49 protein-coding genes, 3 tRNA genes and 2 pseudogenes (1 of these 54 running past the window's edge) are annotated in these 57,671 nt (G+C 73.5%); 26 read left to right on the top strand and 28 right to left on the bottom strand.

Annotation, left to right across the window (positions count from 1 at the left end):
* Nucleotides 1–2: 2 nt before the first annotated feature.
* The 3 genes from purL to purS all read right to left on the bottom strand — a co-directional run bounded on the left by purL (nucleotide 3) and on the right by purS (nucleotide 3,364).
* Entirely contained in the window at nucleotides 3–2,252 is a 2,250-nt protein-coding gene (gene purL, locus E4198_RS13655) for a phosphoribosylformylglycinamidine synthase subunit PurL (RefSeq protein ID WP_136183394.1), read from the bottom strand.
* A 174-nt stretch (nucleotides 2,253–2,426) separates the two neighbouring features.
* Nucleotides 2,427–3,104: a phosphoribosylformylglycinamidine synthase subunit PurQ gene (gene purQ, locus E4198_RS13650; protein WP_136183393.1), complete on the bottom strand. Its 678-nt coding sequence runs from the start codon at nucleotides 3,102–3,104 to the stop codon at nucleotides 2,427–2,429.
* Nucleotides 3,101–3,364 carry a phosphoribosylformylglycinamidine synthase subunit PurS gene (gene purS, locus E4198_RS13645; RefSeq protein WP_027764195.1) on the bottom strand — a complete coding sequence of 88 codons (264 nt, stop codon included), beginning with the start codon at nucleotides 3,362–3,364 and terminating at the stop codon, nucleotides 3,101–3,103. The genes purQ and purS overlap by 4 nt, the downstream gene beginning before the upstream one ends.
* 355 nt (nucleotides 3,365–3,719) lie before the next feature.
* Between purS and E4198_RS13640 the strand changes: the two genes are divergently transcribed.
* The 11 genes from E4198_RS13640 (at nucleotide 3,720) to E4198_RS13590 (ending at nucleotide 14,512) form a co-directional block, all read left to right on the top strand.
* A complete protein-coding gene (locus E4198_RS13640) occupies nucleotides 3,720–4,037 on the top strand; it encodes an Lsr2 family protein (protein WP_136183392.1) in 318 nt (105 codons plus the stop codon).
* A 142-nt stretch (nucleotides 4,038–4,179) separates the two neighbouring features.
* A tRNA-Gly gene (locus E4198_RS13635) sits at nucleotides 4,180–4,251 on the top strand.
* Between the two features lie 94 nt (nucleotides 4,252–4,345).
* Nucleotides 4,346–4,418: transfer RNA gene (locus E4198_RS13630), tRNA-Gly, on the top strand.
* A gap of 346 nt (nucleotides 4,419–4,764) precedes the next feature.
* Nucleotides 4,765–6,276 carry a histidine kinase gene (locus E4198_RS13625; protein ID WP_136185367.1) on the top strand — a complete coding sequence of 504 codons (1,512 nt, stop codon included), beginning with the start codon at nucleotides 4,765–4,767 and terminating at the stop codon, nucleotides 6,274–6,276.
* Complete coding sequence (locus tag E4198_RS13620) at nucleotides 6,273–6,917, top strand: response regulator transcription factor (protein ID WP_247597671.1); 645 nt, start codon at nucleotides 6,273–6,275, stop codon at nucleotides 6,915–6,917. The genes E4198_RS13625 and E4198_RS13620 overlap by 4 nt, the downstream gene beginning before the upstream one ends.
* Before the next feature lie 118 nt (nucleotides 6,918–7,035).
* Nucleotides 7,036–7,108, top strand: a tRNA-Gly gene (locus E4198_RS13615).
* A gap of 164 nt (nucleotides 7,109–7,272) precedes the next feature.
* Nucleotides 7,273–8,529: a phosphoribosylamine--glycine ligase gene (purD, locus tag E4198_RS13610; RefSeq protein WP_136183391.1), complete on the top strand. Its 1,257-nt coding sequence runs from the start codon at nucleotides 7,273–7,275 to the stop codon at nucleotides 8,527–8,529.
* Between the two features lie 633 nt (nucleotides 8,530–9,162).
* On the top strand, nucleotides 9,163–10,872 hold the full coding sequence (locus E4198_RS13605; protein WP_247597670.1) for a hypothetical protein: 1,710 nt from the start codon (nucleotides 9,163–9,165) through the stop codon (nucleotides 10,870–10,872).
* A gap of 142 nt (nucleotides 10,873–11,014) precedes the next feature.
* Nucleotides 11,015–12,520, top strand: a complete 1,506-nt coding sequence (locus E4198_RS13600; RefSeq protein WP_136183389.1) for a N,N-dimethylformamidase beta subunit family domain-containing protein — start codon at nucleotides 11,015–11,017, stop codon at nucleotides 12,518–12,520.
* Between the two features lie 182 nt (nucleotides 12,521–12,702).
* Nucleotides 12,703–13,617 (top strand): phosphoribosylaminoimidazolesuccinocarboxamide synthase, encoded by a 915-nt coding sequence (locus tag E4198_RS13595; RefSeq protein WP_136183388.1) that lies wholly within the window; start codon nucleotides 12,703–12,705, stop codon nucleotides 13,615–13,617.
* A gap of 136 nt (nucleotides 13,618–13,753) precedes the next feature.
* Nucleotides 13,754–14,512, top strand: coding sequence for an SLATT domain-containing protein (locus tag E4198_RS13590; RefSeq protein WP_136183387.1), 759 nt, complete (start codon nucleotides 13,754–13,756; stop codon nucleotides 14,510–14,512).
* A 121-nt stretch (nucleotides 14,513–14,633) separates the two neighbouring features.
* On the opposite strand, the gene E4198_RS13585 is transcribed toward E4198_RS13590, so the two are convergent.
* From E4198_RS13585 to E4198_RS13565, 5 genes are all read right to left on the bottom strand, one after another.
* A complete protein-coding gene (locus E4198_RS13585) occupies nucleotides 14,634–15,035 on the bottom strand; it encodes a hypothetical protein (protein WP_136183386.1) in 402 nt (133 codons plus the stop codon).
* 127 nt (nucleotides 15,036–15,162) lie between these two features.
* Nucleotides 15,163–16,752 carry an alpha/beta hydrolase gene (locus E4198_RS13580; protein ID WP_136183385.1) on the bottom strand — a complete coding sequence of 530 codons (1,590 nt, stop codon included), beginning with the start codon at nucleotides 16,750–16,752 and terminating at the stop codon, nucleotides 15,163–15,165.
* Between the two features lie 148 nt (nucleotides 16,753–16,900).
* Entirely contained in the window at nucleotides 16,901–17,551 is a 651-nt protein-coding gene (locus E4198_RS13575; RefSeq protein WP_136183384.1) for a hypothetical protein, read from the bottom strand.
* A gap of 114 nt (nucleotides 17,552–17,665) precedes the next feature.
* On the bottom strand, nucleotides 17,666–18,322 hold the full coding sequence (locus E4198_RS13570) for a GntR family transcriptional regulator (RefSeq protein ID WP_136183383.1): 657 nt from the start codon (nucleotides 18,320–18,322) through the stop codon (nucleotides 17,666–17,668).
* Nucleotides 18,319–19,713, bottom strand: a complete 1,395-nt coding sequence (locus E4198_RS13565) for an aspartate aminotransferase family protein (protein WP_136183382.1) — start codon at nucleotides 19,711–19,713, stop codon at nucleotides 18,319–18,321. The genes E4198_RS13570 and E4198_RS13565 overlap by 4 nt, the downstream gene beginning before the upstream one ends.
* Nucleotides 19,714–20,024: 311 nt before the next feature.
* Between E4198_RS13565 and E4198_RS25430 the strand changes: the two genes are divergently transcribed.
* Both E4198_RS25430 and E4198_RS13555 read left to right on the top strand, forming a co-directional pair.
* Nucleotides 20,025–20,360, top strand: coding sequence for a hypothetical protein (locus E4198_RS25430; RefSeq protein ID WP_136185366.1), 336 nt, complete (start codon nucleotides 20,025–20,027; stop codon nucleotides 20,358–20,360).
* Nucleotides 20,361–20,467: 107 nt separating this feature from the next.
* Nucleotides 20,468–22,378, top strand: a complete 1,911-nt coding sequence (locus tag E4198_RS13555; RefSeq protein ID WP_136183381.1) for a DUF4328 domain-containing protein — start codon at nucleotides 20,468–20,470, stop codon at nucleotides 22,376–22,378.
* A gap of 53 nt (nucleotides 22,379–22,431) precedes the next feature.
* On the opposite strand, the gene E4198_RS13550 is transcribed toward E4198_RS13555, so the two are convergent.
* A complete protein-coding gene (locus tag E4198_RS13550) occupies nucleotides 22,432–23,109 on the bottom strand; it encodes a sortase (RefSeq protein ID WP_168711426.1) in 678 nt (225 codons plus the stop codon).
* A 4-nt stretch (nucleotides 23,110–23,113) separates the two neighbouring features.
* Complete coding sequence (locus tag E4198_RS24880; RefSeq protein WP_168711425.1) at nucleotides 23,114–23,680, bottom strand: hypothetical protein; 567 nt, start codon at nucleotides 23,678–23,680, stop codon at nucleotides 23,114–23,116.
* A gap of 131 nt (nucleotides 23,681–23,811) precedes the next feature.
* Here E4198_RS24880 and E4198_RS13545 point away from each other — a divergent pair.
* Nucleotides 23,812–23,991, top strand: a pseudogene (locus E4198_RS13545) (GNAT family N-acetyltransferase); the annotation flags it as partial.
* A 21-nt stretch (nucleotides 23,992–24,012) separates the two neighbouring features.
* On the opposite strand, the gene E4198_RS13540 reads toward E4198_RS13545, so the two are convergent.
* Together E4198_RS13540 and E4198_RS13535 are read right to left on the bottom strand one after the other, a co-directional pair.
* Entirely contained in the window at nucleotides 24,013–25,659 is a 1,647-nt protein-coding gene (locus E4198_RS13540) for an ABC transporter permease (RefSeq protein WP_136185365.1), read from the bottom strand.
* An 8-nt stretch (nucleotides 25,660–25,667) separates the two neighbouring features.
* Nucleotides 25,668–26,612 (bottom strand): ABC transporter ATP-binding protein, encoded by a 945-nt coding sequence (locus E4198_RS13535; protein WP_136183379.1) that lies wholly within the window; start codon nucleotides 26,610–26,612, stop codon nucleotides 25,668–25,670.
* Nucleotides 26,613–26,704: 92 nt separating this feature from the next.
* On the opposite strand from E4198_RS13535, the gene E4198_RS13530 reads away from it, so the two are divergent.
* Nucleotides 26,705–27,193 carry a MarR family transcriptional regulator gene (locus E4198_RS13530; protein WP_247597669.1) on the top strand — a complete coding sequence of 163 codons (489 nt, stop codon included), beginning with the start codon at nucleotides 26,705–26,707 and terminating at the stop codon, nucleotides 27,191–27,193.
* A gap of 59 nt (nucleotides 27,194–27,252) precedes the next feature.
* Here the strand turns inward: E4198_RS13530 and E4198_RS13525 are convergent, their stop codons facing one another.
* Nucleotides 27,253–28,662 (bottom strand): helix-turn-helix transcriptional regulator, encoded by a 1,410-nt coding sequence (locus E4198_RS13525; protein WP_168711424.1) that lies wholly within the window; start codon nucleotides 28,660–28,662, stop codon nucleotides 27,253–27,255.
* Between the two features lie 190 nt (nucleotides 28,663–28,852).
* Here E4198_RS13525 and E4198_RS13520 point away from each other — a divergent pair, with 190 nt between their 5' ends.
* Complete coding sequence (locus tag E4198_RS13520; protein ID WP_136183377.1) at nucleotides 28,853–29,515, top strand: hypothetical protein; 663 nt, start codon at nucleotides 28,853–28,855, stop codon at nucleotides 29,513–29,515.
* 113 nt (nucleotides 29,516–29,628) lie between these two features.
* On the opposite strand, the gene E4198_RS13515 is transcribed toward E4198_RS13520, so the two are convergent.
* Nucleotides 29,629–30,819, bottom strand: coding sequence for a hypothetical protein (locus E4198_RS13515; RefSeq protein WP_136183376.1), 1,191 nt, complete (start codon nucleotides 30,817–30,819; stop codon nucleotides 29,629–29,631).
* 248 nt (nucleotides 30,820–31,067) lie between these two features.
* Between E4198_RS13515 and E4198_RS13510 the strand changes: the two genes are divergently transcribed.
* The 6 genes from E4198_RS13510 (at nucleotide 31,068) to E4198_RS13485 (ending at nucleotide 34,954) form a co-directional block, all read left to right on the top strand.
* Nucleotides 31,068–32,351: an adenylosuccinate synthase gene (locus E4198_RS13510; protein ID WP_027764215.1), complete on the top strand. Its 1,284-nt coding sequence runs from the start codon at nucleotides 31,068–31,070 to the stop codon at nucleotides 32,349–32,351.
* Nucleotides 32,352–32,595: 244 nt separating this feature from the next.
* Nucleotides 32,596–32,787 carry a DUF6381 family protein gene (locus tag E4198_RS13505; protein ID WP_027764216.1) on the top strand — a complete coding sequence of 64 codons (192 nt, stop codon included), beginning with the start codon at nucleotides 32,596–32,598 and terminating at the stop codon, nucleotides 32,785–32,787.
* Nucleotides 32,788–33,153: 366 nt separating this feature from the next.
* Nucleotides 33,154–34,014 (top strand): Scr1 family TA system antitoxin-like transcriptional regulator, encoded by an 861-nt coding sequence (locus E4198_RS13500; protein ID WP_136183375.1) that lies wholly within the window; start codon nucleotides 33,154–33,156, stop codon nucleotides 34,012–34,014.
* Nucleotides 34,015–34,027: 13 nt separating this feature from the next.
* A complete protein-coding gene (locus E4198_RS13495) occupies nucleotides 34,028–34,219 on the top strand; it encodes a DUF397 domain-containing protein (protein WP_136183374.1) in 192 nt (63 codons plus the stop codon).
* A 151-nt stretch (nucleotides 34,220–34,370) separates the two neighbouring features.
* Nucleotides 34,371–34,679 (top strand): hypothetical protein, encoded by a 309-nt coding sequence (locus E4198_RS13490; protein ID WP_136183373.1) that lies wholly within the window; start codon nucleotides 34,371–34,373, stop codon nucleotides 34,677–34,679.
* Complete coding sequence (locus E4198_RS13485; protein WP_136183372.1) at nucleotides 34,658–34,954, top strand: hypothetical protein; 297 nt, start codon at nucleotides 34,658–34,660, stop codon at nucleotides 34,952–34,954. The genes E4198_RS13490 and E4198_RS13485 overlap by 22 nt, the downstream gene beginning before the upstream one ends.
* Nucleotides 34,955–35,514: 560 nt before the next feature.
* Here the strand turns inward: E4198_RS13485 and E4198_RS13480 are convergent.
* From E4198_RS13480 to E4198_RS13430, 11 genes and pseudogenes are all read right to left on the bottom strand, one after another.
* Nucleotides 35,515–36,252: an alpha/beta hydrolase gene (locus tag E4198_RS13480; protein ID WP_136183371.1), complete on the bottom strand. Its 738-nt coding sequence runs from the start codon at nucleotides 36,250–36,252 to the stop codon at nucleotides 35,515–35,517.
* Nucleotides 36,249–37,505, bottom strand: a complete 1,257-nt coding sequence (gene kynU, locus E4198_RS13475) for a kynureninase (protein ID WP_136183370.1) — start codon at nucleotides 37,503–37,505, stop codon at nucleotides 36,249–36,251. The genes E4198_RS13480 and kynU overlap by 4 nt, the downstream gene beginning before the upstream one ends.
* On the bottom strand, nucleotides 37,498–38,388 hold the full coding sequence (locus tag E4198_RS13470; protein WP_136183369.1) for a tryptophan 2,3-dioxygenase family protein: 891 nt from the start codon (nucleotides 38,386–38,388) through the stop codon (nucleotides 37,498–37,500). The genes kynU and E4198_RS13470 overlap by 8 nt, the downstream gene beginning before the upstream one ends.
* 239 nt (nucleotides 38,389–38,627) lie before the next feature.
* Nucleotides 38,628–39,041 carry a DUF3151 domain-containing protein gene (locus E4198_RS13465; RefSeq protein ID WP_027764225.1) on the bottom strand — a complete coding sequence of 138 codons (414 nt, stop codon included), beginning with the start codon at nucleotides 39,039–39,041 and terminating at the stop codon, nucleotides 38,628–38,630.
* Nucleotides 39,042–39,158: 117 nt separating this feature from the next.
* Nucleotides 39,159–40,181, bottom strand: a complete 1,023-nt coding sequence (fbaA, locus tag E4198_RS13460; protein WP_136183368.1) for a class II fructose-bisphosphate aldolase — start codon at nucleotides 40,179–40,181, stop codon at nucleotides 39,159–39,161.
* A 249-nt stretch (nucleotides 40,182–40,430) separates the two neighbouring features.
* Nucleotides 40,431–40,970, bottom strand: coding sequence for an orotate phosphoribosyltransferase (gene pyrE / locus E4198_RS13455; RefSeq protein WP_136183367.1), 540 nt, complete (start codon nucleotides 40,968–40,970; stop codon nucleotides 40,431–40,433).
* Nucleotides 40,971–41,009: 39 nt separating this feature from the next.
* A complete protein-coding gene (locus tag E4198_RS13450) occupies nucleotides 41,010–41,846 on the bottom strand; it encodes an aldose 1-epimerase (RefSeq protein ID WP_136183366.1) in 837 nt (278 codons plus the stop codon).
* 181 nt (nucleotides 41,847–42,027) lie between these two features.
* The gene (locus E4198_RS13445) at nucleotides 42,028–42,975 is read right to left on the bottom strand and encodes a hypothetical protein (protein WP_136183365.1); all 948 of its coding nucleotides are present in this window, start codon (nucleotides 42,973–42,975) and stop codon (nucleotides 42,028–42,030) included.
* 147 nt (nucleotides 42,976–43,122) lie between these two features.
* Nucleotides 43,123–44,778 carry a polyamine aminopropyltransferase gene (locus E4198_RS13440; protein WP_136183364.1) on the bottom strand — a complete coding sequence of 552 codons (1,656 nt, stop codon included), beginning with the start codon at nucleotides 44,776–44,778 and terminating at the stop codon, nucleotides 43,123–43,125.
* A 230-nt stretch (nucleotides 44,779–45,008) separates the two neighbouring features.
* Nucleotides 45,009–45,500: pseudogene (locus E4198_RS13435) on the bottom strand (DUF2617 family protein); the annotation flags it as partial.
* 295 nt (nucleotides 45,501–45,795) lie between these two features.
* On the bottom strand, nucleotides 45,796–46,011 hold the full coding sequence (locus E4198_RS13430; protein ID WP_136183362.1) for a hypothetical protein: 216 nt from the start codon (nucleotides 46,009–46,011) through the stop codon (nucleotides 45,796–45,798).
* A 170-nt stretch (nucleotides 46,012–46,181) separates the two neighbouring features.
* Between E4198_RS13430 and E4198_RS13425 the strand changes: the two genes are divergently transcribed.
* The 4 genes from E4198_RS13425 to E4198_RS13410 all read left to right on the top strand — a co-directional run bounded on the left by E4198_RS13425 (nucleotide 46,182) and on the right by E4198_RS13410 (nucleotide 52,859).
* Nucleotides 46,182–47,378, top strand: coding sequence for a pyridoxal phosphate-dependent aminotransferase (locus tag E4198_RS13425; RefSeq protein ID WP_136183361.1), 1,197 nt, complete (start codon nucleotides 46,182–46,184; stop codon nucleotides 47,376–47,378).
* A gap of 551 nt (nucleotides 47,379–47,929) precedes the next feature.
* Nucleotides 47,930–49,528, top strand: a complete 1,599-nt coding sequence (locus tag E4198_RS13420; RefSeq protein ID WP_136183360.1) for a M4 family metallopeptidase — start codon at nucleotides 47,930–47,932, stop codon at nucleotides 49,526–49,528.
* A gap of 105 nt (nucleotides 49,529–49,633) precedes the next feature.
* Nucleotides 49,634–50,578: a M28 family metallopeptidase gene (locus tag E4198_RS13415; RefSeq protein WP_136183359.1), complete on the top strand. Its 945-nt coding sequence runs from the start codon at nucleotides 49,634–49,636 to the stop codon at nucleotides 50,576–50,578.
* Between the two features lie 199 nt (nucleotides 50,579–50,777).
* Nucleotides 50,778–52,859, top strand: coding sequence for a SpoIIE family protein phosphatase (locus E4198_RS13410; RefSeq protein WP_136183358.1), 2,082 nt, complete (start codon nucleotides 50,778–50,780; stop codon nucleotides 52,857–52,859).
* Nucleotides 52,860–52,882: 23 nt separating this feature from the next.
* Here E4198_RS13410 and E4198_RS13405 read toward each other — a convergent pair whose 3' ends face one another.
* The 3 genes from E4198_RS13405 to clpB all read right to left on the bottom strand — a co-directional run.
* The gene (locus tag E4198_RS13405; protein ID WP_136183357.1) at nucleotides 52,883–54,976 is read right to left on the bottom strand and encodes an acyltransferase family protein; all 2,094 of its coding nucleotides are present in this window, start codon (nucleotides 54,974–54,976) and stop codon (nucleotides 52,883–52,885) included.
* 257 nt (nucleotides 54,977–55,233) lie between these two features.
* Nucleotides 55,234–55,773: a YbjN domain-containing protein gene (locus tag E4198_RS13400; protein WP_136183356.1), complete on the bottom strand. Its 540-nt coding sequence runs from the start codon at nucleotides 55,771–55,773 to the stop codon at nucleotides 55,234–55,236.
* Between the two features lie 197 nt (nucleotides 55,774–55,970).
* Nucleotides 55,971–57,671 carry the 3' portion of an ATP-dependent chaperone ClpB gene (gene clpB, locus E4198_RS13395; protein ID WP_136183355.1) on the bottom strand. It continues 915 nt past the right edge of the window, so the window shows 1,701 of its 2,616 coding nt (coding positions 916–2,616); its start codon lies off the right edge, out of view; the stop codon is at nucleotides 55,971–55,973.

The raw sequence follows: 57,671 nt of genomic DNA, 5'->3' as shown, positions 1-57,671 counted from the left end.
GGTCAGCCGAAGAGCTCCGGGAGGGTGCGCTCGTGCCGCGCCCGCAACTCGTCCAGGGGGAGGATGAACCGGCCCTGGACGTCGATCGCGTCGCCGTCGACGACGCCGATCCGCGCGACGGGCAGACCACGCGCGCCGCACATGTCGTTGAAGCGGACCTCCTCGCTGCGCGGGACGGCGACGATCGCGCGGCCCTGCGACTCGGAGAAGAGGAGGACGAACGGGTCGATCCCGTCCGGCACGACGATCCGGGCGCCGCGCCCGCCCTCAAGGCAGGACTCGGCGAGTGCCTGGACCAGTCCGCCGTCGGACAGGTCGTGGGCGGCGTCGATCATGCCGTCCCGGCTCGCGGAGACCAGGATCTCGCCGAGCAGCCGCTCACGCTCCAGGTCGAGAGCCGGCGGCCGGCCGCCGAGGTGGCCGTGCGCGACCTGCGACCACGCCGAGCCGCCGAACTCGTCCTTCGTCTCGCCGAGGAGGTAGATCAGGTGGCCCTCGTCGGCGAACGCCATCGGCGTACGCCGAGCGACGTCGTCGATGACGCCGAGCACCCCGACCACCGGAGTCGGGTGGATGGCGGCGTCGCCGGTCTGGTTGTAGAGGGAGACGTTCCCACCGGTCACCGGGGTGCCGAGCACCTGGCAGGCGTCGGCGAGCCCGCGGCACGCCTCCGCGAACTGCCACATGGCGGCCGGGTCCTCCGGCGAGCCGAAGTTGAGGCAGTCGGTGACCGCGAGTGGGGTGGCACCGGTGGCGGCGACGTTGCGGTACGACTCCGCGAGCGCGAGCTGCGCACCCGCATACGGGTCGAGCTTGGCGTACCGGCCGTTGCCGTCCGTCGCCACGGCGACGCCGAGGCCCGACTCCGCGTCGATGCGGATCATGCCGCCGTCCTCGGGCTGTGCCAGGACAGTGTCGCCGAGCACGTACCGGTCGTACTGGTCGGTGACCCAGGACTTCGACGCCTGGTTCGGCGAGCCGACCAGGTCGAGAGCAGCCTGCCGCAGCGCGTCACCGCCCTCGGGGCGGGCGAGCCGTGCCGGGTCGTCGGCCTGGAGGGCGTCCTGCCAGTCGGGGCGTGCGTACGGGCGCTCGTACACCGGCCCCTCGTGGGCGACGGTACGCGGCGGCACGTCGACGATCTGCTCGCCGTGCCAGTAGATCTCCAGCCGCTCGCCGTCGGTGACCTCGCCGATGACGGTGGCGGTCACGTCCCACTTCTCGCAGATCTCCAGGAAGCGCTCGACCTTCGCCGGTTCGGCGACGGCGCACATGCGCTCCTGGGACTCGCTCATCAGGATCTCCTCGGGGGAGAGGGAGGAGTCGCGCAGCGGCACGTCGTCGAGGGTGACGCGCATGCCGCCGGAGCCGTTGGACGCCAGCTCGCTGGTGGCGCAGGACAGACCGGCCGCGCCGAGGTCCTGGATGCCGGTGACCAGGCCCTCGCGGAACAGCTCCAGGGTGCATTCGATGAGCAGCTTCTCCTGGAACGGGTCGCCGACCTGGACGGCGGGACGCTTCGACGGCTTCTCGTCGTCAAAGGTCTCGGAGGCGAGCAGCGAGGCGCCGCCGATGCCGTCGCCGCCGGTGCGAGCGCCGTAGAGGATGACCTTGTTGCCCGCACCGGCGGCCTTCGCGAGGTGGATGTCCTCGTGCTTCATCACGCCCACGCACAACGCGTTGACCAGCGGGTTGCCCTGATAGCAGGCGTCGAAGACGACTTCGCCGCCGATGTTGGGCAGCCCGAGGCAGTTGCCGTAGCTCCCGATGCCGGAGACGACACCGGGCAGCACGCGCTGGGTGTCGGGGTGGTCGGGGGCACCCATGCGCAGCGGGTCCATGACCGCGACCGGGCGCGCGCCCATGGCGATGATGTCCCGCACGATGCCGCCGATACCGGTGGCCGCGCCCTGGTGGGGCTCCACGTACGACGGGTGGTTGTGCGACTCGATCTTGAACGTGACGGCGTAGCCCTGGCCGACGTCGACCACGCCCGCCTGCTCGCCGATGCCGACGAGCAGCGCGTCGGTCCGGGGCGCCTTGTCGCCGAACTGCCGCAGGTGCACCTTGCTCGACTTGTAGGAGCAGTGCTCGGACCACATCACCGAATACATGGCGAGTTCGGCGCCGGTCGGGCGGCGGCCCAGGATCTCGCGGACGCGCGCGTACTCGTCCTGCTTCAGGCCCAGTTCGGCCCACGGCAGTTCCGTCTCGGGCGTCTCTTCGGCGTGCTTGACGGTGTCGAGGGTCACGCTCGGTCGCTCCTTCGCGCGGGGTGGTACAGGCATCGCGGCTCCGGGCGCTCAGTTGCTCCCTCGGCTGTTCCGGTGTCGAGGGTCACGCTCGGTCGCTCCTTCGCGCGGGGTGGTACAGGCATCGCGGCCCGGGGCGCTCAGTTGCCCCCTCGGCTGTTCCGGTGTCCAAAGTCATGCGGTGACCAGCTTCTTCAGAACCGAGGTGAAGAATCCGAGCCCGTCGGTGGTGGGGCCGGTCAGCTCCTCGACGGCGTGCTCGGGGTGCGGCATGAGGCCGACCACGTTCCCGGCCTCGTTGGTGATTCCGGCGATGTCGCGGCGGGAGCCGTTCGGGTTCCAGCCGGTGTAGCGGAAGACGACGCGGCCCTCGGCCTCCAGGGCGTCGAGGGTGCGCTCGTCGGCGGTGAACTGGCCGTCCTGGTTCTTCAGCGGGACGGTGATCTCCTGCCCCTGCGTGAAGTCGGAGGTCCAGGCGGTGTCCGCGTTCTCGACCCGCAGCCGCTGGTCGCGGCAGACGAAGTGGAGGTGGTCGTTGCGCAGCATGGCGCCGGGCAGGAGGTGGGCCTCGGTGAGGACCTGGAAGCCGTTGCAGATGCCGAGGACGGGCATGCCGGCCCTGGCCTGCTCGATGAGGGTCTCCATCACCGGGGAGAAGCGGGAGATGGCTCCGGCCCGCAGGTAGTCCCCGTAGGAGAAGCCGCCGGGCAGCACGACGGCGTCGACCTGGTGCAGGTCCTTGTCGCGGTGCCAGAGGGCGACGGGTTCGGCGCCGGCGAGGCGGACCGCGCGTTGCGCGTCGCGGTCGTCCAGGGAGCCGGGGAAGGTGACGACACCGATGCGCGTCGTCATACGGCGGCCTCTTCCCGCTCCTCGACGCGGACGGTGAAGTCCTCGATCACGGTGTTGGCAAGGAACGTTTCGGCCATTTCCCGCACACGGGCGAGGGCCGCGTCGTCGACGGGACCCTCCAGTTCGAGCTCGAAGCGCTTGCCCTGGCGGACATCGGCGATGCCCTCGAATCCGAGACGGGGCAGTGCGCGCTGGACCGCCTGCCCCTGCGGGTCGAGGATCTCCGGCTTCATCATGACGTCGACTACGACGCGGGCCACAGGTACTCCCGGTGATGTGGGGTGCTGCCGGTTCGCCACCGCGCAGCAGCTTGCTGCTTCGGTACGCCAGCGTACCCGGCTCGAAAATCTACGCGAGTAGATATCGGTCACGTTCGAGCATCACCAAGACGGAACACTGGGAAATCGAGGCCGAAAAAAGTATGGTCCACATTGCGGCATGACACGCGAGGCGTGAATAGCGACGCTTCGCAAACAATGCCGATCCCTGTAGAAAAGAAAAGACACCGATCTCCGAGCAGCCGGACCGCACGACATTCCCGCATGTCAGCCCACGGATGGAGGGCCGGGCATGCACAAGCGGTCGCGGCCACCCTTAGCGGAAGGACCGATATCCGTGGCGCAGCGCGTACTGGTCACACTCTCCGACGACATGGACGGCGGAGAAGCGTCGGAAACGGTCGCCTTCGGCCTCGACGGGAAGTCCTACGAGATCGACCTCAACGACGCCAACGCCGAGAAACTCCGCGGCACCCTCGCCCCCTACGTGGAGGCCGGCCGCAAGCGGGCGAAGTCGGGCAGGACCTACCACCGCACCTCCATCGCCCCCGACCCGCGCGCGGTGCGCGCCTGGGCGGAGTCGAACGGCTTCGACGTGCCTCCCCGCGGACGCATCCCGAAGAAGGTGTACGAGGCGTTCAACGCCTCCCGCTGACCGGCCCGTCGGGGAGGCCGGCCACCGGCTCCGCGCCGGTCGTCCGACCTCCCCGCCGTCAACTTGCCAGCACCCCGGGGTGATCCGCTACAGTCGGGCACACGCCGCGAGGACAGCCCGCAAGGGAAACCTCACGGAGCGTGCGGGTGTAGCTCAGTAGTAGAGCGCCCTCTTTCCAAGAGGGAGGCGCAGCGTGCAATCCCTGTCACCCGCTCCGATCGTCGCTGAAGCCCCGACCCGTGCCGTCAGGCCGCCGGGATCGGGTACAGTGACCATCGCGCCATTCGGTGCAAGCCGGATGGATGCCTGCGGACGTAGCTCAGTTGGTAGAGCGCAACCTTGCCAAGGTTGAGGTCGCGAGTTCGAGCCTCGTCGTCCGCTCAGAAGGAAAAGGCCCCGCTTGCGGGGCCTTTTCGCATTTCCGGCTCCGTCCCCGCCGCGCACCCGTCACGCCCCGGGGCCGTATGACGGATGTCATTCGGGCCGGTGACAGCCCGCACTGCCCGCGGCGCACCGGTGGCGGAAGAGTGAGGGCGGGGAGGCGATCGAGGCCCACGCGCGCACGCGGCACTCGGCCCGCTCCCCGGCGCGCGCCTCGGGACGGTCACCTCGCCGGCCCGCGGGCACCGCGTCCGTCACCGGCACGACGGAGGGGTCGTGCCGGTGACGCCGGTACCCCTCATGCTGGTGGCGTTCATCCCGGGACGAGGACGAGGGAAGCGTGGAGATGATCGGCTGGCTACGGAACAGACGCGCCGTCTGGCACGGGCGCAGCCGGCACGCCCAGGTCGAGGCGTCCACCCGCTGGTCGCTGTTCGCGCTCCCCTGGATCATGCTGCTGGCCGGTCTGTCCCAGGTTCCCGCGAAGGCCGCCGACACCTCTGCGGCGGCCGCGGCGGCATGGGCGGTCCTCGCCGTCCACGCCGTGCTGTGCGCCGCCGCCTCCGTGGTGGTGGGCCGAGCGCTCCGCGCCTACCTGGGGGAACGTCCGCCTCCGTGGCTCGGCGTCGCCGTACTCGGTGTACTGGCCGCCCTCGCCGCCGGACTCACCGCATGGCTCCTGGTGGCCGACCGCCAGGGAGGTGAAGCGGCCGAGGGCATGGTCCTGATGGTCAGCGTCGGCGCCTTCCTTATGCCGTACGCACTGCTGATGCCCGTACGCGTCACGGCCTGGACGCTGGCCGGGGTGGTCGCCACGCTGACCGGCGTCTTCGCCGCCGTCGGCGTCGAGGGTGGCGAACTGGGGGCGCTCGCCGCCGTCGCCGCGGTCGGCGGCCTCGCGATGGGCGTGAGCACCCGCTCGTCCGCCTGGTACATCGCCGTGATGCGCGAACTGGACGACGCCCGCGAGACGCAGGCCCGGCTGGCCGTCGCCGAGGAACGCCTGCGCTTCGGCCGCGACTTGCACGACGTCCTGGGCCGCAACCTGTCCGTCATCGCGCTCAAGAGCGAGCTCGCCGGGCAACTGGCGCGCCGGAACGACCGCGGCCCGGAGGCGGCGCTGGACCAGATGGTCGAGGTGCAGCGGATCGCCCGCGACTCCCAGCGCGAGGTGCGCGACGTGGTCCGCGGCTACCGGGAGGCCGATCTCACCACGGAACTCGCCGGTGCACGCGGCGTGCTGCGGGCGGCGGGCATTGGCTGCCGGGTCACCTCCCGGGACGACGACGACCACCTGCCGCCGCCGGTCCGCGCGGCACTGGGCTGGGTGGTGCGCGAGGGCGCCACGAACGTGCTGCGGCACGCGGACGCCTCGCGCTGCGACGTCACGGTGCGGGTCGAACGCGGGGCGGCGGTGCTCGTCATGGAGAACGACGGGGCGCGGGAGCCCGGCGGACGGCCCCGGCCCGGGTCGCCGCCCCCGGGCGAGCAGACCGGCGGCGCCGGCCTCGCGGGCCTGCGGGAGCGGCTGACGGCCCTGCACGGCGTACTCACCGCCGAGCGGCCGTCTCCCGGCACGTTCCGTCTCACGGTGGATATCCCGCTGTCCGCGGCCGCGCCGGGCCGCCCGGGCGCCCGGCCGCAGGACGCCACGGCGCCGCCCCGCGGCGCGGACGCAGCCGCACACGCCCCGCCCGCCCCGGCCCCGGAGGAACGGGCCCGGCCGGACGGAGACCGCAACGGCAGGGCCCCGGACGGACCGCGTGAGCCGGCCGGCGACCCCGTCGGCGGGGACGAAGCAGACATGGCAGGAGTCCGGGACGGCGGACTTGGAGCCCAGGAGAAGGGACGAGGGTGAACGGACACGAACCTCACCGGGAGCAGCCCGCACAGCGCATCCGCGTCCTGCTCGCCGACGACGAACACCTCATCCGCGGCGCCCTCGCCGCACTGCTCGCCCTCGAGGACGACCTCTCCGTCGTCGCCGAGGCCGCCTCCGGCCCGGAGGCACTGGCCATGGCGCGGGCCCACTCCCCTGACGTCGCCGTCCTGGACCTCCAGATGCCCGGCGCCGACGGAGTCGCCGTCGCCGCTTCGCTGCGCACCGACGCACCCGGCTGCGGCACCATGATCGTCACGGGCCACGGGCGTCCCGGCCACCTCAAACGGGCGCTGGAGGCGGGCGTGCGCGGCTTCGTGCCCAAGACGGTCTCCGCGCAGCGGCTCGCGGAGATCATCCGCACTGTGCACGCGGGCAGCCGCTACATCGACCCCGAACTCGCCGCCGACGCCATCAGCTCCGGCGACTCCCCGCTCACCGCACGAGAGGCGGAACTCCTCGAACTCGCCGCGGACGGCGCCCCGGTCGCCGAGATCGCCGCACGCGCCCGCCTCGCACAGGGCACCGTGCGCAACTACCTCTCCGCCGCGACCGCGAAGCTCGGCGCGGAGAACCGGCACGCGGCCGTACGCGCAGCGCGCGAACGCGGCTGGCTCTGAGGGAGCACCGCGCCCCCGCCACCCGGGGCGTGAACGTGCTCACGCCGCAGCGGTGGCACGAGCCCCTCTGCAGCATGGCTATACTGGGCCACGCACCGCACGGGAACGGCGGTGCGATGCGGACGTAGCTCAGTTGGTAGAGCGCAACCTTGCCAAGGTTGAGGTCGCGAGTTCGAGCCTCGTCGTCCGCTCAGAGTACGAAGGGCCCCGTCGCCGGGGCCCTTCGTCGTTCCCGGATCGCTGCCGGGTCGTCCCGGGTCGCCGGCGCCGGTCAGGTCGCGGACGGTCCCGCGCGGGACGTGGTCGCCGGGCCCGACGTCGTACCGCGACGGCGCGGACGGCTACGCTGCCTCACGTGAAGGTCCTCGTCATCGGCAGCGGCGCCCGCGAGCACGCCCTGTGCCGCTCCCTCTCCCTCGATCCCGACGTCACCGCAGTGCACTGCGCGCCCGGCAACGCCGGCATCGCGGACGTGGCGGCGCTGCACACCGTCGACGCGCAGGACGGCGCCGCCGTCGCCGCGCTGGCCTCCGAGGTCGGCGCGGGCCTGGTGGTCGTCGGCCCCGAGGCACCGCTGGTCGCGGGAGTCGCCGACGCGGTGCGCGCCGCGGGCGTCCCCGTCTTCGGCCCCTCGGCCGAAGCGGCGCGGCTGGAGGGCTCGAAGGCCTTCGCCAAGGACGTCATGGCCGCCGCGGGTGTGCCCACCGCCCGCAGCTACGTGTGCGCCACCCCGGAGGAGGCCGACGCGGCACTCGACGCCTTCGGCGCGCCCTACGTCGTCAAGGACGACGGCCTGGCCGCCGGCAAGGGCGTGGTGGTGACCGACGACCTGGACCTCGCGCGGGAGCACGCCCGGGCCTGCGGGCGGGTCGTGATCGAGGAGTTCCTCGACGGCCCCGAGGTGTCGCTCTTCGCCGTCACCGACGGGGAACACGTCGTGCCGCTGCAGCCCGCACAGGACTTCAAGCGCGCCTACGACGGTGACGCCGGCCCCAACACCGGCGGCATGGGCGCCTATTCGCCGCTGCCGTGGGCCGACCCGAAACTGGTCGAGGAGATCGAGCACACGGTGCTCCGCCCGACCGTCGACGAACTCCGCCGCCGCGGCACGCCGTTCTCCGGCCTGCTGTACGCCGGGCTGGCCATCACCTCGCGTGGCGTGCGGGTCATCGAGTTCAACGCCCGCTTCGGCGACCCCGAGACGCAGGCGGTGCTGGCGCGCCTCAGGACCCCGCTGGGCGGGCTGCTGCACGCGGCCGCCACCGGGCGGCTCGCCGAGCTGCCGCCGCTGCGCTGGGACGACGCTGCGGCGGTGACCGTCGTGGTCGCCGCCGAGAACTACCCCGCGGCGCCGCGCACGGGTGACCCGATCGAGGGGCTCGACGCGGTGCGGGACGAGGACGGGCCGGACGCGTACGTGCTCCACGCGGGGACGCGCCGCAGCCCGGACGGGCGCGTGGTGAGCGCCGGCGGTCGGGTGCTGTCCGTGACGGCGACCGGGGAGGACCTGGCGGCAGCACGCGAGCGGGCGTACGCGGCGGTCGGGCGCATCCAGCTGGCAGGCTCCCACCACCGCACGGACATCGCTGCCGCGGCTGCCGGCGCCCCCTGACCCCGCCGGAGCCCGGCCCCTCACCCGCCGGGGAAGCAGGTGGGGACGGGCGCTGGAACGTCGGCGTCCGGCGGTGGAGAGCACGCAGCCGGGAGGAGCGACGCACGCGCACCGCTCCGCGGGGACGGCGGCACCGCACCCGGCGGAGACCGGTCGGGCCACACCGCCGCCACTCCGGCCTCAACGTCCCGCGAACCATCGGCGGCCGCCTGCCGTACCTGCCGCCCGTCGCCGGCCGACCCTCGTGGCACTTGAGCCAGAAGGGACGAATGGGGCGCCCGCATCAGGAGCCCGGGCGCAACACCGTTGGGCAAAGCCATTCCATCGAGTGACGGCCCGGCCGAGCGGCTGACGCTCGCGCGGCCCCCAACTAGGGTTCCCGGCAAGCCGCGTACGGCCGCGCGGGGCGGTCCTCGACTGGCCCACCGCGCATTGCGTCGTCGGTGCGTGGTGCCACAGTGGGGGCATACGACAGGCTCCGTCCGCCACGTCGTCGTTCGTCGCGTCACGTCATGAATGTCCTCCTACGTCTTCGGGGGTGAGCGGTCAGTGCCGGCTCCGCACTCGGCGCATTCGGCGCGCACGGCGCCCACGGCGCCCCATGCGCCGTCCGCGAGGGATCACGCCCTCGCGGTGCTCCGCATCCGCGGCACCGCGCTGGCGGCGGCCCTGCTGCCGGGGGGTGCTGCGGTGATCCTGCACGTCGCCGCGAGCACGGGCCTGGCCGGCCCGGGCTGGGCGCCGGCCACCTGGGCCGTGACGGCCGCCGCCGTGCTGGCGCTGGCCGTCGCGGGCGGGGTCGCCGCCGTGATCGCCCGCGCCCGGCCGGCAACCAGTCCGACCGTGCCGGTGACCCGCGCGCAGGCCCCGGACCTGTATGTGCTGGTGCGCGAACTCGCCGACCGGCTCGACGTGCCCGTGCCGTCGGCCCTCGCACTCACCCCGGACTGCGACAGCTGGCTGGAGGACCGTACGCACCCGGCGCAGGAGCGGAGGATGCCGGGCAGCGCGCCGGTGCGGTGGCTGCGCCGGCGCCGTTCTCAGGCGCCGCCGGTACTCGTGATCGGCTCGCCGTTCCTGTGGTGGATGCGGGTGGCGGAGCTGCGCGCCCTGCTGGCCCCCGTCGTCGCGGGCACCGGCCCGTCCGCGCATCCGGACATAGCCGCCGCGCGCCGCTGCGTGCGCGGCCTGGACGCGGCGGTCGCCGTCGCGGACCGCGCCCGCGCCGGCCACCGGCGCGACGCCGGTCCGGGGCCGCGTCCGGCGTGGCGGGCGGTGTTGCGGCTCACCGGGCTGGTCGCCCGGGTGCTGCTGCGCGCCTGCGGGCCGCACGCCGCGGAGATGGAGCGCGGGGTGGCCGCCGCCGCCGCGGACCGCGCACAGCACGTGGACCGTGCGCTGCGCACCACCGCGCAGGAGCAGGTCGGCCTGGCCTACGCGGGCTGGGACCGGCTGCTGACCCGGGTGGCGCTGCCCGCCTGGCGCACCGGCCGCTGGCCTTCCCGGCTCGACGCCGGTGTGGTGGCGGCCCTCACCGAGCTGTCCCGCCGGGACCGCCTCGCGGATGGCTTCGCCTCGCGCCTGGGCGAGCGTCCGGCGTGCGATCTGCTGGAGGAGCCGGGTGCGGTCGACGCCTCGGTCTCACTGCTGGCCGCGCGGCTCTTCCACGGCGAGCCTCGCGGGGAGGGCTCCGGCTGGGCGCCCGTGGACTGGACGAACTACCCGGAGGAGGTCGTCGACCGGATCTGGCGGGGCGAGGCGGCCCGCCTGTTCGCCGCCCTCGACGCCACGGAGCCGAACGGCCGGGCGGGAGCCGCCGAGCACACGCCGCCCGCGGACGCGGACGCGGCGGCACGGGCACCGTCCGGCGCCGGGGGTGCGGCGGCACCGACCGTCTCGTACGCGGAGGCGGCGGTGGGCCGGATATTGGAGCGCCTCGCGGCCGGCGGCACGGACGCCGTCGCGGCCCGGATCAGCGCCGACGTCGCGCGGGCCGAGGCCGCGCAGGACGCCTGTCCGACGGCCCCCGGACTGGACGAGCCGGTGCTGCCGGGAGCCGGGCAGCCCTCACCGATGGGACTGCCCCTGCGGCCGCAGCGCTCCGGGCGGGAGCTGATGGCCGAGCACGTGACGGCGGCGGTGTGCTGCGCCGCCGTGGACACCGCGGACGCGGCACCGGGCCTCGACTGGCTGGACGGGCCCGCCCTGCTCATCGACGGCGAGCGGGCGACCGACCTGGCGGGACCTGTGCTGGACCTGGTCGAGGACGGCGACCCCGGCCCGCTGCGCGACTGGCTGACGGCCCGCGGCATCCGCGCCGACAAGCCGGTCCGTCTGGTGTAGGCGCTGCCCCGGGGCGGCGGTGCCCGTCCCCGCGGCAGGGCCCCTCGCGAGAAATCGCGACGAACGGTGACCGAATACTCGCTCCATGTGATGTGCTGGCCCAGTGAACCGGGGACGACCCGTCCGGGAGGGGTGCGAAAGCGTGAGGACCGAGCAGATCAGGCGTTGGGAGTCGGGGGCGCTCGCGCACGCGGTGAGCGATCCGTTCGCCCAGGGCCCGCTGCCCTGGCTGCGCGGCAGCGAGAACTACTTCGACGACGGGCAGGTCGTCCCCTGGTACGTGGACGTCGACCAGTCCGGCATTCTCCCCGTGCAGCGCGAGCGGCAGGCGGCCCGCGGACGGCGCGCGCATCACGGCGGTCCGCGTACGGCCGACGACGTGCACTGCCAGATCAAGGGCTTCGCGTCGTCCGGCGGCGGCGTCGCTCCGGGCGAGTCGATCGACTTCCGGGTCACGGTCAGCCCGCCGCAGCCGTTCTCCGTGGACGTCTACCGGATCGGGCACTACGGCGGGGAGGGCGCGACCAAGATCACCACCAGCCCCCGACTGTCCGGCATCGTGCAGCCCGAGCCGCTGGTCGCGGACCGCACGGCGTCCTGCCACCACTGGTGGCTGTCCTGGCGGCTGCAGATCCCGGACTACTGGTCGACGGGCGCCCACGTCGCCGTGCTGACCACCGCGGACGGCCACCGCTCGCACATCCCATTCACCGTGCGGGACCGCGACCCCGCGGACCTCCTGCTGCTGATGCCGGACGTCACCTGGCAGGCGTACAACCTCTTCCCCGAGGACGGCCGCACCGGCGCGAGCCTCTACCACGCGTGGGACGAGGATGGCCGGCTGCTGGGCGAGGAGGACGCGGCGGTCACGGTGTCGTTCGCCCGGCCGTACGCGGGGGCGGGTCTGCCGCTGCACGTGGGGCACGCCTACGACTTCATCCGCTGGGCGGAGCGCTACGGCTACGACCTGGCCTACGCGGACACGCGCGACCTGCACTCCGGCCGGATCGACCCGACCCGGTACCGCGGCCTGGTCTTCCCCGGCCACGACGAGTACTGGTCGGTGCCGATGCGGCGCGCCGCGGAACGGGCCCGGGACACGGGCACGTCCCTGGTGTTCCTGTCCGCCAACACCATGTACTGGCGGGTCGAGTTGCAGGCGCTGCCGGGTGACGCCGAGAACCGCCTGCTGACCTGCCGCAAGCGGCAGGGCGGCGGCCGTGCGCTGTTGTGGCGCGAACAGGGCGAACCGGAGCAGCAGCTGCTGGGCGTGCAGTACGCGGGGCAGGTGCCGCAGCCGCACCCACTGGTGGTGCGGAACACCGGCCACTGGCTGTGGCGGGCCACGGGCGTCGCCGAGGGCGACGAGCTGCCGGGTCTGGTGGCGGGCGAGGCCGACCGCTACTTCCCGCGCACGCCGCTGCCCGAGCACACCGAGCGCATCCTGCTGGCGCACTCCCCCTACCAGGACGCCTCCGGCGCCCGGCGCCACCAGGAGACCTCGCTGTACCGGGCGCCGAGCGGCGCCCTCGTCTTCGCCTCCGGGACGTTCGCCTGGTCGCCGGCACTGGACCGGCCCGGCCACGTCGACCAGCGGGTCCAGCGCGCGACGGCCAACCTGCTCGACCGGATCTGCCGACGCTGCTGACGCCGCCCGCGCGCTCCTCGTCGGCCCACACGGCCCCCGCCCTCCCCCATCTCACCCGGGCGGCGGGCACGACCCCGGGCGGGCCGGGACGGGCCGCGTACAGGACAATCGGACCAGCACCGCCGGAGCCGGGCGGCCGAGGCCCGGGCGTTTCCCGGCAGCACGCGAGCACAGGAGAGACCGTGTCCGGATTCGTCCACAAGCCCGAACCCGTGCAGGTGCCCGGGCTGGTGCACCTGCACACCGGCAAGGTGCGCGACCTGTACCAGAACGAGGCGGGCGACCTGGTGATGGTCGCCAGCGACCGGATCTCGGCGTACGACTGGGTCCTGCCGACCCCGATCCCGGACAAGGGCCGCATCCTCACGCAGCTCTCCCTGTGGTGGTTCGAGAACCTCACCGACCTGGTGCCGCACCACGTGCTGTCCTCCGACCTGCCGGACGGCGCGCCCGCCGACTGGGAGGGGCGCACCCTGGTGTGCCGCTCGCTGCGCATGGTGCCCGTGGAGTGCGTGGCACGCGGCTACCTGGCCGGCTCGGGCCTTCTGGAGTACGAGAAGACGCGCACGGTCTGCGGACTGGCGCTGCCGGAGGGCCTTCAGGACGCCTCCGAACTGCCCGCCGCGATCTTCACGCCTGCGACCAAGGCCGAGGTCGGCGAGCACGACGAGAACGTCAGCTACGAGGAGGTCGCCCGCCGCGTCGGCGTGGAGACCGCGGCGCAGCTGCGGCAGACCACTCTGGCCGTCTACGCGCGCGCCCGCGACATCGCGCGGGAGCGAGGCATCGTGCTCGCGGACACGAAGTTCGAGTTCGGCTTCGCGGAGGGCCCGGACGGCGAGCAGGAGCTCGTCCTCGCAGACGAGGCACTGACCCCCGACTCCTCGCGCTTCTGGCCCGCCGACACCTGGCAGCCGGGTCGCCCGCAGCCGTCGTTCGACAAGCAGTACGTGCGGGACTGGTTGTCCGGGCCCGAGTCGGGCTGGGACCGGCACGGCGAGCAGCCGCCCCCGGAGCTCCCGGCGGAGGTCGTCGCGCGGACCCGCGCCAAGTACGCGGAGGCGTTCCGGCTCCTCACTGGTCACCCTTTCGAGTGATGCGTGCGGGGGGTCTCCGGTCTCTCAACTGCCCACTTCGGGACGGGAAGACGCCGAAAGCCCCCGCGGATCCCTCTTCCGGCGGTATGAAGGGGGTGGAAGTGGCCGGTGTGGGGGCTGTCGTAGGGAGTGGCGGGTGAGTCAGCCGGAAAAGCGGCCAGAGGGCGCTTCGCGCAACGGGAAGCCGCGACGCGGCGGCCGGGGGGACCTGCTGAGCCGCGCGTTCCCGCTGGGCGACTGGGGCGAGCCGGCGGAGCGTCTGGAGGAGCTCTACCAGTGGGTGGAACAAGGCGCTCTCGACATGGTCGAGTGGTACCTGTCCGACCGCCGCTGGAAGCGCCGCGTCGCGCGCACGCTCCGCGCGGGCACCGCCGCCGGAGTGGGTGCGGGCGCCGTCCTGCCGCTGCTCCAGCTCACCGGGGCGTTCGACGCGCCGTTGACGGCGTGGGGCTTCGTCGCGCTGCTGGGGGCCGCGGTGTGCGCGGGCTGCGACCGCTGGTTCGGCCTCACCTCGGGATGGATGCGTGACGTCGCGACGGCGCAGGCGGTGCAACGGCGCCTGGAGGCGCTGCAGTACGACTGGGCGTCGGAGTCCATCCGTGAGGTGCTCGGGCCCACCGAGGGCACCGCGGCGGAGGCGGCCGAACGCTGCCTGTCCGTGCTGCGGGGCTTCACCGAGGACGTCACGGAGCTGGTGCGGGCCGAGACGGCGGACTGGATGGTCGAGTTCCGCGCGACGACGACGCCGCTGCGGGTACAGACGAAGGGTGTCGCCGGGGTGTTCGGCGGGGCCGCCGCCCCCCGTGCGGACGGCCCGGCGGGCCCTGCGGGCGGACGCCTGCCGCATCCGAGTCTTCGCCCCAACATGCCCCGCCAGCGTCCCCCGGACCGCTGACCGCCCGCTGCGGGCGACAGCCGAGGACGGCGACCTGACGGAAGACGACGCCCCGTGCGGGCGCGGAGGAGGCGGCTCCTCCGCGCCCGCACGGCGTCCGAGGGACCCCGCCCGGTGGGCGTCAGGGCTGGCAGGGCTCTGTGCCGGAGGGCATGCCGTACATCGGGTTGAAGGAGCCGAACGTGCGGACCTGGCCCGCCGAGACGCGCAGGCAGGGGTACGGGACGCCCGGGTAGCGCTCGCCGCGGAGGCGCCGGTACACCGTCGAGTCCCCGCAGTTGTAGGAGCTGATCTCGGCCCTCCGCCACGGAGGCGTGCCGGTGTACTCCTGGTTGTCGCCGCACCGGTAGTCGGCCGCCGCGGCGCCCGCGCCCGCCCCGGGCACGGCGGCCGTCGCCGTCGTACCGGTCAGGATCGACGCCCCCGCCAGCGCCGCCGTCAGCAGGGCGACGGCAGCTCTGCGCCGGTTTCGGCTGTTCCCCGTGTGGGTCCCCTCGCAATGCCGAACGGGTGACCGTGCCACGCCATGCGGGACGCGACGAGGGTGACACCCCACGGCCCGGCACACGGACGCGGCCCGGCACACGGACGGGGCCCGCTCGCCGGATGGCGGACGGGCCCCGTCGTCTGCGGTGCTCCGGCTCAGCCGGTCAGGGGCGTGCCCCCAGCAGCCGGTGCAGTTCCGCGCCGTCGGCGCGGTCCGCGGACGGCGCGCTCCGCTCGCCCTTCTGCGCGGAGGCGGCGTGGGCGGGCTCCGGCTCCGGGAGGGTGTCGCAGGTCGCGTCCACCCCGCGGCGCGCGTCCGGCAGCGTGCCGTCGGCCAGGTATTCCGTCAGGTACCGGTCCAGGCAGGCGTTGCCGCCGAGCGTGATGCCGTGATTGCCGCCGTCCTCCTCGACCACGAGGCGGGAGTCGTCGAGCAGCCTGTGCATCTTCACGCCGCCGGCGTACGGGGTGGCCGCGTCGTCGGTGGCCTGGAAGAGCAGCACCGGCGGGATGTCGTCGTTGCGGACGTCCGTGGCCTCCGGCTGCCGGGTGGGCCAGAACGCGCACGGCGCGTTGTACCAGGTGTTGGACCAGGTCAGGAACGGCGCCTTCCGGTACGTCTCGCGGGCGTCCTCGTACCAGGTGCCCCAGTCGCGCGGCCACTTCGCGTCTCGGCACTCGACGGCCGTGTAGACGCTGTAGCCGTTCGTCCCGGTGACCTTGCCGTAGTCGTCGTACAGGTCGAGCAGCGCCTGCTCGTCGCCCTCGTGGACGTAGGCGGCGAACGCCTCGGCCATGGCGGGCCAGTAGCCGTTGTAGTAGCCGCCGGGCAGGAAGGACTCCTCCAGCTCGGCCGGTCCGACGACGCCCTTCGCCGGCTCGTCCCGCATGGCGGTGCGCATGTCGTACCAGCGGGCCTCGACCTTCTCCGCGTCGGTGCCGAGTCCGTACGTCGCGTCGTGCTCGGCGATCCAGGCCGTGAACGCCGTGAAGCGCTCGTCGAAGGCGTAGTTCTGGCTGATGTTGGCCTCGTACCAGACCTTCGTCGGGTCGACGATGCTGTCGAGGACCATCCGGCGCACCCGCTCCGGGAAGAGCTCGGCGTACACGGAGCCCAGGTAGGTGCCGTACGAGTACCCGAAGAAGTTGATCTGCTCGGCGCCCAGCGCGGCGCGGATGGCGTCCATGTCGCGCGCGGTGTTGCGGGTGTTGATGTGCTTCAGTACGCCCTCGTGGCGGATGCCGCAGTCGACGGCGAAGGACGCGGCGCGCGAGATGTTCTCCGCGAAGGTGCGGAAGTCGTGCGGCACGGAGTCCGGCCGGGTGGCGTCGAAGTAGCCGGGCTTGCACTCCAGCGCGGGTTCGCTCTTGCCGACGCCGCGCGGGTCGAAGCCGATGACGTCGTACTGCGCGGCCACGTCGGCGGGCAGCGAACGGGCGACGTAGCCGGCGAGGCCGAGGCCGCTGCCTCCGGGGCCGCCCGGGTTGACCAGCAGCGGTCCCTGCCTCTCCTCGGCGGTGGCCGGGATGCGGTTGACGGCGATCTGGATCTGCCGACCCTCAGGACGGGCGTGGTCCAGCGGCACGTCGATCGCCGCGCACTGCATGGTCGGGTTGTTCGCGGTACCGCAGTCCGTCCAGTCCACGGACGACGCCGCGGCGGGTGATCCCGCGGCGGCTGTCGCCGGCACTGCCGAGACCAGGCCCGATGCCATCGCCGCCAAGGCGACGGCCACCGATGCGGTTCGTCTCACTTGCCCTCCTGACACGTGCACAGACGCCGGCGCAGGCCGCGCCGACCCGCAGATGGTGCCGCGCCGGGAGGGCCCGCGGCTAGGTCCTGTCCGGGATGTCCGGCAAGAACACCCGGCCGTCCGGTAGCCGGACGGCGCGGACGGAGCGTCAGCTGAAAATGATCATCGAGCCCTGGGCGAGGCTGCGCGTCGCGGCCTGGTGCAGCCCGAGCCACACGTGCTGCTCCCGGGCGAACGGGCCCTCGCCGTACGCGGGCGCCACGGCGGGCTCCTCCAGCTCGGTCGGCCGGGTGGGCGCCTCGGGCGGCGGCGGCGGGTTGTGCGGGTCGATGCCCACGAAGGGGGCGACCGCCTCCAGTTCGCGCAGCAGCCCCTGGCTGGAGCCCAGCGGGCCTCCGCCCTCGAGGAGTTCGTCCGTGGCGAGCGGGGCCGGGAAGTCCACCGGCACGTACGCGCCCGCGTGGTCGTAGTGCCAGACCAAGTGGGACTGCTGGGCGGTCTGCTCGAACATCTCCAGCAGCTGCTCGTAGTCGCCGCCGAGGGCGTCCACCGGGGTGACCTCCAGGTTGCACAGCTGGAGGAGATGCGCGCGGCGCAGCAGGTGCAGTGCGTCGTAGTCGAAGCCGGCGACGGGGGCGACATCGCCGGACAGCCCCGGTACGTACCCGTACACGGGGACGGACGGCAGGCCGGACGCGGCGAGCGCCCGGTCGTAGGTCGCGATCTCCTCCGCGAAGGGATTGTCGGGGCTGTGGCACAGCACGTCGACGAGGGGGACGAGCCACAGGTCACAGGCCAAGGGATTCGCTCCGCGGGTTGGGGGCGGCCGACGGCCTCAGGGTAGACCGGGGGGCGCCGGTGCGGGAGATCCCCTCGGCAGGAACAGCGTCCGCCCGCCGTGGAGACGGCCCGGTCAGGGGCCGTCGACCAGCGTCAGCGCGTGCGCGTCGTACTCGGTGAGGAGACGTTGTGCCCCGTCCAGGTCCAGCTCCTCCACCGCGTCCAGCAGCGTGCAGTGCCCCGTCCACAGGCGGCCGGCCAGCTTCTCCTCGCGGCGCAGCACCGGCACCGCGAAGGCCCAGCACTGCACGCGGACGCGGTCCAGGAAGTCGCGCACGTACGGGTTGTGCACCACACCGCCCAACTCGCGCCAGTAGCGCAGGTCGTAGCCGATGAGGATGTCCAGGTCTCCGAGGAGCGCGGCGCGTTCGGCGGCGACGGCGCGCCGTCGCACCGACTGCAGCGCGTCCCGGTCGGGCAGCTCGACGGTGCCGCCGCGCTGCCGTATCCAGCGGAAGACGCCCTCCATGACCAGCGAGCGGGCGTCGATCATGGCGCGGAAGTCCGCCGGGGAGAACTCGTGCACGCGGAAACCGCGGTGCTGCTCCATGTCGAGCAGACCCTGCGCGGCGAGGTCGACCAGCGCCTCCCGTACCGGGGTCGCGGAGACGCCGTACTGGTCGGCGATCTCCTTGACGGTGAAGTCCCTCCCGGTCGGCAGCCGGCCGGCGAGGATCTCGTCCCGGAGTGCGGTGGCGACCTGCGCCCGCAGGGTGCTGCGCCGTATCACCGCACGCGCCCCGCATCGGTGGTGTGGGCGTCGGCGGCGGACAGGGCCTCGTCCAGCACGGCCAGCCCTTCCTTGGCCTCCGACTCGGTGACGGTGCACGGCGGCACCACATGGGTGCGGTTCATGTTGACGAAGGGCCACAGGCCGCGCGTCTTGCATGCGGCCGCGAAGTCGTTCATCGGCTTCGCCGCGTCGCCGGACGCGTTGTAGGGCACCAGCGGTTCGCGGGTCTCCCGGTCGCGGACCAGGTCCAGCGCCCAGAAGACCCCGGTGCCGCGCACCTCGCCGACCGACGGGTGGCGTGCGGCGATCTCCCGCAGGCCGGGTCCGAGGACGTCCTCGCCGATACGCGCGGCGTTCTCCACGATGCCCTCCTCGGCCATCGCGTTGAGCGTCGCGACCGCGGAGGCGCAGGCGAGGGGGTGACCGGAGTAGGTGAGGCCGCCGGGGTAGGGGCGGTCGTCGAACGTGGCGGCCACCGCCTGGGAGATGGCCACGCCGCCCAGTGGCACGTAGCCGGAGTTGACCCCCTTGGCGAAGGTCAGCAGGTCGGGCACGACGTCGTACAGGTCGGCCGCGAACCAGGTGCCGGTGCGGCCGAAGCCGGCCATCACCTCGTCCAGCACGAGCAGGATGCCGTGCCGGTCGCAGATCTCGCGGACGCCCGCCAGGTAGCCCTCGGGCGGCATCAGCACGCCGGCGGTGCCGACGATGGTCTCCAGCACCACCGCGGCGAGGGTGTGCGGGCCCTCGAAGAGGATCGTCTGCTCCAGGTGCTCCAGCGCACGGGCGCACTCCTCGGCCTCGGTGGTGGCGTGGAAGTGCGAGCGGTAGAGGTGCGGGCCGAAGAAGCGGACGACGCCGGCGGTGCCGGTGTCGGAGGCCCAGCGGCGCGGTTCGCCGGTGAGGTTGATGGCGGCTGCCGTGGCGCCGTGGTACGAGCGGTAGGCGGCCATCACCTTGGGTCGCCCGGTGTGCACCCGGGCCATGCGCACGGCGTTCTCGATCGCCTCGGCGCCGCCGTTGGTGAAGAAGATCCGGTCCAGGTCGCCGGGGGTGCGTGCGGCGATGAGCCGGGCCGCCTCCGAGCGGACGTCGACGGCGAAGCCGGGTGCCAGGGTGCACAGCCGGCCGGCCTGCTCCTGGATGGCGGCGACGACCTTGGGGTGCTGGTGGCCGATGTTGGTGTTGACCAGCTGGGAGGAGAAGTCGAGGTAGCGGTTCCCGTCGTAGTCCCAGAAGTACGCACCTTCGGCACCGGCGACCGCGAGCGGGTCGATGCGCCCCTGGGCGGACCAGGAGTGGAAGACGTGGGCACGGTCGGCCGCCTTGACGGCGCCCTTGTCCCCGGGGACGGCGAAGGCCGCGGGCGTGGAGTCCTGACTGGTCATGCGTATCTCACCTCTCGGTCGGCCCCCACAGGGTAAGGACCGCTCCCGGCACGCGTCGCGGGTGCGCGACGGAATGTGGGGTTCCCCATCGACCTGGCGCCGGGAGGTTGCTCACACCGGGCACCCGCGAGGACACGGTGCGTACCATCGTGGCGAGGTGGCGGCGTCGTCGTTCGTCACGCGGGTTGGGCCGAGTGGCGTAGCACGTCGACCGGCTGGCCGCCGAGGGTCCGGCCGCCGGCCCGGCGGACTCGACGGGCGCAGCGGGCACGGGGCCGGCCGGCACCAGGGAAGCGGCGGCGACGCCGGACCTGCTGAGCGGCACGGCACTGACCGCGTTCCGCATCGACGGGCAGTTCCTCTCCGTCGCCGAGGAGCTGGCCGACCGCGGCCTCGCCGAGTACCGCCCCAACCCGGCACACCGCAGGGCCAAGCTGCTCGCGCCCACCGCCGACGGGCTCGCCGCCGTACGCCGCATCGCCCCGCAGCACGCCGACTTCGCCCACCGGCTCTCCGAACAACAGCGCGGCCAGGCGGAGTTCGCGCGGGCGCTGGACGCGCTGCGGCGCCTCACCGGGGCGCTGGACGCCCTGGAGTCCGCGCCGGACACGCCGCAACCGGTCAGGGGCGCCCGGCACGGCCGGTAACGGTAACGACTCGGGTCTCCGGCCGGCCCGCCTCGGACCGGGCGAACCCCTCTATCCTCGGTGGCGGTTGACTGCCGCACGGCACGGCACGACACGGGGGAGGACGCATGGAGGGGCTGGGCAGCCACGACCCTCGCTGGATAGGCGGCTACCGCCTGCTGGGCAGACTGGGCGAGGGTGGCATGGGCCGCGTCTACCTGGCCCGTTCCGAACGGGGCCGGACGGTGGCGGTGAAAGCCGTCAAGGCGGAACTCGCCCGGCAGCCGGACTTCCGCCGCCGCTTCGCCCTGGAGATCGCCGCCGCCCGGCGGGTCGGCGGCGAGTGGACCGCGCCGGTCCTGGACGCCGACACCGAGGCCGCCGAGCCCTGGGTCGCCACCGGCTACATCGCCGGTCCCTCCCTCGCCCAAGTGGTCGACCACGACTACGGCCCGCTCCCCGAGCAGTCCGCCCTCGCGCTGGCCTCCGGCCTGATCCGGGCGCTGACCGCCATCCACGCCGCCGGCCTGGTGCACCGCGACCTCAAACCGTCCAACGTCCTCATCACCTTCGACGGCCCGCGCGTCATCGACTTCGGCATCGCCCGCGCCGTCGACGCCGCGCTCCAGTCCTCCGGCGGGCTCACCAGTACCGGCGCGGTGATCGGCTCTCCCGGGTTCATGTCCCCGGAGCAGGTGCGCGGCACGCCCGTCACGGCCGCCTGCGACGTGTTCTGCCTCGGCGCGGTGCTGGCGTACGCGGCGACCGGCCGGATGCCGTTCGGTACCGCCGACTCCGGCATCCACGCACTGATGTTCCGCATCGCCGAGGAGGAGGCGGACCTCACCGGCATCGAGGGCCGCCTGCGCGACCTCATCACGGCCTGCCTGGCCAAGGACCCGGCGCAACGCCCCAGCCTCGGGACGCTGGCCGGCTGGGCGGGTGACGAACTCTCCGGCACCTGGCTGCCGGGCGAGGTCCTCGCCCAGCTCGGGCGTCACGCCGTGCAGTTGCTGGACAGCGAGGACCCGGAGGCGGCTGCGGCGGTCCGCGCCCCGGCGTCGTCCGCGGGGACGGCGACGGGCCCCGGTCTGGGCGCGGGTACGGGCACTCCGCCGCCGGGCCCCTACCGGCCGCCGGGTCCGCCCCCGTCCGCCTACGGCGTGCCGGGCACGCCGCCCGGGCCGGCCGCATCCGCGACGCCGGGACCGTACGGCTACCCGCAACCCAGGCCGTGGAGCCCCGGGCCCACGCCCCCTCCCGGCCCGCACCACACCGGATACCGGACCACCTCCCCGTACGGTCCGGGAACGGTCGGCCCCGGCCCCCGGCCCGCGGCCGGACAGCAGCGCGCCGGCGCGGCGCCGTCCGGACCTCCGCGCTCCCCTCGCGGCCTGGCCACGGCCACCTGGACCCTGCTCGCCGCCGTGCTGGCCTGGACGGTGCTGGACCTGCTGTTCAGCTTCGCCGCCTACGGCACCTACAGCGACTACGCCGACTCCTGGGAACCGACCCTCGTCCCCGACTACGACGGCCTCAAGGCGTGGTCCGTCACGCTGGACGTCCTCGCGTTCCTCGTCGCCCTGCCGCTGATCACCCTGTGGCTGATGTGGTTCTGGCGGGTGCGGCTGAACGCCGAGGCGTTCCGCCCCGGCGTTATGCGGTACGGCCCCGGCATGGCGATCGGCGGCTGGTTCCTCCCCGTCGCCAACCTGTGGATCCCCAAGCAGATCGCCGACGACATCTGGGCCGCCTGCGCTCCCCCCGCGCCAGGCCGGCCCGCTTGGAACGGCGCCGGGCCGCACCGTACGGGGCTGCTCAACGGCTGGTGGACGATGTGGCTGACCAGCTCCCTCATCGGCTCCCTGCTCGGCTGGCAGGAGTGGCACGACGCGAGCACCGCGCTGGAGGCGCGCGGCTGGCTGGTCTGGGGCATCGTCACCGACCTGCTGCTGGTGCCCGCGACGATCCTGGCCATCCTCGTCGTGCTCCGCCTCACCCGCGCGCAGGAGACCCGTATGTCCCGCACGCACCGCTGACCCCACCGCCACGACATGCCGCGCCACGCCATGCCGCCGGGCGGTCGGCGTGCTCAGCGGGCGTGGGCGAACGCGACGACGCTCGTGTCGTCGACGACAGGTTCCGTCCAGGCGCCGCCGACCGCGACCAGGCGGAGCATTCCACCGGCGTCCCCGGGCACGTCGCCGAGTTCTCCCGGCGGCCCTGCCGCCCCGTACCGCTGCACGGCGTGCACCTCGTACCGCACCGTCCGGTCGTCCGCCCGCAGCACCCTGATCTGCGCGCCCGCGCGCAACCCGCCGAGGCCAGCGAACGCCGCCGGACCGGTCCCGGCGTCGAGGTGCCCGACCAGCACGGCCGCGCCCTTCTCGCCGGGCGCCGGAAGTCCAGCCGCCCAGGCCACCTGCATCGGGTCGTCGGGCGGTGCGACCGGGATGCCGTCCCCGGCGCGCTCCTCGACCGGCACGATCCCCGCGTCCACGCCGGTCCCGCGGATGGCGACCCGTACGGGCGCCGTACGCGCCGGACGTCCCGACGCCTCCCCGGCCCCGGCGTCCACCCCCGGCACCCGGTCGCTGACCGCCAGGCCGGACTCCCCAGCGCCGGTGTCCGCGGCCAGGACCGCGGCGTTCGCCGCGGACGGTCCCGGAACGAACCGGCACGTCACCACGGTGAAGACCACGGCCGCGACCACCGAGACCACCTCGAGGCGGCGGCTGCGCGAGGACAGCCGCTCGTACCGGGTCGTCACCGGTTCACCGCCGCCCCGCGCGGGCCCGGCGCCGGGACGCGACCCGGCGGGCGGTGAGCAGGTAACCCGCGAGCGCCGCCCCGGCCAGCCCGCCGCCGAAGGCGAGGGCGACGCCGTCGACCTGGTTCGCCTCCTCCCCGCTCCCCCCACGGGCCAGGTGGCGGTGCGAGCGCCCTTCGGACGTGACGAAGGTGGTGGTCAGCGACTCGGCGGCGCTGCAGTTCGCGGTGACGACGTACGAACGGCCGGGCGGCAGGCCGGACTTCACCCGGGCCTCGGCGACGAGACCGCCCCCGGCGGCAGCCGGCCGCAACGCCGGCGCGTCCGCGAAAGCGGTGGAGAACACGCCTCCGTGGTCCACGTCCCCACCGCATCGCGCCCGGACGGTCACCGTGCTGCCGGGGTCGCCGGCCGCCGGTGTGAGCGTGACCGCGTCCCGGGGACGGCTGGTGTCCGGCGCTCCGGGGGCTCCGCCCCCTTCGCTCGCGGCGGCGGACGGCACGGCGAGCGCGGCGACCGCGGCGCATGCCGCGACCGCTGCGGCGAGGTGGGGACGGGCGCGCGGAGTCATACGGCCATCCGACCAGCACGGCAGGCCCGCTGCACCCGGTGCGCGCCTCTTCGGGTGCCCCCCACGGGGGTGAGCCTGCCCGGGCCACCCGTACGTGCGTCCGGTCGCGGCCACGGACAGAGCGGGGACCGGTGGTGGCCGCCCACCGCCGTTCCCGGGGTGTCGGCGCGGAGTTGGTCGCGACGGCGGCGCGGGGTTCCCGCGCCGCCGGGTGCCGGTGGCTGCACGTCGACTTCGAGGAGCACCTGCGGGGGTTCTACCTCGAGACCTGCGGCTTCCGGCCGACCGCCGCAGGTCTCGTCGCGCTGTAGCGGCTGCTGCGTGAGCAGCCGCTACTTCGTCTCCAGGTCCCGTCGGCGGAATCCTGCGATCCCGAAGGCGACCAGGGCCGCCGCCACCGCCGTGAGACCGGCCGCCGCTCCCCAGTCCATGCTCTCCGCCGGCACCCGCGGCACGTGGCCGAAGGGTGACAACTCGGCGAGCCAGTCGGGGAGGTCCAGGATCGGGCCCAGGTAGCCGACCACGAACGCGTACACCGGCACGATCCAGACCGCGGCCGTGGCGCGCGGCGCCCAGCCGAAGAGGGCGACGCCGACCCCGGCGGTGACCCAGAGCGCGGGCGCGTAGGCCAGTGCCGCGCCCAGCAGGTCCGGCACCACGCCCGCGTCGCCCGTGCTCGCGGCCCCCAGCAGGCCGAAGCCCAGCCCGGCGGCCAGCAGCACGACGACACCTCCCGCGGTCGCCACCGCGACGTGGCTGCCGACCCAGCGTGCCCGGGACAGGCCGGTGGCCAGCAGGGGTTCGGCACGCCCGGCGGTCTCCTCGGCACGCGGCCGCAGCGCCGCCATCACCCCGTGCACGGAGGCGACGACCGCCACCACGATCATCACCGTCGCGGCGAACGACTCGGCGAGCGAGGCGTCGCCGACCTGCCGCACGACCTCCCTCAGCTCGGCGAGGTCCTCGATCATCTCCTCGGCCTGGCCGAGGATCGAGCCGTACATGGCGCCGAGGACGAACAGGCCCGCCGCGAAGCCGTACAGCAGCCCGCGTTGCTGCCGCAGCGCGAACCCGACGGGGCGCGTCAACAGGCCCGACGCGGAGCCGCGGCCGGTCCGCGCCGCCCGCAGTCCGGCGCCGAGGTCGCGCCGGGTGCTGAGCACGTACCCGGCGGCTGCCGCACCGGCGGCGAGCAGCAGGCAGAGCAGCAGCGGCCACCAGCGGTCGTCGACGAAGACGTAGGTGCGCTGCGCCCAGCCGATCGGCGACAGCCACGACAGCGCGCCGCCGCCCACGTCTCCCGCGGCCCGCAGCGCGTACGCGGCGCCGATGGCGGCCAGGGCCATCCCGGAGGCGCCCCGGGAGTGTTGCGTGACCTGCACCGTTACTGCGGCGACGCCGGCGAAGACGATGCCGACGGCCGCGTGCGCCGCCCCGTACAGAAGGGAACCGTGCCACCCGACGCCCTCGGCGCCGCTCGCGCCCAGGCCCGCCGCGAGCAGGCCGCCGAGTGCCAGGGAGGCCAGCGCCGCGGTGACGAGAGCCGCCGTCAGGTGCGCGTGCCGTCCCACGACGGCCGCCCGCACCAGCTCGGCGCGGCCGGTCTCCTCCTCCATCCGGGTGTGCCGTGCGACGGTGAGCACGGTCATCAGCCCGACCAGCACGGCTACGAAGCCGAGCATCTGATGGCCCATCATCGCGCCGAGACCGTAATCGTCCAGGTAGTGCCCGGGGCCGCTCATCGCCAGCCCTGCCGGGCTTCCCAGCGTCTTCGCGATGGCCGTGCGGTCCGCGTCGGTCGAGTAGGTCTGCTCGAAGCTCGACAGCGAGGCGAGCGTGCCGGCGGTCAGCGCCCCGATCCAGACGGGCAGGCGTACGCCGTCGCGCCGCAGGGCGAAGCGGAGCAGCACGCCCGTGCCGGCCAGCGCGCCTCCGCGCGCGTCCGTTCCGGTCGCGGAGCCGGCGGCCGTCCGCTCCACGGTGGCGGTCACGAGCCCACCCCGCTCCGGAGCGCGCCGGCCTCCTCGCCGTCCGCCACGTCGCCGTAGTGGCGGAGCATCAGCTCCTCCAGCGTGGGCGGGTGGCTGGTCAGCGAGCGGATGCCGCACTCGGTGAGCCGCCGGATCGCCGCGTCCAATTGGGCGCCGTCCACGGCGAAGCGCACCCGCCCGTCGTCGCGTTGCACATCGTGCACGCCCGTCAGCTCCTCCAGTCCGGTCGCCGGGCGTTCCGTCTCCGCCTCGACGGTGGTCCGAGTGAGGTGGCGCATCTCCTGGAGCGTGCCGGACTGCACGACCTTCCCGAGCCGCACGATGCTCACCCGGTCGCAGAGCTTCTCCACCTGGGCCAGGATGTGGCTGGAGAGCAGCACGGTCCGGCCGGCCGCCTTCGCCTGGGTGACGACGTCCTGGAACACGACCTCCATGAGCGGGTCGAGGCCGGCCGTGGGCTCGTCGAGCAGGAGCAGTTCGGCGTCCGAGGCGAGCGCCGCGACGATTGCGACCTTCTGCCGGTTGCCCTTCGAGTAGGTGCGGCCCTTCTTCGTCGGGTCGAGGTCGAAGCGTTCGAGGAGTTCGTCGCGCCTCCCCTTGTCCACACCGTCTCCCCCGCGCAGGCGGGCGAGGAGGTCGATGGCCTCACCGCCGGTGAGGTTGGGCCACAGCTCGACGTCGCCGGGCACGTACGCGAGCCGCCGGTGCAGCGGGACGGCGTCGTGCCACGGGTCGAGTCCCAGTACGCGTGCGTGTCCCCCGTCGGCCCGCAGCAGGCCGAGCAGGACCCGGATCGTCGTCGACTTCCCCGCGCCGTTCGGGCCGAGGAAGCCGTGCACCTCCCCCACGTCGACGTGCAGGTCGAGGTCGTCGAGCGCCCGTGTCCGGCCGAACGTCTTCACGAGGCCCGACACGGAGAGGGCTTCCCTTGCCTTGGTCATACACACGAAGCTACATTAGGTTCAGAAATTTATGAAGATTCAGAGCAGCTAGGATTCGGAGGAGAGATCACCGCACAGGGGAGAACGCCAGGGTGAGTGCCGACGACTACGCGACGCGCCTGTCGCCCTTCGTCGAACGTTTCGCGGCCGACCTGACGGAGGCCGGCATGCAGCGCATGGCGGCCCGGGTGTTCGCGTGCCTGCTCGCCTCCGACGAGGGCGCCCTCAGCTCGGCCGAACTCGCCGACCGGCTCCAGGTCAGCCCCGCGGCCGTGTCCGGCGCGGTGCGCTACCTGGCCGGCGTGCACATGGTCAGCCGCGAACGGGCCCCCGGCTCACGGCGGGAGCTCTACCGCGTCCAGGAGGACGTCTGGTGGGAGACGTTCACCAACCGCGACGTCCTGCTCTCCCGCTGGTCGGCCACCGCCCGCGCCGGTGCCGAGGCCATCGGCCCCGACACCCCGGCGGGCCGCCGCCTCAAGGAGACCGGCGAGTTCTTCGCCTTCCTCAAGGACGAACTCTCCGGCCTGATGGCCCGCTGGCGGGAGCTGCGCGCAGAGCGGGCGCGTTCCGGCGACTGACCCCGGACGGCCGGCCGAACCCCGCCGCGACGGGGCGGGGGGAGCGGAGGGGCGCGGACTCACGCACCCGCCCCCTGCCACGCGCCGGCGCCCCAGTCGTAGCCGTACGCCTCGCCGTCGCCGCCCCCGCTCGTACGGAACGGCCGGCCGCCGTCGTCGATCCGCAGCGTCCCCGTGCGGTCGCCGCTGCTCCAGCGCACCTCCAGGTACCACTCGCAGTCGTACCGCTCCGTCCGCGCCTCGACCCGCAGCACCAGCGGCTCGCCGGCCGTCACCTGGTACGGCAGGCGCGTCGCCGGAAGATGCGTCCCATCCTCGCCGTCGTACCCGTCCTGCGGACGGGCCACCGGCCGGGCCGCGTCCAGGCCCACCGTGAACGCGGCCGGAGTGAGCGCCCCGCCGCACCCGTTGCTCATCCCGTACGCCGGCCAGTCCAGCGGCGCGCGCCGGTCCGCCACCCGCACGTACACGCCCTCGACCACCACGGGCTCCGCACCGGCCGCCCGTACGGTCGCCTCCACCACCGTGTCGCCGCCGTGCACGGCGCCCACCGCCGAGGCCCAGCCGCGCGCGTCCTGCTCCACGGGCGGCTCCGGCACCTGTGTCGGCGCGCGGTCCACGAGATAGGTGTGGTCACAGCCGTGCCGCCACACGTGGAACCCGGCGGTCCAGGTCAGCGGCGACCCGGTGACGTCCCGCCCCCGGCCCTCACCGCCCTGCTTCTTCCCGGGGGCGTCCTTCTCCGGTCCGGCCTGACGGGCGGCCGCGGAGGGTGACCCCGAGGGGGTGCGCTCCCGCCCCGGGGCGGTGGGCGACGCGGTCGCCGCGGGGCCGGCAGCCCGCCGCGCGCCGTCCGGACCGGCGACAGGGGTGGGGTCTGCTCCGCGCCCCTCCGGGCCGGAGGCGACGAAGGCGGACACGGCCACCGTTACGACCAGGGCGACCAGGGCGGCCACCCGCCACAGCCGAAGGCGGGCGGCGACGCTCCGCCATGCGCCCGGCCGGTCGTCCGCCACTCCGGCGGCCCGCTCCCCTCGGTCCTCGCCCCCGTCCGCCGCCACCGGGACGGCGGGTGACGCCGGGCCGGTGTCGGGTGGCGCATCCGCGGGCGACGGCGGGCCCTCGGCGGGCGGCGGCCCTCCCGCATCGGCCGCCGGCCCGCCGTGCGCCACGGGCTCGACCGCCCGCGCGCCGCCCGGCACGTCGCCGTCCCGTCGGGCGCGGCTCGCGTCGGCCCGCACCCAGCGCCGGTGCAGTGCGAGCAGTTCCTCCGGCGTCGCGCCGCACAGGCGCGCGAGCCGCTCCACCGGCGCGTAGTCCAGCGGCACCGCCTGGCCGTTGCAGTAGCGGTGCAGCGTCGACGTGCTCAGGTGGGCGCGCTGGGCGAGTTGCCCGTAACTGCGTCCCGAACGATCCTTCAGCCGCCGCAGGCAAGCGGCGAACTCCTCCGTGTCCCGCGCTGCACCCATCCCGGCCGGCTCCCCTCCGTCGTCCCGTCCCGCCGGTTCCCGTCCCGGGAAGCGTTCCAGGGCCACTCCGTTTCCCCATGTCAGCGTACGTGCGGACGTCCCGGCGTCCCGGATTCCCCGCGAGCTGTTGCCCCCATGTGACACGCCGGGCAACGCTCCTGGTGAACCGTCAAACGGAGGGACACCCACCATGCACATCCACCGCCGCGCCCTGCGCACCGCGGCTCTCACGGCCGCCGTCGTCACCACCACGATCGGCCTGGTCGCCGTGGGCTCCGCCCAGGCGGCGCCGGAGGGCGCGCCCGCGGACGCGTCCCGCCGGGCGGCCGCCGCGCCGGCGTTCCTCGCGCCGGACGAACTCCCCGCGCACCCGTCCTCCGCGTGGTACGCGGAGGAGGCGGCGGCCGGCCTGCCGGAGTTCCCGGTGTTCTGCCTGGAGGACGCGCTGCCCGCCGAGGGAGCGTCGCACCGGCGGTTCTGGACCGAGTTCGACACCTCCGCCGTGCAGGTCAGCGTGCGGACGGCCACCCTGAAGGACGCTCGGGCACTCGCCGCGGAGGCCGAGGAGTCGGTACGGGCCTGCGCGGCGGCGTACGAGGAGCAGTACCCGGGCGCGGAGGCCGAACTGGTCGACTACGGGCGCGTCGACGTGCAGGAGGGCGCCCACGTCTACGGCGTGGACACCGCCGACCCGGACGGCACCGGCACCAGCGACGCCCACCTCTTCGGCATCGGGCGCGACGGCCGCACCGTGACCGTCGTGGACTGGGGCCAGATGGGGAACCTCTCGCACGCCCCAGTCGACGACTTCCGCACGACGACCCGTACGGCCGTGGAGAAGCTGCGGAGCTGACGCTCCGCCCAGGAGCCACGGTGCCGGTGCCGGAAGGGGGAACCCGGCACCGGCACCGTGACGTCCCCGTCCCCGGGCGTCCTCAGACGTCCCCGGGCCTCCTCAGGCCATCCTCAGGCGTCGCCGTGCTCGTCGTCGCCCGCCGCCGGCCCCGGCAGGGTGAGCCACCAGGCCGAGTCCATGGCCGTCCAGGTGCGGGCCCGGACGGGTCCGCCGACCAGCGCGTCCGCGCGGTATCGGAAGTCGGGCCCGGAGACGGTGACCGTGCGTGCGCGGGCGTAGAGCGGTTCGGACGTGGCCCGGCGGCGCACCGCGACCGTCGCCAGTCCGTCGCCCCCGGGAGCCAGCCACACCCCCACGACCGGGCGGTCCAGGTCGGCGAGCGTCGCTCCGTCGGCCTCCACGCGCAGCCGCAGCGGCGGTCCGTGCCCGCCGGCCGGCCCCCCGGCAGCGCCCGCCAGTGCCCCGAGCAACGGCAGCGGCCGCGCGAGCGTCCGTACCAGCGAACGGCCGACGCGGAGCAGCGGCTCCCGCGCGTCGGCGTGACCGCCGCGCTGCCCGTACCCGGCCGCGGCGGAAGCGGAACCGTGCCGGGGCACCGCCCAGGCCCCCGGGCCGTCCGCGCCCCCGCGCGCACCGGTGCCACGCGCCCCGCCGTCGGCCCCCGGCTCTCCCGGAACCGCCCCTCCGCGCGCCGCGCCTCCGCCGGGCGGCGCCTCGCGGGCAGGCGGGCGCGGCTCCGGCACCCGGTCGCCCTGGGCCGCCGGCTCGCCCGGGCCCGCCCCGTCCGCCGCGGGCGGGCCCGCTCCCGGACCGCAGGAACCGCCCGCGCCGTCCGCGCCGCGCGCACCGCCCGCACTCCCGGCGCGCGCGGGCACACGAAGCGCCCCCAGCACCACTCCGCCGCTGTCGTCGACCAGCAGGTCCCGGGCACGGTCCGTGCCGTTCAGCGCCACCCGCGAGGCGGCGACGGCGTCGCCGGGCACACCGAGGGCCCGGGCCAGCACGGTGACGTCCGGCGGGCCGACCGGCACCACCGCCAGCGCGCACGCCGACAGCTCCCGCTCCCGGTACAGCAGCCGCACGGTGCGCAGCAGGGCACGGTCGTCGCCGACCACCACCGGCCGCCGGCTGCCGCGCCGGGCGAGCGCCCGTTCCACATCCGCCGCGCACTCGGGCACGCACACCTTCGCCCCTCCCGCGCCGGCGCCCGCGCAGAGGACGTCCCTCGCGATCCGTACGGACTCCCCGTCCGTCGCCCGGGCGACGGGGTCGATGACGACCAGCAGGTCTGGAGCCGACACGTCGTTCCTCTCTCCAGGTTTCGTCGGGCGCTCGCAGCCCGCGAGCCCGCGCGGCCGGGCGCACGCCCCGGCCCGAGTGCCACGGGCGTTCGCACCCCGGCAACCGGTTCCGGTAATCTCTCGGTGCAAGAGCCCCTGTCGCTGTTGCGCCAGGGGCTTCATCAATCCGGGGCAGGCCCGTCACGGCTCTCGCGAGGCGAAAGCGCCACGCACGTGGGACATGCCCCGCCCGGAAGGGGTGTACGCCTGTGCCCGCACTTGTGCTGCTCGGTGCTCAGTGGGGTGACGAGGGCAAGGGGAAGGCCACCGACCTGCTCGGCGGGTCGGTCGACTACGTGGTGCGCTACCAGGGCGGCAACAACGCCGGCCACACGGTCGTCGTCGGCGACCAGAAATACGCGCTGCACCTGCTCCCCTCCGGCATCCTGTCCCCGGAGTGCACCCCGGTCATCGGCAACGGCGTCGTCATCGACCCGGCGGTCCTGCTCTCCGAGCTGAGCGGGCTGAACGAGCGTGGCGTCGACACGTCCAAGCTGCTCATCAGCGGGAACGCGCACCTGATCACGCCGTATCACACGACGCTCGACAAGGTGACGGAACGTTTCCTGGGCAAGCGGAAGATCGGCACCACCGGCCGCGGCATCGGCCCGACGTACGCCGACAAGATCAACCGTGTCGGCATCCGCGTGCAGGACCTCTTCGACGAGTCGATCCTCACGCAGAAGGTCGAGGCCGCCCTGGACTTCAAGAACCAGGTGATGGCCAAGCTCTACAACCGGCGTGCCATCGTCACCGAGCAGGTCGTCGAGGAGCTCCTCGGCTACGCCGACCAGCTGCGCGGCTTCGTCGCGGACACCACGCTGATCCTCAACGACGCCGTCGACGAGGGGAAGGTCGTCCTCTTCGAGGGCGGCCAGGGCACCCTGCTGGACGTCGACCACGGCACGTACCCGTTCGTTACCTCGTCCAACCCGACGGCCGGCGGCGCCTGCACCGGCGCGGGCATCGGCCCGACGAAGATCAACCGGGTCATCGGCATCCTCAAGGCGTACACCACGCGAGTCGGGGCCGGCCCGTTCCCGACCGAGCTGTTCGACGCGGACGGCGAGGCGCTGCGCACCATCGGCGGCGAGCGCGGCGTGACCACCGGCCGCGACCGGCGCTGCGGGTGGTTCGACGCGGTCATCGCCCGCTACGCGACCCGCGTCAACGGCCTCACCGACTTCTTCCTCACCAAGCTCGACGTGCTCACCGGCTGGGAGCAGATCCCGGTCTGCGTCGCCTACGAGATCGACGGCGAGCGCGTCACGGAGCTTCCGTACAGCCAGACCGACTTCCACCACGCGAAGCCGGTGTACGAGTACCTGCCGGGCTGGTCGGAGGACATCACCAAGGCCAAGACCTTCGCCGACCTGCCGAAGAACGCGCAGGGCTACGTGCGCGCGCTCGAGGAGATGTCCGGTGCGCCGATCTCCGCGATCGGCGTCGGGCCCGGCCGCGACGAAACCATCCAGATCAACTCCTTCATCTGACCGCCGTACGGCATGACGGCCTGATCAGCCGATCGTCCGGCGGTGAGCGGGCCGGCGCCCGAGCGGCCCGGCCCGGCGCGTTCGGCCGACGGGGCACCCACGCACACACCTGCCCGTGGGCGTCCCGTCGGCCGTTCGTCGTCTCCGCCCCGGGCGGCGTTCCCGGCGCGGGGATGACGGGTGGGCGCCGCGTCTGTTTCGATGGGGATTGCACGGTTTCTTCCCCGTAGCCCAGGGAGCGGTCATGACGGCCATGGAAGAGTCGCGGCGCCGGGTCCAGCAGATGCGCGCGCAGGTGCGGGACCTGACGAAGGCCGCCGCCGGGACGGACGACCCCGAGCAGCGCGCCCGCCTGGAGGAGAAAGCCCGACGGATGGAGAGCCGCTGCGAGCAGGAGAGCGGCATGGCCGGCGGCGACATCTACCCGCCCATGTGACCGCCCCGCCTCTGCGGACACTCCACGCAGGTGAACACCCCGCGACACCTCGCCCTCCGCACGGCCTCACGCGGCGGGGCGGGCGTCACGCCTCGGTCGCTCACGGAGAAGAAGGGACGAGCCACCCCTCGTCAGCGGCATTCCCCAACAAAGTCCAATCCCCACGTCTCCCCAGGCGTGACCGGTCTCCGACGCCGTCCCACGTCACGGATCGGACGGAACGGTCGAGCGCCTTGATGCGCCCTTGCACCCCCGCCCCCGATGCACGTCGATGGCCGCACCGCACGCAGAGTCACCAACAGTGCCGGTGGCAGGACGGCGCCGGTTAGCCTGTGGGGTCGTGAAGGGCTTGGGAAGGGCGGGTCGATGGCCGTGCGGAAGCCGCCGACGGAGCGTCAGCGTCGCCTCGGAGCGGAGTTGCGCAAGATGCGCGAACACGCGGGGTTGTCCCTGACGGATGCGGCCGCGTTGCACGGCACCGACAAGACCACCATGAGCAACACGGAGTCGGGGCGGTTCGGCGTCAGTCAGGACCGCGTCCGCGTGTGGGCGGCGAACTACGCGTGCCATGACCAGGACTACGTGGGCGCCCTGGCCGGAATGGCCCGCGAGCGGCGGGCGGGCGCGAAGAACTGGTGGGACGGCTACCGGGACCTGTTGGCCGCCGGACTGCTGGACCTTGCCGAGATGGAGCACCACGCAGTCGCCCTGCGGACGGCACAGATCACGCACATGCCCGGTCTTCTCCAACACGAGGACTACGCCCGCGCGGTCTTCAACGAAGCGGTACCTCCTCTTCCGGCTGAGGAGCTGGAGAGGAAGGTCGCCTTCAGGGTCGGCCGGAGCCGCGTCCTGCACCACGGCGACCCGCCCGCGTGCACGTTCCTCATCCACGAGACCGCACTGCGCATGCGTTTCGGAGCAATCGCCGTCGCCAAGCGACAACTGGATCACCTCCTGGAGCAGTCGGACCACCCCCACGTGACGGTTCGGGTCCTTCCGTTCGCGGCGGGCGGCTTCCCCAGCGCGGGCAGTTCCGCGCTCTACGCCTCGGGGCCGGTCGCACAGCTCGATACGGTGCAGAAGGACACGCCGACCGGGGCGGCGTTCCTGCACGGCGAGACCCAACTCGCGAACTACCGGGCCATCCTCTGCCGCATGGAGGAGCGCTCACTCGACCATGCCTCCTCCCGCGACATGATCCGGGAGGTGGCGAAGCAGCTGTGAAAGCAGGAGCAGAGTGCATCTCGACTGGCACAAGTCCTCCTACTCCGAGGACTCCGACGGTAACTGTTTGGAGGTCGCCCGGCACGAGGACGGCCTCCTCATACGGGAGAGCGACGATCCCGACGTCATAGCCGACCTCGGTACGGCGGCAGCGAGAGCCTTCCTCGGTTACGTCAGGCATATGCCGCTTCACTCTTCGAAGTGACAAACGTTGTGAAGTAGCTGGAATTCGCGCTAGCGTGAGCACGCTTGGAGATTCAAGTGCCGTCGGCAATCAACAGGTTGCCGACGTGAAGATGCCCCGGCGGTGTCCGACCACCCCGGGGCGTGGCCAACGCTTGTAGAGGAGCGTCAGCGTGACCAAGCCTATCCGGCATGCCCTGTTGCGGGCACTCACCGGCCTGGTGGCCGTGCTCGTGCCCGCCACCGGGTGCCGCCGCAGGACGGCGACGGGCGACACGGCGACCCCGGCCGCATCGCGGCCCTCGCCGCGCGCCGCGGACGACTGGTGGCCGATCGTGGACCACCCCGGGCGCGTCCTCAGCCGACCGTGGCTGCTGACCCCCGAACAGCGGGAGCGGATCACCGCACTGGCAGTCGCCCTCGACGGGCAGGGCGTCGGCTCCCCGGCGAGCGGGGCGTCGTGGGCGGGGGTGGCCGCCTGACGGGCTCGCTCCCGGGGGGACTGCGCGTCCATCGCGTTCCCGGCAAGCCGCTGCGGCGGGAGGAGGACGGGCGGTACGCGCTGCACCTCTGGCTGCAGCAGGACGGCCGGTTCGACGGCGACCTCGCCCTCCGCATGTCCCCGGCGGAGGCGGAACTGCTGCACGCGCAGCTCTGCTTCGCCCTCGCCGACGCCCCCGTGACGACCCGTCCGGCCGACACCCCGCACTGCCGCCGGGTCGGCGGCAGTCGTCCGGAGCCGGTCAGCCGGCCGTAGCGGGCTCTCCCGAGTGGGGCCGCGACGTCGTCGCGGCCCCAGCCTGGCGGTCATCGCGGTGCTGTTCGCGCTCGGCTCGCTGGTGATCGGCGTGACGCTGCCGCGAGGGGTGGGGCGGGCCGCGACACCGCCTTCGACGCCTGGTCAGGAGGTGCCCGAGGGCTACTGGCGGATCTTCGTGGACGGCTTCCGCTTCCTGCGCGGCGACCGGCTGCTGCTGCTCGCGGTCGGCCAACGCCCCCACCCGGCCCAGCAGTCGGCCTGGCACCCGCGCTCGTGGGCGTGGCGGTGGTGTACGTCGCGGTGGTCTCGGCGTCCGCACTCCGTCCGGAGTGGCGGGAGATGGACCGCACGCGCAGCGCCCTACGGCGCCGGGCACCCTCGGACCGGCACGACGCCGCCCCGGCGAAGCAACCGGACCCACCCGGCTGACGAGACCGGGTGGACGACGCCTGGATTTCCCGGCCCGGCTCCGCGCCGCCGCCCGACGGCCCGTTCGGTCCGCCGCGGACGGGCCCACGATCCCCGCGCGTGGCGTGGCGCCGAGCGAGGCCAGGACGTCAGCGCAGGGCGTCGAGGAGGACGTGGAAGGCGGGGGTGCCGGGGGTGAGGGGGGCGAAGTGACCGGTGGCGGGGAGGAGGTGGAGGCGGGCGCCCCAGTCGGCCGCGTAGCGGCGGGAGAGCTCGACGGGGACGTCGGGGTCGGCGGTGCCGTGCAGGATCTCCACCGGGACGCGGGGGAAGAGGCGCATCGGGTCGGCCTCCGGCAGCCGCGCCGCGACGTGCTCCTCGCCGCCCAGGAACTCCGCGACGGCACCCTCGCTCAGGCCGAGGGCGTGGGCGCGGGCCAGGTCGGCGACCGGCGCGACGGCCAGCACGCGGGCTGCCGCCGCGCGGTCCCGCTTCCACGCCGCCCACAGCGCGAGCTGGCCGCCCGCGGAGTGGCCGAGCAGCACGTGCGGGGGTGCGCGGAGGGCGCCCAGCGCGGCGTCGACGTCGTCGGCCGTACGCGGCCAGCCGCCGTCGCCGCCGATCCGGCGGTACTCCACCAGGTCGACGGTCCAGCCGTGCGCGGCCAGCGCCCCCGCGAACGGCGTGAGGTGGGAGCGGTCGTACGCCTCCCGCCAGTAGCCGCCGTGCAGCACGGTGACGCGGGGGCCGTCGGGCGGGCCGTACTGGTCGATCACCTGCGAGGGGTGGTCGCCGTAGCGCAGGGTGCGGTCGGGGGCGACCGGGGGCAGGCCGCTCAGCGCGGCCCACTCCCGGTCGGCCTGCCCTGTGCCGGGGGCGTCGCTCAAGCCGGGCCGCCCGGCGTCGTGGCCTCGGCCAGCACCTCTGCGAGCACGCGCGCGGCGCGCTCGGCGTCGGCGAACGAGGTGTAGAGCGGAGTGAAGCCGAAGCGCAGCACGTCGGGCCGGCGGTAGTCGCCGACGACGCCGCGCGCGATCAGCTCCGTCATCACCTCGCCCGCGTCCGGGCAGCGCAGCGCGACCTGGCTGCCGCGCCGTTCGTGCGCGGTCGGGGTGATGACGTGCACCCGTCCGTCCGGTACGTACGCCTCGACGCAGCGGACGAAGAAGTCCGTCAGGGCGAGGGACTTCGCACGCACGTCCGCGATGTCGACGCCGTCCCAGACCTTCAGCGACTCCTCGAGCGCGAGCAGCGACAGGATGTCGGGCGTGCCGACGCGGCCGCGCACCGCGCCCTCGCCCGCCGCGTAGACCGAGGCCATGGCGAACGGGTCGACGTGCGAGTTCCAGCCCGGCAGCGGCGAGTCGAAGCGCTCGGCCAGGTCGGCGCGCACGTACAGGAACGCGGGCGCGCCGGGGCCGCCGTTGAGGTACTTGTAGGTGCAGCCGACGGCGAAGTCGACGCCGTGCGCGTCCAGGTCGACGGGGAGTGCACCCGCGGTGTGGCACACGTCCCACACCACGCGCGCGCCGGCCCGGTGGGCCGCCCGGGTCGTGCCGGACAGGTCGGCGAGTTCGCCGGTGCGGTAGTCGACGTGGTTGACCAGCATCACGGCCGTGTACGGGCCGGCCTCGGCGGCCATCTCGCCCGCCGGGACCGGACGCACGGTGCAGCCCGTCATGCGGGCCGCGGACTCGGCGATGTAGCCGTCCGTGGGGAACGTGGAGGCGTCCACCAGGACCTCGGTGCGGCCGGGGGCGTCCTCCTGCGCGATGCGGACGGCACCGACGACGGCCTTGAACACATTGACGCTGGTGGAGTCGGACACCACGACCTGGCCGGGGGCTGCGCCGACGAGCGGGGCGATGCGATCGCCGATCCGCTCGGGGGCCTCCCACCAGCCGGACTCGGTCCAGGAGCGGATGCGCATCTCGCCCCACTCCCGCCGGATCACGTCGGCGACCCGGTCGGGCACCCCGGCGGGCAGCGCGCCCAGCGAGTTGCCGTCCAGGTAGACGGTGTCGTCGAGGACGAACTCGGCGCGCTTGGCGGCGAGACGGTCGCCGGCGTCGAGGGCGGCGGCCTCCTCGGCGGGGTCGCCGCGGCGGGCTGCGCCCGCGACTGTGGTGGTCTCAGACATGGCTGCGGGCCGTCCAGAGCTCGGGGAACACATTCTTGGTGGCGCGCTTCTCGAGCCAGGCGACGCCGGCGGAGCCGCCGGTGCCGACCTTCGAGCCCATGGCGCGGCGGGTGGCGACCAGGTGGTCGTTGCGCCAGCGCCAGACGAGTTCGGCGACCTCGGTCAGCGCCTCGCCGAGGCGGACCAGCTCCCGATCGCCGTCGCCCTCCGCCGTGTAGACGCCGGCCCACACGGCCTCGACGGCCGCGTCGGGCTCGTACTTGCGCGACACGTCCCGCTCCAGCACCTGCGCGGGCACGTCCTGGCCGTGCCGGGACAGGTAGTGCAGCACCTCGTCGTAGAGGCTGGGCTGGTGCAGGGCCTTCTCCAGCTCGGCGTGCACGCGGGGGGCGCCGCGGTGCGGCACCAGCATGGAGGCGGACTTCTCACCGAGCAGGAACTCCAGCCGCCGGTACATGGCGGACTGGAAGCCGCTGCCCTCACCGAGGGCGGAGCGGTAGGCGTTGAACTGCGCGGGGGTGAGGTGGGCTATCGGCTCCCAGGACGCGTTCAGCGACTGCAACTCGTAGGTCGAACGCTTCAGCGCGGCGAGCGCGCCGTTCAGGTCGTCCCCGCGCAACGACCGCGCAGCGGTCTCCCACTCGTGGACGATCAGCGTGAACCACAACTCCATGACCTGCGTGGTGACCAGGAAGGCCATCTCGCCCGGGTCGTCGGAGAGCGGGTGCTGGAGGTGGGTGAGCACGTCCGCCTGTACGTAGTCCTCGTACGGGGTGGTGCCGTGGAAGTCCAGCTCGGGGGCCTGTACCTCGTCGGTCTGCGGCTCGGGCGCGGGTGCGTCCGGGGACGGCTGACCGGCGGGAACGCCGGTTTCGTGGGACATCTGGTGTCTCCGTGGATCGTGGCGTCCGGGTAGCGGTCCGCTCCTTCCGTTCGGCGATGGAGCTCCGGTCCCCTCGGGCCGTGCGATCCGTGCGCGGCCCACACAGCATCATCGCGAGCATGCCCGGCCGGGACAAGTCCGGGCCGGGCATATGCCGCGAGGCGGTGCTCACCCGGCCATCCGGGCAGGCCCCGCGCGCCGTGCGGCGCCGTGTGTCACACCGAGCGCTACGCCGTTCGCTACGACAGCGTGGACGCCGCGGTCGGCGAGCTCTCCTTGAGGAAGGTGCTGCAGCGCTCGTACTCCTCCAGCTCGCCGATGGCCTGGGCCGCCCGGGCGAGTGCGTGCAGCGCGCGCAGGAAGCCGCGGTTCGGCTCGTGCTCGAACGGCACCGGGCCGTGGCCCTTCCAGCCGTTGCGGCGCAGGGCGTCCAGGCCCCGGTGGTAGCCCGTGCGGGCGTAGGCGTACGACTCGACGACTCGTCCCGCGGTGTAGGCGTCGTCGGCGAGCTGCGCCCAGGCCAGCGAGGACGTGGGGTGCTTCGCGGCCACGTCGGCGGGCGCCGTGCCGGAGGCGAGCAGCTCCCGCGGCTCGGGGTCGTCGGGCAGGTGGGTCGGGGGCGGGCCCCCGAGCAGGTTCTCGTGAACGGTCATGTCTCCAGTCTGCACGCCCGGCCCGGGCACCCACCGCACAGGGCCCGGCACCGTGCGGTGCCGGGCCCTGTGGGGAGCCGGGTGGGCGCCGTGCGCGTCAGCGTCCGGGCGTGCGGGTCACTTCAGGCGGGTGCCGGTCGAGCGCAGGGCGCCGCAGGCCTGCTGCACGCGCGCGGCCATGCTCTTCTCGGCTGCCTTGCCCCAGCTGCGGGGGTCGTAGACCTTCTTGTTGCCGACCTCGCCGTCGATCTTGAGCACGCCGTCGTAGTTGCGGAACATGTGGTCCGCGACCGGGCGGGTGAAGGCGTACTGGGTGTCGGTGTCCAGGTTCATCTTGACCACGCCGTTCTCCAGCGCGGTGGCGATCTCCTCGTCGGTGGAGCCGGAACCGCCGTGGAAGACGAAGTCGAACGGGTTCTGCGTGCCGAACTTCGCGGCGACTCCGTCCTGGAGGTCGCGCAGCAGCTCCGGACGGAGCACGACGTTGCCCGGCTTGTAGACGCCGTGCACATTGCCGAACGACGCGGCCAGCAGGTAGCGGCCCTTCTCCCCCAGGCCGAGGGCCTCGGCGGTGCGGATGGCGTCGTCGACGGTGGTGTAGAGCTCGTCGTTGATCTCGTGGGTGACGCCGTCCTCCTCGCCGCCGGTCGGGGTGATCTCGACCTCGAGGATGATCTTGGCGGCTGCGGTGGCGGCGAGCAGTTCCTGGCCGATCTCCAGGTTGTCCTTGAGGTTCTCGGCGGAGCCGTCCCACATGTGGGACTGAAAGAGCGGGTTCTGGCCTGCGGCCACGCGCTCCTTGGAGATCTCGACCAGCGGGCGGACGTAGCCGTCCAGCTTGTCCTTGGGGCAGTGGTCGGTGTGCAGGGCGACGTTCACCGGGTACTTCTTCGCGACGATGTGCGCGAACTCGGCGAGCGCCACCGCACCCGTGACCATGTCCTTGTCGTACTGGCCGCCCAGGAACTCCGCACCGCCGGTGGAGATCTGGATGATGCCGTCGCTCTCCGCCTCGGCGAAGCCGCGCAGAGCGGCGTGCAGCGTCTGCGAAGACGTGACGTTGATGGCCGGGTAGGCGAACCTGCCTGCCTTCGCCCGGTCGAGCATCTGGTTGTAGACCTCGGGGGTTGCGATGGGCATCTGTCCGCTCCTTGTGAAGTACGTGGTGCGTGGCCGTACGGCTCCGGGGTCGGGGTCCGGGACCGGGCTCGGCTGAGGGAGGCGACGTCATCGTCGCCCCCCATCTTTCCAGACGGGGCCCGAACCTCCAGCCCCCCTCACCCGCGGGCCCGGGCGGCCTCCCGGGCGGCCGGTCCGCGCACGACGGCGGCGGAGTCGGTCACGGAACGTAGTTTCACGTGAAACATCGACCGGCCGTCCGCGTGAACGTCAGGCGAGTTCCAGGTCGTTCAGGTCGTACGCGTACACGTACGGCAGGCCGGCATCGTCGATCGCGGCCGCGGCGGAGCGTTCCACGATGGTCGCCACCGCGACCACCTCGGCGCCCGCCTCGCGCGCGGCCTCGACGGCGGTGAGCGGGGAACCCCCGGTGGTGGAGGTGTCCTCCACGATCAGCACGCGCCGTCCGGCGACGTCCGGGCCCTCGATGCGGCGCTGGAGGCCGTGCGCCTTGCCGGCCTTCCGCACGACGAACGCGTCCAGGTGACGGCCGCGGGCGGCCGCCGCGTGCAGCATGGCGGCCGCGACGGGGTCGGCGCCCAGCGTCAGGCCGCCCACGGCGTCGTAGTCGAGGTGGGCGGTGGCGTCGAGCATGACCTGCCCCACGAGCGGGGCCGCCTCGCCGTCCAGGGTGATCCGGCGCAGGTCGACGTAGAAGTCGGCCTCGATCCCGGAGGAGAGAGTCACCTTGCCGTGCACCACGGCCTTGGTCTTGATCTGTTGCAGCAGCGCGGCACGCGTCTCGTCCATGCACCCGAGCCTATGCGAGCGCCCACTGATCGGGTCGGGTCAGGTCAGGTGGCGCCAGGTCCAGGTGGTGGCGATCTCCAACGGCTCGATCGGCGTGACGAAACGCGGCAGCGAGTTGAGCCCGTTCGGCGGGCCGGACTGCGGCTCCACACATACGGCGGCCGGCTGCTCGTCGTAGAGCACCACCCACTCGGCGCGGCTGGAGACGTTCAGCTCCAGCTCCTCCGGCCAGGTCAGGGTGACGTCCACGCCCTGCGGCATGCCGAAGCAGTCGTCCCACGGCCCGGGCTGCGGCTCGATGCGACGGCCGGTGGGCAGATGGTCCGCGCCGCGCTCCTCCTGCCACTCCGGCGCGAAGCGGATCTGCGCCTCCGCTCCGCCCTCGCGCAGCGTGCGGCGGAACCACGGGTGCCAGCCGGCCTGTGCCGGGAACGAGTTGCCGTAGGTCTCCACGCCCAGGGTGAGCGTGATGCCGCCGCCGTCCTCCGCCAGCTCCACCAGCTGGGTCACCACGCCGTCCCACGGCCACGGGTCGGTCAGCCCGACGGTGAACGCGGCGGATCGCTCATCGGCACGGATGGTGCGCCAGGGCAGGCGCCGGACCGTGCCGTGCATCGCGTGCGGACCACCGAGCCCGTCGCGGACGTCCTGCTCGGACGGCACCGGTAGCTGGTGCAGCTCCCCGCCGTTGCGGAAGCGCCCGTGGTCTGTGCGACCGCACCAGGGAGCCATGACGAACGCCCCGTGGCCGGGGCCCTGGACCAGCAGTTCGGTGCCGCCCGCGACGAGCGACGCCAGACGGCAGCCGTTCTCCGGTTCGACGGTGACCGCGGTGTCGCCGGAGCGGAGTGTGACGGGGGTGGCGGAGTTGGTCATGCGACGACCCTAAGGGGGACGCCCTGGGTGAGGTGCGCGGCCGCGCCCGGGTGTTGACGGACCGTCGCAAGGTCGCCCGCACGGCATGGACGGCGGCGGCTTGCACGCGCCGCCCGCGACCTCGGCACACTGCGCGGGCCGGCGACCGCGAAACCGGCCGCTCGACGACAGGACGCCCGGATCAGCGGCGGCGTCGCAGCGCGCGGGTCAGCACGACGGCACCAGCGAGGACGGCGGCCGCGGCGGGCGCCGCCCAGCGCAGCGCGTCGGTCGCGGCGCCGGTCTGGGGCGAGGGCACCGGCGCGTAGCGGCCGCGCGGCGGAGCATGGTCCACCTCTTCGGCGCTCCGTCCGATCATGGTGCGCCGGGCGTGTGCGGCCTCCGCTGTCGCGGCGTCCTCGTCGACCAACTCCTCCTCGAACGGCTCCTCGTCGTCGATCTCGTCGCCCGTCGGGTCCAGGGACGAGGGCGGGACGTCGGCGTCGAAGATGCCGCCGGACGGCTTCTCCTCCTCCCGGCGGGCCGAGGGCTCGCCGGTCTCCGGACCGGGGATGCCGGGGATGACGCGCTCGTTGTCGTCGGGTGCGCCGAGCCCGGCGGGACGCCCGGCGCCGCTCCGGGACTCGACGTCCTCGGGTCCCTCGGCACCGGACGGAGGGCCGGAGACGCCGGAGACGCCGGAGACGCCGTCCGTGCGCAAGCTCTCCTCCAGCGCGGAGCAGAAACGGTCCAGCAGCCGTCTTCCGGCGCCGACCGTCGTCCTCTGCTCGTGCTCGAAAAGGCGGCCCTCCCCCGTCACCGTGCCGGAGCAGGTGAGGCGGGTGCCCTCACCGTCCTCGGCCGCGTGCGGCACCAGCTTCAGCGCGAGCTTGACCGTGCCGCTGCCACGGGCCTCGGCGCCGGATCCCTCGACGGTGAAGCCGTCGCCCTGCGGGATCAGCGTGAGACTGCCCCGGTAGGTGATGGTGGAGCCCCCGATGCGGACGCGCAGGCGGCCCTCCACCGCGTCGCCACCGCCCGAAGCGGCGTCCACCTGGAGTCCGGGGACGCAGCGTGCCACGCGCTCACGCTCGGCGAGCGCCGCACGTACCGAGCCGACGGAAAACGGAACGTACACCTCGTGCTCCATACGCCGGAGCCTACCCACCAGGACCGAATCGATGGACATCCCCGGCAGCATTCCTCCGCGCGTCGTGATGCACCCGGCGCCCGGCATCCCCCGGGCGCGCGGCTCGCCCCTGCCCCGCCACCCCCGTCCGACGGCGGCGGCACGTGCTCACTCGTCGTAGCGCGGGTGCATCAGCGTGGAGGAAGGCAGCCCGGCCATGCGCTGTGCCCCCGCACGGCTCACTGCGGAGGACAGGGAGCGTCCGGTCAGCGCGCTGAGCGCGGGCCGTACCGGTGGCGGCGCCGTCCGCACGGCGGGCGGCGTGTTCCCGGGCGCGGCGAGCACGAATCCCCACTGGTCCGAGACACGCCCGGGCTCTCCGTCTCCGTCGCCGGGAAAGGGGAGGGCCGGACGGGCGGAGGCCGTGGCGTGCCCGGAGACCCGCCCGCCCAGGGCATACGGCGTGGTGGCCAGGCCCGCCGCCCGAAGCGTCGCCTCGACCGTCCAGAAATCGCGGGGACTCAGGTCCGGCGGTCCGCCGTGCACGGCGAGGCGGCCCGTCGGTGCGAGGGCACGGGCCAGCAGGCCGTAGAACTCCTGGGAATAGAGCCGGCGCGCGTCCGGCCCCTGCGGGCCGGGCAGGCCGGAGAGGATCACGTCGTACGGTCGCGCGCCCGGATCGCGGGTCCGCAGGCGGTGGAAGGCGTCGGCGGTGACCACCCGCACGCGGGGGTCGGCGAAGGCGCGGCCGTTCATGCGGGTCAGCACCGGATCGGTGCGGGCCAGGTCCACCACTCCGGGCTCCTGCACCAGCACCGTGACCGACCGGACCTGGCGGTAGCCGAGGATCTCCCGCAGCGCCAGGCCGTCGCCGCCGCCGAGCAGCAGCACCCGGCCGCGCGGACCGGAGGCGAACGCCGGGTGCACCAGCGCCTCGTGGTAGCGCTCCTCGTCGGCCGAGGAGACCCGCAGCCGGCCGTCGACGAAGAACCGCAGCAGGTGCTCGCCGCCGCTGCGGCGGCTGCCGGGCAGCGGCTGCCCGGTGAGCACGAGCTGCCGGCCGTCCGCGTCGACGGAGACCCGGACGTCCGCGCCGTAGAGCGCCTGCCGGGCGGCGTGCTCGAAGGGGGAGACGAGCTGGGCGGCGAGGGCGAGCAGCGCGCACACCGCGCCGTTGACGACCAGCAGGCCGCAGCGGGCACGGCGGCCCAGGTCGTACCGGAAGAGCCAGAGCACCACCACGCCGCCGGCCACCGCGTTGACCACCCCGGTGAGCAGGGCGCCGGTCAGCTGTCCGAAGAACGGCAGCAGGAGGAAGGGAAAGGCGAGCCCGCCCACCAGCGCACCCACGTAGTCCGCGGCGAACAGGTCGGCGACGGCGCCGCCGGGGTCCTGGCGCCGGATGCGCTGGATCAGGGTCATCAGCAGCGGCATCTCGGCGCCGATCAGCACACCGATGGCGACGGCGAGGGCCACCAGCGTGGCCCGGGGAGCACCGAACCAGGCGAAGCTCGCGTACAGCGCCATCGCGGAGCCGCCGCCGACCAGCGCCAGCAGGCCCTCCACCAGACCGAAGCCGACGGCCGCGCGGCAGCGGAGCCGTTTGGCCAGCAGCGAGCCGACGCCCATGGCGAAGACCATCACGGCCAGCACCACCGACGCCTGGGTCACCGGGTCCCCGATGAGGGAGGCGGCCAGCGCGACGAGTTCGAGCTCGTAGACGAGTCCGCAGGCCGCGCAGACGAAGACGCAGACCAGCACCACCGCCCGGCCGACGGCGGCCGGTACGGGCAGCCGTGCGGACGGGACGTACTGGTCGATCATGACACGCACGCTACGTGACGGAATATGCCCCGCCTGTCACCCACAAGCGTGACCGGGGCGTGCGCACCCGTGCGCGCTACCCCGTTCACGCCGGGCGGGCGCGGGCGCGGCCCCCGTCAGAGCAGCGCTCCCTCCCGGCCTGCCCCGCCGGACGACCGACGGCCGTCCCCGCGGGTGTTCAGGTCCGCGCGGCGTTCCGGGGCCCCGCCCGCGTGCAGCACGTCGAGCACCACCCGGGTGCGGGTCGAGACGAGCCTGCCCTCCTGCGGGTACGAGTGCCAGGTGCGCCAGTGCACCTGATCCTCGTGCCGCTGCACCAGCAGCGCGGTGAAGGCGTGCGGGCTGCCCGGATAGGTGCCCGCGAGTCCGTGCGGGTGTTCCGCGACGAGCGCGATCAGCTCCTGCGCCCTGCCGACGAACGAGCCGGTCGACAGGGTCTCCACGCGGGAGGCGAACTCGTAGTCCCGCTCGCCGAGTTGCCGGGAGACGCCCAGCGGCAGCGGTGCGGTGCTGCCGGGCATGCAGGCGACGGTCTCGGAGCAGGAGCCCCGGCCGTCCTCGAGGATGACCTGGTGCGACGCGCCCAGCAGCCGCAACTGCACGTGTGCGTCGGCGAGTTCGAGGTCCAGCGTGGCCAGCGCGGGAAGCGGTTCCAGACCGAGCGCCCAGGCGAGGTCGCCGGCGCGGGTATCGCTGTACGCGGTCTTGAGAGTGGTGAGCATGGGTCGGCTCCGCAAGACGCAGTCGGTGGTGGTGGAGGGGGGTGGAGCCTTCACCGAATCACGGAACTCGCCACACCTACAGCGTTTTTGCCCTTCCGTGGCCGGTTTCCATCCGCGTGGGGGCGGGAGCGCTCACCTGTTCAATCCTCAAGGACACCGCGCGGTCACGGTGCCCTCACGCGCATGTCACCGAGCGGCCGCACGCCACGGACGCGTCCGGGCCCGGCCGGGCGTCCGGACGGACGGCCCCGCCCCGGCCTGTCCTCCGTGCCGGAGCGGGCAGCCGCCGTCGGCTTCAGCAGCCTCCGCCCCCGTCGCCACCACCGCCGTCGCCGCCGCCTCCGTCGAAGTAGCCGCCCCCGCCGTCACCGCCGCCCGGCCCGACCCAGGCGCCACTGCCCCAGGTGCTCCGCGTCCGCCGCTTCGGGCGGGACTTCCCTGCCGTGCTCGCCGACACGGCGATGATCACCGCGATCACGGCGACCAGGACGATGCCTATGACGATGCTCATGAGATCCCCCGTTCGTGCTGTACTGTCCGGACGTCGCCGGCCCCCTGTACCGGCGACGCCGCGCTTGGCAGAGGTATCGCCGCCGCCGGCTTCGCTCACACCGGAGTTGAGGAAGACCAGAGCTTCCCGGTGGTACGACGAGGTTGAGGATGCGGGGGGTGTGCCCGAGGATGGCGCCCATGACCGCTGACCGACGCCCGCTGCTCAACCGCCGCCTCGCCGAGTTCGGGACCACGATCTTCGCCGAGATGTCGGCCCTCGCCGTGCGCACCGGCGCGATCAACCTGGGCCAGGGCTTCCCGGACACCGACGGCCCGGAGGAGGTGCGCGAGGCCGCCGTACGGGCGTTGCGGGACGGCCGCGGCAACCAGTACCCGCCGGGGCCGGGCGTACCGGAGCTCCGGCAGGCGGTGGCCGCCCATCAGGAACGGTTCTACGGCCACCTGGGCGTCACCTGCGACCCGGACCGTGAGGTGCTGGTCACCGCCGGGGCCACCGAGGCGATCGCGGCCTCGCTGCTGGGCCTGGTCGAGCCCGGCGACGAGGTGATCGCCCTGGAGCCGTACTACGACTCGTACGCGGCGAGCATCGCGATGGCCGGCGGCACGCGGGTGCCGGTCACTCTGCGCCCCGGAGAGGACGGCGCCTACCACCTCGACCTGGACGAGCTGCGCGACGCCGTCACCGACCGCACCCGGCTGCTGCTGCTCAACAGCCCGCACAACCCCACCGGCACCGTGCTGCGCCGCGAGGAGCTGGCCGCGATCGCCGAACTGTGCCGCGAACGCGACCTGCTCGCCGTCACCGACGAGGTGTATGAGCACCTGGTCTTCGACGGCGAGCACCTGCCGCTGGCCTCCTTCCCCGGCATGCGGGACCGCACGGTCACCATCTCCTCGGCGGGCAAGACGTTCTCCTTCACCGGCTGGAAGGTCGGCTGGGTCACCGGGTCCGCGGAGCTGGTCACGGCGGTGCGTTCGGCGAAGCAGTACCTCACGTTCGTCTCCGCCGGGCCGTTCCAGTACGCGGTGGCCGAGGCGCTGGCGCTGCCGGATGCTTACTACACCGCGCTCCGCGAGGACCTGAGGGAGAAGCGCGACCTGCTGTCCCAGGGGCTGGCCGAAGCGGGCTTCGGCGTCTTCCGGCCGGCCGGCACGTACTTCGTGACCGCCGACATCCGCCCGCTGGGCGCGGAGAGCGGACTCGACTTCTGCCTCGGTCTGCCCGAACGCTGCGGCGTGGTCGCGGTGCCCACCCAGGTCTTCTACGACCACCAGGCCGCGGGGGCGCCCTACGTCCGCTTCGCTTTCTGCAAGCGGCACGACGTGCTCGCCGAAGCGGCCCGGCGGCTCAAGGGCGCGGGCTGAGGCGTCTTCCCCCCGGACGGCGAGACCATTCCCCGGGAGCCCGGCGCGCGGGGTTTCCCCATGCCGCAGAGCAGCGGATAGGGCGGCATTCCGGACGGTTTCCCGGAACGCGGACGGCACCCGGCAGAGCGGTAGTTGAAGATTTTCCCGTCGTGGCAATCGCAACGGGATGTGCGTTCGGTGAGCGAGCCGAAGCCCGTGCAGCACGAGCCGCACGGGCTCTTCGGTAGTTGGCATTCGGCCGAGACCGAAGAACGCGCACCGATTCTTCACGTTCTTCGGAAGAAAAGCCCCTGCTCGCCGGGCACTTGCCCGACGGCGTCGTGACATGCCCTCTGACGTGGGGATCTCGTCATGGGTCCACACCACCTCTCCGGATAGCAGACGCGCCGAACGCCTGCAAACGAAAAGGCAATTGCTGGGGCACCGGTGACATGAACCCGACTCTCGTGGCAGGGTGCCGTTCTACGTCACTCGTTCGAGTGATGTGCAACCGATTCTGCCCGGGAGTTCACCTCGTCTCCCGGTCCCCACGCAGAAGGAGTTACCGGGTGAGACTCACCACGAAGAAGCACCGTATATCCGCCCTCGCCGCCACCGCGGCGCTGGTCGCCGCGGGCGTGACTGCCGGCACCGCCGGAGCGGCTCCCGACAAGGACGGCTTCGACAAGGGCGCCATGCCCGTCTCGCTGTCGCCGTCGGACCGCACCGAGCTGGTCAAGTCGGCCGACACCGACGCCGCCAAGGCGCGGACCGCTCGGGTCCTCGGCCTCGGCGAGAAGCAGGGGCTGGAGGTGAAGGACGTGGTGAAGAACCGCGACGGCTCCACGCACACCCGCTACGCCCGCACCTTCGACGGCCTGCCCGTCCTCGGCGGCGACCTGATCGTGCACCGCAACGCGACCGGCGAGAAGACCGGTGTCACCAAGGCCGTCGAGGCCGAGATCAAGGTGGCCTCCACCGACGCGCCGAAGTCCCAGAAGCCGTCGCTGTCCGCCGCGCAGGCGGACGCGAAGGGCAGCAAGGCGCCGCGCAAGGTGATCTGGGCCGCGGACGGCAAGCCGACGCTGGCCTGGGAGAAGGTCCTCGGGGGCAAGCAGAAGGACGGCACCCCGAACGAGCTGCACGTCGTCACCGACGCGAAGACCGGCGAGAAGCTGTACGAGTGGCAGGCCGTGCACAACGGCACCGGCAGCAGCATGTACGCCGGCGAGGTCGAGATCGGGACCGAGGGCTCCGGCGGGTCGTTCACCATGACCGACTCCGCACGCGGCGGCCACGAGACGCAGGACGCCGACAACGGCAACCAGGTCTTCACCGACACCGACGACACCTGGGGCGACGGCACTCCCGCCGACCCGCAGACCGCGGCCGTCGACGCCCACTACGGTGCGGCGCTGACCTGGGACTACTACAAGAACGTGCACGGCCGGGACGGCATCCGCGGCGACGGCGAGGGCGCCACCAGCCGCGTCCACTACGGCGAGGCCTACCAGAACGCCTTCTGGCAGGACTCCTGCTTCTGCATGACCTACGGCGACGGCGCGAACAACGAGCACCCGCTCACGTCGATCGACGTGGCGGCGCACGAGATGACGCACGGCGTCACCTCCGCCACCGCCGGCCTCGTCTACCAGGGCGAGTCGGGCGGCCTGAACGAGGCCACCTCCGACATCTTCGCCGCGGCCGTGGAGTTCCACGCGCAGAACCCGGAGGACCCGGGCGACTACCACGTCGGCGAGAAGATCGACATCCGCGGCGACGGCTCCCCGCTGCGCTACATGGCGCAGCCGAGCAAGGACGGCAGCTCCCTGGACTACTGGTCCGAGGACGCCGCGAACGTCGACGTCCACTACAGCTCGGGCATCGGCAACCACTTCTTCTACCTGCTGGCCGAGGGCAGCGGCGAGAAGACCATCAACGGCGTCACCTACAACAGCCCGACGCACGACGACTCCACCGTCGAGGGCATCGGCATCGACAAGGCGGCGGCCATCTGGTTCAAGGCGCTGACCGAGGAGATGACCTCCACCACGGACTACGCCGACGCCCGCCGGGCGACGGTCGCCGCGGCCACCGCCCTCTACGGCGCGGACAGCACCGAGGTGTCCACGGTCGAGGCCGCCTGGACCGGAGTCAACGTGCAGTAAGCGGCGACGCCGCACGCACAACTCCCCACACATGCAGACCGGTTCGCCGCCCGCCGGGGCCCACCCTCCGGCGGGCGGCTTCCCCACACCACACCGGAGCACCGCATGATCCGCACCCTCAAGCGCAGAAGCGTCATGGCCGTGACCACGTGCACGGCCCTCGGCGCGACCCTCCTCACCTTCACCCAGGCCCAGGCGGAGCCCGCAGCCGCCGCGGCCCCCGACATCCCCGCCGGCGCCGTCGTCCAGGACCTGAGGGACCTGCAGCAGATCTCCGACGACAACGGCGGCAACCGGGCCCACGGACAGCCCGGCCACAAGGCGTCCGTCGACTACGTCAGGGCCAAGCTGGACGCCGCCGGGTTCGAGACCTCCCTGCAGGAGTTCACGCACGGCGGCGCGACCGGCTACAACCTGATCGCCGACTGGCCCGGCGGCGACCCGGACCAGGTGCTGATGGCCGGCGCCCACATCGACTCGGTGAGCGACGGGTCGGGCATCAGCGACAACGGTTCGGGCAGCGCCGGCGTCCTCGAGGTCGCCCTCGCCGTGGCCGAGGCCGACCTGAAGCCCACCAAGCACCTGCGTTTCGCCTGGTGGGGCGCCGAGGAGGTCGGCCTGGTCGGCTCCCGGCACTACGTGGACGGCCTGACCGCCGGCCAGGCGGAGACGATCGACGGCTACCTCAACGCCGACATGATCGCCTCCCCCAACCCCGGCTACTTCGTCTACGACTCCGACCCGGCGCTGGAGAAGGTCTTCACCGACTGGTTCTCCGCGAAGAGCATCCCCACCGAGGCGTCGACCGAGACGAACGGGCGCAGCGACCACGCCTCGTTCCAGAACGCCGGCATACCCGTCGGCGGCCTCTTCACCGGAGCGGGCGCGACGAAGACCCAGGAACAGGCCGACAAGTGGGGCGGCACGCCGGGCGAGTCCTTCGACCCGTGCTACCACGCCTCCTGCGACGACCTGACGAACATCAGCGAGGAGGCGCTCGACCGCAACGCCGACGCCCTCGCCCACGCCGTGTGGGAGCTGAGCGGCTGACCGTCCGCCACCGCGCGCCACCGTGCCGGAGCCCGGCCGCCGATCCCGGCGGCCGGGCTCCGCCGTGTCCGGGCCGGGGCACCACGGGAAGCTGCGGCGCTCGGCGAGGCGAGAGACGATGAGAGGACCGCGGTCCCTCCCCCGGTGTCCGCCGCACGGCCGGCACCCGCGGGGTCCCTTTCGGAGGGAGCAGCCGTACATGGTCACCGACGGGTCCCGCACCGGGGTCGGCGAGGAGGACCGCCCCTCTTTCGCCCCCTCGCCGCCCGGCGGACTGATGGACGTCCTGGCCGTCGCCGCCGTGGTGATCGACGCCTCCGGGCGCATCGTGCTGTGGAGCCCGCAGGCCGAGGAGCTGATGGGCTTCCGCGCGTCGGAGGTGCTCGGGCGTCCGGCAGTACGGACGCTGGTCCCCCCGGAGTACCGCGACCGCGCGCAGAAGCTCTTCGCCGAGGTCATGGCCGAAAGCAGCGGTGCGTGGGCCGGCGTGTTCCCGGTCCGCCACCGGGACGGCGGAGTGCGCCTGCTGGAGTTCCGCAACATGCGGCTGACGGACGACCGCGGCGACCCCTACGCGCTGGGGCTGGCGACCGACCAGGGCACCGTGCGCCAGGTGGAGCGCGAGGTCGCGCTGTCCACCCGCGTGGTCGCCCAGTCTCCGATCGGAGTCGCGGTCTTCGACACCCGGTTGCGCACCGTCAGCGTCAATCCCGCGCTGGGCGACATCGCCGGCCTCCCGCCGCACGCCCGCCTCGACCGCAGCGTCCGGCACATCCTGCCGTTCGTCGACTCCGACACGGCCGAGTCGGTGATGCGGGACGTCCTGCGGACGGGGACGCCGCTGCGCGACCAGCCCGTCCTGGGCCGCCCGGCAGGCGACCCGGACCACGAGCACGCCTGGCACCTCTCCTACTTCCGTCTCGAGTCGGCCGGCGGCGACGTGCTGGGGCTCACCGTCGCGCTGCGCGACATCACCCAGCAGCACGAGGCGGCGACCGAAGCGGCCCGCGCCCGGGAACGGCTGACCACCATCGCGGACGCCACCGCACGGATCGGCACCACCCTGGACCTGGAGCAGACCGCCCGCGAACTCGCCGACGCCGTCGTCCCCCGCCTCGCGGACCTGGCCGCCGTCGACATCCTCGAGGACGTCCTGGAGCACCGCGGCGGGCCCGGGGAGGCATCCGGGCCGCCGGTGTTCCGGGCGCTGGCGCTGGCCGAGGCGGACCCGACCGAGGCCGCCCGCGCCGCCGACCCGGTCGGCGAGGCCGCCCGCTACGGCACCGACCGGCTGGTCGCCCGGTGCGTCGCCACCGGCGCCCCCGTCCGCGTGCCCCGGGTGCGCCCCACCGACCTGGCCCTCATCGCCCGCGACGCCGAGTCGGCGCGGCTCCTCGACCGCGCCGGGCTGCACTCCTACCTGGCCGTCCCGCTCATCGCCCGCGGCACGGTGCTCGGCGCGCTCGACCTCAAGCGCATCGGCAACCCGGAGCCCTTCGACGAGGACGACGTCGTGCTGGCCCGCGAACTGGCCGGCCGGGCGGCGATCTCCATCGACAACGCGCGCTGGTACCAGCGGGAGCGGGCCACCGCGCTCACCCTCCAGCGCTCCCTGCTGCCGCAGCTCCCCGAGCCGCAGCCCGGCCTGGAGATCGCCTACCGCTACCAGCCCGCAGGGGCGGCCAGCGAAGTCGGCGGGGACTGGTTCGACGTCATCCCGCTGGCGGGTGGCAGGACGGCGCTGGTGGTCGGCGACGTGATGGGCAGCGGAGTCACCGCCGCCGCGACCATGGGCCAGGTGCGGACGACCATCCGCGCGCTCGCCCACCTCCACCTGGAGCCGGACGGCATCCTGCGCAGCGTCGACCGCAGCAGCACCGGCCTGGAGCAGTCGATCGCCACCTGCTTGTACGCCGTGTACGACCCCGCCACCGGCGAGTGCCGGCTCGCCTCGGCAGGGCACCTGCCACCGGTGCTGGCCCGCCCCGGGCTGCCCGCGCAGCTCCTCGACCTGCCCACCGGCGCCCCGCTCGGCGTGGGCACCGTCCCCTTCCACAGCACCGCCGTCCGGCTGCGCCCGGACGACGAACTGGTCCTCTACACCGACGGCCTGGTGGAGGTGCGCGGCCAGGACATCGACGAACGGCTGGCCCTGCTGCGGAAACTCCTCACGCCCGGGGCCGGGCTCCAGGAGACCTGCGACCGGCTGCTGCGCGCGCTGCGGCACCCCGACCACCACGACGACATCGCCCTGCTCATCGCCCGCATCACCCGCCGCTGAACGGGGTCGGCGGCCCCGCCCGTTCAGCGGACGGAGGGAAGCTCGCCGTCCAGCCAGTCGGCCATCGTCTCCATGTACGTCGCCGTCAGGTGCGCACCGTTGCGGTAGACGAGTGCGTTGCCGATCACCGCGGGGCAGACACCGTCCCGGCACAACGCCTCGCCCGGGTCGATCAGCCGTGCGCCGGAGACGTCCCCTGCCGCCTGGCGGTTGACCGGCGTGAAGTCCAGTCCGGTGCGTTCGGGCACGACGCACTGCGAGAGATCCTCCAGGTGTGCGGAGACACAGGCGGGCACGTCTTCGGGCGGGTGCGGGTTGTCCGCGACCACGACGGTCCGCGCTCCCGCGCGCTGCAGACGCTCCAAGGAGTCGGCGTAGGCCGTCCGGACGCGGCGGGCGCTGTCCTCGGCCCCCAGCCGGTCGCCGTCGGCGACGGCGCGCACCGTGGCCAGGTTTCCGGTCACCACCAGGTCGGGTTTCTCGTCCCGCTCGATGCGCTCCAGCGTCCGCTCGCGCCACTCCGCGCACTCGGTGTACTCCCGCTTGAGCCGGGGGTTCCAGGTGGGGAGGTCCGCCGGCGTGCAGCCGGACTTGGTGAGCACGACCAGCCGCCACTTCCGCTTCTGGGCGACACGTTCCAGGGCCGGGGCGTACTGCATGGCGTGGGAGTCGCCATAGAGCACGACGGTCGTGCCGGCCGTGGTGTCGCCGTAGACGCACGCGGGGGACCGGGTGGCGCGCTGGGCGACGAGGCAGCCGTCCCGGTGCGCCCGGCCCTTGTCCTCGGCGGCCTTCTCCGGCAGCGGGCGCAAGGCGTCCGCGGTGTGCTGCAGCGGCTCACCGCCCAGCAACGACCGGGCACCGGTGACCTCGTGCGGCTCCGCCTGCGGCACCCGCGGCACGCTGTTCCAGGAGAGCGCAGCGGCGAGGACGGCGAGCGCCGTGCACCCGCCGCCCAGGGCCAGGCTGCGGCCGTTCGGCGCGAACGCGCGGGCGCGGCGGAAATACTCCTCCACCAGGCGGTGGCTCAGTGCGGCGGGAATCAGCGAGAGCACCACCACGAGCAGGAGGATCGAGGTGGGCAGACCGGAGAAGAAGGCGGTCGCGAAGACGATGGCCGGCCAGTGCCAGAGATACCAGGAGTAGGACACCCGGCCGAGGTAGCGGACGGGCGGGAGCTCCAGGACCCGGGCGACCGGGTGGGGGCCCGCGGTGCCGGCGGCGATGAGGGCGACGGTGCCCAGCACCGGCAGCAGCACGGGCACGCCGGGGAACGGCGTCGTGTCGTCGTAGACGGTGACGGAGGTGAGGACGGCGGCGAGGCCGCCGCAGCCCAGCACCGCGGGCGCCCGGCGAGGGAGTTCACGCAGACGCGCGGTCGGCACCAGGGCGAGCAGTCCCCCGGCCGCCAGCTCCCATCCCCGGGTGAGCGTGGAGAAGTAGGCCACGCCCGCCTCGGTGGTCGTCAGCACTACGGAGTAGGCGAAGGAAGCGGCGGCGACGGATCCCAGGCCGAATGCCAGACGGACCCGGGGTGCGCGTCGTCGGCTGCCGAGACCGCAGGCGAGCAGCAGAAGCGGCCAGACGAGATAGAACTGCTCCTCCACGGAGAGGGACCAGAAGTGCTGGACGGGGCTCGCGGCGGTGCCCACCGCGGAGTAGTCGACCGCCTCTGCCGCCTGCTGCCAGTTGACCGCGTAGAGCGCCGAGGCGATGACGTCCTCGAAGACCTGCTGACGCTCGACCGGCGAGAAGAGCAGCCATGCCGCCGCGGCCGCCGTGAGCAGCACCAGGCAGGCCAGCGGAAGCAGGCGCCGCATGCGACGGGCGTAGAACCGCGTCAGGGCTATGCTGCCGGTCTGCTGGAGTTCCCGGAGCAGCAGGCCGGTGATCAGATATCCCGAGACGACGAAGAACACGTCGACGCCGACGTAGCCCCCGGCGAACGTGGCCGCTCCCGCGTGGTAGGCCAGGACCACGCACACGGCCAGCGCCCGCAGTCCCTCCACGTCGCCGCGGAACCTCTGCTCGCGGGGCGGCGCGCCCTCGCGCGTCCCCGGCGGGCGTTCCGCCACCGTCGTTCCGACCGGACCCGTCGTGCCCTCTGGCCGCTGCATGCCTGCCCATCTTCCGCCTCGTCGCGTCCGTCCTCCTCGGATCACGAGCCGGACCAGGGTAGGTCACGGAAAGGTCACACCGCCATGGGTGGTACCCCCGCACCGACATGCGGACGCTCTCTTCCGCATGTCGGAAGGGATCCTTGTGGCCCGCCGCGCCAACGGGACGCCTCGGATCGCACGGATGCGGACGCGGACGGGCCCGGGCGGGGTGCCGGGGCACCTCGTCCGGGCCCGTGGGCGCCGTGCGTCAGAGGTCAGGAGTCGGAGCCGGAGTCCTCGCCGTCGGCGCCGGAGCCGGCGTCCTTCTCCAGCCCGAGCTGCTCCACCATCCACTTGTCGAACTCGATCGAGGCGCGCACCCAGCTGACGACGCTGGACACGAAGTGCTCCAGGGACACGCCGGTGCCGATCAGCATCTGTGCCTCGCCGATGAGGCGGACGGTGCCGTCGTCGTGGGTGTGGCTGTAGACCTTGGGCCACAGGGTGCGGCGGTTCCAGTCGTCGATCGACTCGAGGACGGCGCCCTTCTCCTCGATCTTGTGCGGCCGGTCGTAGAACGTGCGCACCGAGAAGACCTGCTGTTCCGCCTCGCCGCGGAACATGAAGTACGTGCGGAACTCCTCCCACGGAGCGGCGAGGTCGCCCTCGTCATCGACGACGTACTTCAGCTCCATCTGGTCGAGGAGTTGCTTGACCAGATCCTGGTCGGGGACGACGGGTCCGGTGGGACCGGTCTCCTGCTGGTCGGGCTGCTGGCCCCCGAAGTTAGGGATCGAGGACGGGTCGATGCTCACCGTGGATTTCCCTTCGTATGGATACGGCCATCCTCCCCCATGACGGGCCGGGAGACGCAAACCGCGGGCCGCGACGGATGCCATCCGTCGGTGGTCCCTACGGGCCCCGGGCCGGGCGGCACCCGTGCGGCGGGTACCACGGCCCGGCGCGGGGCAGTCCCCGCACCGGCCGGGTATCGGGCCGTTTGCACCGGCGGTCAGTCGCGGGCGGGCGCGACCAGGAGGCCGTCGCCGCCGTCGACGCGGTCCACGCGCACGGTCCCGCCGTCCCGTACCTCGCCGGCCAGGATCTCCCGGGCGAGCTGGTCGCCGATCGCCGTCTGCACCAACCGGCGCAGCGGCCGGGCGCCGTACGCCGGGTCGTTCCCCTCCTCGGCCAGCCAGGCAAGCGCCGCGGGAGTGACGTCCAGCAGGAGCCGCCGGTCGGCGAGCCGCCGCTGGAGGGCGCCGATCTGCAGCTCGGCGATCCGGGCCAGTTCCGCGCCGTCGAGCGCGGAGAAGACGACCACGTCGTCCAGCCGGTTCAGGAACTCGGGCCGGAACGCGGACCGCACCGCGGCCATCACCTTCTCCCGCCGCTCCTCGGGCTTCTCCAGGCTGTCGGTCAGGTGCTGGCTGCCGAGGTTGGAGGTGAGGATGAGGAGGGTGTTGCGGAAGTCGACCGTACGACCCTGCCCGTCGGTGAGCCGGCCGTCGTCGAGGACCTGGAGCAGGATGTCGAACGCCTCGTGGTGCGCCTTCTCGACCTCGTCCAGCAGCACCACGCTGTACGGCCGCCGCCGCACCGCCTCGGTGAGCTGGCCGCCCTCCTCGTATCCGACGTAGCCGGGCGGGGCGCCTACCAGCCGGGCCACCGCGTGCTTCTCGCTGTACTCGCTCATGTCGATGCGGACCATCGCCCGCTCGTCGTCGAAGAGAAAGTCGGCCAGCGCCTTGGCCAGCTCGGTCTTGCCGACGCCGGTCGGACCGAGGAAGAGGAAGGAGCCGGTGGGCCGGTCGGGGTCGGCCACCCCGGCACGGCTGCGCCGCACCGCGTCGGACACCGCACGCACCGCCTCCGTCTGACCGATCAGGCGGCGGCCCAGCTCGTCCTCCATGCGCAGCAGCTTCTGCGTCTCGCCCTCCAGCAGCCGGCCGGCCGGGATGCCCGTCCAGGAGGCGACGACGTCCGCGATGTCGTCCGGGCCGACCTCCTCCTTGACCATCAGCTCCCTGGGAGCGGCCGCGGCCTGCTTGTCGGCGACCTCCTCGGCCTCGCTGGCCTCCTCCAGCTCGCGCTCCAGTGCCGGGATCTCGCCGTACAGCAGCTGGGAGGCGGCCTCGAAGTCGCCGTCGCGCTGCGCACGCTCGGCCCGGCCGCGCGCCTCGTCCAGGCGTTCCTTCAGCTCGCCGACGCGGTTGAGGCCCTGCTTCTCCTTTTCCCAGCGGGCGGTCAGGCCGCGCAGCTCCTCCTCCTTGTCGGCGAGCTCGCGGCGCAGGCGCTCCAGGCGCTGCACGGAGCCGGGGTCGGTCTCGCTGGCGAGCGCGAGTTCCTCCATCCGCAACCGGTCCACGGCGCGCTGGAGCTCGTCGATCTCCACCGGGGAGGAGTCGATCTCCATCCGCAGTCGGGAGGCGGCCTCGTCGACGAGGTCGATGGCCTTGTCGGGGAGGAAGCGGGAGGTGATGTAGCGGTCGGAGAGGGTGGCGGCGGCGACCAGCGCGCCGTCCGCGATCTGCACCTTGTGGTGCGCCTCGTAGCGGCCCTTGAGCCCGCGCAGGATCGCGATGGAGTCCTCGACGGTGGGCTCGGCGACCAGCACCTGCTGGAAGCGGCGCTCCAGCGCGGCGTCCTTCTCGATCCGCTCGCGGTACTCGTCCAGGGTGGTGGCGCCGACCATCCGCAGTTCGCCGCGGGC

Source organism: Streptomyces sp. RKND-216, from assembly GCF_004795255.1.
GTDB lineage: Bacteria > Actinomycetota > Actinomycetes > Streptomycetales > Streptomycetaceae > Streptomyces > Streptomyces hazeniae.
Note: the sequence above shows the minus strand (reverse complement) of the source record. Positions and strands in the feature narration are given on the sequence as shown.

Coding starts and splice junctions, on each gene's coding strand:
- E4198_RS13405 (WP_136183357.1), bottom strand. CDS start 54,976: ATGCAGCGGCCAGAGGGCACGACGGGTCCGGTCGGAACGACGGTGGCG.
- E4198_RS13430 (WP_136183362.1), bottom strand. CDS start 46,011: ATGAGCATCGTCATAGGCATCGTCCTGGTCGCCGTGATCGCGGTGATC.
- E4198_RS13625 (WP_136185367.1), top strand. CDS start 4,765: ATGATCGGCTGGCTACGGAACAGACGCGCCGTCTGGCACGGGCGCAGC.
- E4198_RS13555 (WP_136183381.1), top strand. CDS start 20,468: ATGGAGGGGCTGGGCAGCCACGACCCTCGCTGGATAGGCGGCTACCGC.
- E4198_RS13470 (WP_136183369.1), bottom strand. CDS start 38,388: ATGTCCCACGAAACCGGCGTTCCCGCCGGTCAGCCGTCCCCGGACGCA.
- E4198_RS13450 (WP_136183366.1), bottom strand. CDS start 41,846: ATGACCAACTCCGCCACCCCCGTCACACTCCGCTCCGGCGACACCGCG.
- E4198_RS13525 (WP_168711424.1), bottom strand. CDS start 28,662: ATGGGTGCAGCGCGGGACACGGAGGAGTTCGCCGCTTGCCTGCGGCGG.
- E4198_RS13445 (WP_136183365.1), bottom strand. CDS start 42,975: ATGGAGCACGAGGTGTACGTTCCGTTTTCCGTCGGCTCGGTACGTGCG.
- E4198_RS13425 (WP_136183361.1), top strand. CDS start 46,182: ATGGCGCCCATGACCGCTGACCGACGCCCGCTGCTCAACCGCCGCCTC.
- kynU (WP_136183370.1), bottom strand. CDS start 37,505: ATGTCTGAGACCACCACAGTCGCGGGCGCAGCCCGCCGCGGCGACCCC.
- E4198_RS13415 (WP_136183359.1), top strand. CDS start 49,634: ATGATCCGCACCCTCAAGCGCAGAAGCGTCATGGCCGTGACCACGTGC.
- E4198_RS13565 (WP_136183382.1), bottom strand. CDS start 19,713: ATGACCAGTCAGGACTCCACGCCCGCGGCCTTCGCCGTCCCCGGGGAC.
- pyrE (WP_136183367.1), bottom strand. CDS start 40,970: ATGGACGAGACGCGTGCCGCGCTGCTGCAACAGATCAAGACCAAGGCC.
- fbaA (WP_136183368.1), bottom strand. CDS start 40,181: ATGCCCATCGCAACCCCCGAGGTCTACAACCAGATGCTCGACCGGGCG.
- E4198_RS13500 (WP_136183375.1), top strand. CDS start 33,154: ATGGCCGTGCGGAAGCCGCCGACGGAGCGTCAGCGTCGCCTCGGAGCG.
- E4198_RS13505 (WP_027764216.1), top strand. CDS start 32,596: ATGACGGCCATGGAAGAGTCGCGGCGCCGGGTCCAGCAGATGCGCGCG.
- E4198_RS13440 (WP_136183364.1), bottom strand. CDS start 44,778: ATGATCGACCAGTACGTCCCGTCCGCACGGCTGCCCGTACCGGCCGCC.
- E4198_RS13520 (WP_136183377.1), top strand. CDS start 28,853: ATGCACATCCACCGCCGCGCCCTGCGCACCGCGGCTCTCACGGCCGCC.
- E4198_RS24880 (WP_168711425.1), bottom strand. CDS start 23,680: ATGACTCCGCGCGCCCGTCCCCACCTCGCCGCAGCGGTCGCGGCATGC.
- E4198_RS13465 (WP_027764225.1), bottom strand. CDS start 39,041: ATGACCGTTCACGAGAACCTGCTCGGGGGCCCGCCCCCGACCCACCTG.
- E4198_RS13410 (WP_136183358.1), top strand. CDS start 50,778: ATGGTCACCGACGGGTCCCGCACCGGGGTCGGCGAGGAGGACCGCCCC.
- purQ (WP_136183393.1), bottom strand. CDS start 3,104: ATGACGACGCGCATCGGTGTCGTCACCTTCCCCGGCTCCCTGGACGAC.
- E4198_RS13535 (WP_136183379.1), bottom strand. CDS start 26,612: ATGACCAAGGCAAGGGAAGCCCTCTCCGTGTCGGGCCTCGTGAAGACG.